The 57671-nt window shown below is 37.2% G+C and carries 59 protein-coding genes and 1 other RNA gene (2 of these 60 only partly in view); 51 read left to right on the forward strand and 9 right to left on the reverse strand.

Annotated elements, in window-relative coordinates:
* The 19 genes from hepT to ACE38V_RS04270 all read left to right on the forward strand — a co-directional run.
* On the forward strand, window positions 1-3 hold the 3' end of the coding sequence (gene hepT, locus ACE38V_RS04180; RefSeq protein WP_375839926.1) for a heptaprenyl diphosphate synthase component II. It extends 960 nt beyond the left edge of the window; only the last 3 of its 963 coding nucleotides appear in the window; its start codon lies off the left edge, out of view; the stop codon is at window positions 1-3.
* Window positions 4-96: 93 nt separating this feature from the next.
* A complete protein-coding gene (gene ndk, locus ACE38V_RS04185) occupies window positions 97-543 on the forward strand; it encodes a nucleoside-diphosphate kinase (RefSeq protein WP_375839927.1) in 447 nt (148 codons plus the stop codon).
* Between the two features lie 161 nt (window positions 544-704).
* Window positions 705-1478 (forward strand): CheR family methyltransferase, encoded by a 774-nt coding sequence (locus tag ACE38V_RS04190; RefSeq protein WP_375839928.1) that lies wholly within the window; start codon window positions 705-707, stop codon window positions 1476-1478.
* Between the two features lie 536 nt (window positions 1479-2014).
* Window positions 2015-3187: a chorismate synthase gene (aroC, locus tag ACE38V_RS04195; protein ID WP_375839930.1), complete on the forward strand. Its 1173-nt coding sequence runs from the start codon at window positions 2015-2017 to the stop codon at window positions 3185-3187.
* Window positions 3187-4287, forward strand: coding sequence for a 3-dehydroquinate synthase (gene aroB / locus ACE38V_RS04200; RefSeq protein WP_375839931.1), 1101 nt, complete (start codon window positions 3187-3189; stop codon window positions 4285-4287). The genes aroC and aroB overlap by 1 nt, the downstream gene beginning before the upstream one ends.
* Window positions 4280-4654, forward strand: a complete 375-nt coding sequence (aroH, locus tag ACE38V_RS04205; RefSeq protein ID WP_375839932.1) for a chorismate mutase — start codon at window positions 4280-4282, stop codon at window positions 4652-4654. The genes aroB and aroH overlap by 8 nt, the downstream gene beginning before the upstream one ends.
* A gap of 103 nt (window positions 4655-4757) precedes the next feature.
* Entirely contained in the window at window positions 4758-5858 is a 1101-nt protein-coding gene (hisC, locus tag ACE38V_RS04210; RefSeq protein WP_375839933.1) for a histidinol-phosphate transaminase, read from the forward strand.
* A 36-nt stretch (window positions 5859-5894) separates the two neighbouring features.
* Window positions 5895-7001, forward strand: coding sequence for a prephenate dehydrogenase (locus ACE38V_RS04215; protein WP_375839934.1), 1107 nt, complete (start codon window positions 5895-5897; stop codon window positions 6999-7001).
* Window positions 7002-7058: 57 nt separating this feature from the next.
* Window positions 7059-8342 carry a 3-phosphoshikimate 1-carboxyvinyltransferase gene (aroA, locus tag ACE38V_RS04220; RefSeq protein WP_375840134.1) on the forward strand — a complete coding sequence of 428 codons (1284 nt, stop codon included), beginning with the start codon at window positions 7059-7061 and terminating at the stop codon, window positions 8340-8342.
* A 459-nt stretch (window positions 8343-8801) separates the two neighbouring features.
* Window positions 8802-9704: a hypothetical protein gene (locus ACE38V_RS04225; RefSeq protein ID WP_375839935.1), complete on the forward strand. Its 903-nt coding sequence runs from the start codon at window positions 8802-8804 to the stop codon at window positions 9702-9704.
* Window positions 9705-9720: 16 nt separating this feature from the next.
* Window positions 9721-10986: a tetratricopeptide repeat protein gene (locus tag ACE38V_RS04230; protein WP_375839936.1), complete on the forward strand. Its 1266-nt coding sequence runs from the start codon at window positions 9721-9723 to the stop codon at window positions 10984-10986.
* A gap of 29 nt (window positions 10987-11015) precedes the next feature.
* Entirely contained in the window at window positions 11016-11558 is a 543-nt protein-coding gene (locus ACE38V_RS04235) for a ReoY family proteolytic degradation factor (RefSeq protein ID WP_375839937.1), read from the forward strand.
* Window positions 11559-11675: 117 nt separating this feature from the next.
* Complete coding sequence (locus ACE38V_RS04240) at window positions 11676-12137, forward strand: YpiF family protein (protein WP_375839938.1); 462 nt, start codon at window positions 11676-11678, stop codon at window positions 12135-12137.
* 158 nt (window positions 12138-12295) lie between these two features.
* A complete protein-coding gene (locus tag ACE38V_RS04245) occupies window positions 12296-12805 on the forward strand; it encodes a QcrA and Rieske domain-containing protein (RefSeq protein WP_375839939.1) in 510 nt (169 codons plus the stop codon).
* Window positions 12806-12808: 3 nt separating this feature from the next.
* Window positions 12809-13483: a menaquinol-cytochrome c reductase cytochrome b subunit gene (qcrB, locus tag ACE38V_RS04250; protein WP_375839940.1), complete on the forward strand. Its 675-nt coding sequence runs from the start codon at window positions 12809-12811 to the stop codon at window positions 13481-13483.
* A gap of 53 nt (window positions 13484-13536) precedes the next feature.
* Window positions 13537-14310: a menaquinol-cytochrome c reductase cytochrome b/c subunit gene (locus ACE38V_RS04255; RefSeq protein WP_375839941.1), complete on the forward strand. Its 774-nt coding sequence runs from the start codon at window positions 13537-13539 to the stop codon at window positions 14308-14310.
* 120 nt (window positions 14311-14430) lie between these two features.
* Window positions 14431-15027, forward strand: a complete 597-nt coding sequence (gene lhaT, locus ACE38V_RS04260) for a lipoprotein heptaprenylglyceryl N-acetyltransferase LhaT (protein WP_375839942.1) — start codon at window positions 14431-14433, stop codon at window positions 15025-15027.
* A gap of 65 nt (window positions 15028-15092) precedes the next feature.
* Window positions 15093-15869: a sporulation protein YpjB gene (ypjB, locus tag ACE38V_RS04265; RefSeq protein WP_375839943.1), complete on the forward strand. Its 777-nt coding sequence runs from the start codon at window positions 15093-15095 to the stop codon at window positions 15867-15869.
* Window positions 15870-15956: 87 nt separating this feature from the next.
* Window positions 15957-16631, forward strand: a complete 675-nt coding sequence (locus tag ACE38V_RS04270) for a zinc metallopeptidase (RefSeq protein WP_375840135.1) — start codon at window positions 15957-15959, stop codon at window positions 16629-16631.
* Between the two features lie 60 nt (window positions 16632-16691).
* On the opposite strand, the gene ACE38V_RS04275 is transcribed toward ACE38V_RS04270, so the two are convergent.
* Entirely contained in the window at window positions 16692-17564 is an 873-nt protein-coding gene (locus ACE38V_RS04275) for a YitT family protein (RefSeq protein ID WP_375839944.1), read from the reverse strand.
* A gap of 229 nt (window positions 17565-17793) precedes the next feature.
* Between ACE38V_RS04275 and ACE38V_RS04280 the strand changes: the two genes are divergently transcribed.
* From ACE38V_RS04280 to ACE38V_RS04365, 18 genes are all read left to right on the forward strand, one after another.
* The gene (locus ACE38V_RS04280) at window positions 17794-18135 is read left to right on the forward strand and encodes a nucleotide pyrophosphohydrolase (protein WP_375839946.1); all 342 of its coding nucleotides are present in this window, start codon (window positions 17794-17796) and stop codon (window positions 18133-18135) included.
* A 3-nt stretch (window positions 18136-18138) separates the two neighbouring features.
* Window positions 18139-18939, forward strand: a complete 801-nt coding sequence (gene dapB, locus ACE38V_RS04285) for a 4-hydroxy-tetrahydrodipicolinate reductase (protein ID WP_375839947.1) — start codon at window positions 18139-18141, stop codon at window positions 18937-18939.
* Window positions 18940-18955: 16 nt separating this feature from the next.
* Window positions 18956-19372: a methylglyoxal synthase gene (gene mgsA / locus ACE38V_RS04290; protein ID WP_375839949.1), complete on the forward strand. Its 417-nt coding sequence runs from the start codon at window positions 18956-18958 to the stop codon at window positions 19370-19372.
* On the forward strand, window positions 19369-20082 hold the full coding sequence (gene bshB1, locus ACE38V_RS04295) for a bacillithiol biosynthesis deacetylase BshB1 (protein ID WP_375839950.1): 714 nt from the start codon (window positions 19369-19371) through the stop codon (window positions 20080-20082). Before mgsA ends, bshB1 begins: the two co-directional genes overlap by 4 nt.
* 1 nt (window position 20083) lies before the next feature.
* Window positions 20084-21220, forward strand: a complete 1137-nt coding sequence (gene bshA / locus ACE38V_RS04300; protein WP_375839952.1) for an N-acetyl-alpha-D-glucosaminyl L-malate synthase BshA — start codon at window positions 20084-20086, stop codon at window positions 21218-21220.
* Window position 21221: 1 nt separating this feature from the next.
* A complete protein-coding gene (locus ACE38V_RS04305; protein ID WP_375839953.1) occupies window positions 21222-22421 on the forward strand; it encodes a CCA tRNA nucleotidyltransferase in 1200 nt (399 codons plus the stop codon).
* Window positions 22406-23392, forward strand: a complete 987-nt coding sequence (locus ACE38V_RS04310) for a biotin--[acetyl-CoA-carboxylase] ligase (protein WP_375839954.1) — start codon at window positions 22406-22408, stop codon at window positions 23390-23392. The genes ACE38V_RS04305 and ACE38V_RS04310 overlap by 16 nt, the downstream gene beginning before the upstream one ends.
* A 406-nt stretch (window positions 23393-23798) precedes the next feature.
* Window positions 23799-24635, forward strand: a complete 837-nt coding sequence (gene panB, locus ACE38V_RS04315; RefSeq protein WP_375839955.1) for a 3-methyl-2-oxobutanoate hydroxymethyltransferase — start codon at window positions 23799-23801, stop codon at window positions 24633-24635.
* Window positions 24632-25480, forward strand: coding sequence for a pantoate--beta-alanine ligase (gene panC / locus ACE38V_RS04320; RefSeq protein ID WP_375839956.1), 849 nt, complete (start codon window positions 24632-24634; stop codon window positions 25478-25480). The genes panB and panC overlap by 4 nt, the downstream gene beginning before the upstream one ends.
* Window positions 25481-25504: 24 nt before the next feature.
* Window positions 25505-25906 carry an aspartate 1-decarboxylase gene (panD, locus tag ACE38V_RS04325; protein WP_375839957.1) on the forward strand — a complete coding sequence of 134 codons (402 nt, stop codon included), beginning with the start codon at window positions 25505-25507 and terminating at the stop codon, window positions 25904-25906.
* A 204-nt stretch (window positions 25907-26110) separates the two neighbouring features.
* Window positions 26111-28912 carry an ATP-dependent DNA helicase DinG gene (gene dinG / locus ACE38V_RS04330; protein ID WP_375839958.1) on the forward strand — a complete coding sequence of 934 codons (2802 nt, stop codon included), beginning with the start codon at window positions 26111-26113 and terminating at the stop codon, window positions 28910-28912.
* Between the two features lie 174 nt (window positions 28913-29086).
* Entirely contained in the window at window positions 29087-29257 is a 171-nt protein-coding gene (locus ACE38V_RS04335; RefSeq protein ID WP_375839959.1) for a YpmA family protein, read from the forward strand.
* 17 nt (window positions 29258-29274) lie between these two features.
* The gene (locus ACE38V_RS04340) at window positions 29275-29748 is read left to right on the forward strand and encodes a cell wall elongation regulator TseB-like domain-containing protein (protein WP_375839960.1); all 474 of its coding nucleotides are present in this window, start codon (window positions 29275-29277) and stop codon (window positions 29746-29748) included.
* A 170-nt stretch (window positions 29749-29918) separates the two neighbouring features.
* Window positions 29919-31103 (forward strand): pyridoxal phosphate-dependent aminotransferase, encoded by a 1185-nt coding sequence (locus tag ACE38V_RS04345; RefSeq protein WP_375840136.1) that lies wholly within the window; start codon window positions 29919-29921, stop codon window positions 31101-31103.
* A 188-nt stretch (window positions 31104-31291) separates the two neighbouring features.
* Window positions 31292-32584, forward strand: coding sequence for an asparagine--tRNA ligase (asnS, locus tag ACE38V_RS04350; RefSeq protein WP_375840137.1), 1293 nt, complete (start codon window positions 31292-31294; stop codon window positions 32582-32584).
* 178 nt (window positions 32585-32762) lie between these two features.
* The gene (locus ACE38V_RS04355; RefSeq protein ID WP_375839961.1) at window positions 32763-33470 is read left to right on the forward strand and encodes a DnaD domain protein; all 708 of its coding nucleotides are present in this window, start codon (window positions 32763-32765) and stop codon (window positions 33468-33470) included.
* Between the two features lie 71 nt (window positions 33471-33541).
* Complete coding sequence (gene nth / locus ACE38V_RS04360; RefSeq protein WP_375839962.1) at window positions 33542-34189, forward strand: endonuclease III; 648 nt, start codon at window positions 33542-33544, stop codon at window positions 34187-34189.
* 25 nt (window positions 34190-34214) lie between these two features.
* The gene (locus tag ACE38V_RS04365; protein WP_375839963.1) at window positions 34215-34727 is read left to right on the forward strand and encodes a YpoC family protein; all 513 of its coding nucleotides are present in this window, start codon (window positions 34215-34217) and stop codon (window positions 34725-34727) included.
* 91 nt (window positions 34728-34818) lie between these two features.
* Here the strand turns inward: ACE38V_RS04365 and ACE38V_RS04370 are convergent, their stop codons facing one another.
* Together ACE38V_RS04370 and recU are read right to left on the reverse strand one after the other, a co-directional pair.
* Complete coding sequence (locus ACE38V_RS04370) at window positions 34819-37428, reverse strand: PBP1A family penicillin-binding protein (protein ID WP_375839964.1); 2610 nt, start codon at window positions 37426-37428, stop codon at window positions 34819-34821.
* 43 nt (window positions 37429-37471) lie between these two features.
* Window positions 37472-38083 (reverse strand): Holliday junction resolvase RecU, encoded by a 612-nt coding sequence (gene recU, locus ACE38V_RS04375; protein WP_375839965.1) that lies wholly within the window; start codon window positions 38081-38083, stop codon window positions 37472-37474.
* Between the two features lie 114 nt (window positions 38084-38197).
* On the opposite strand from recU, the gene ACE38V_RS04380 reads away from it, so the two are divergent.
* The 3 genes from ACE38V_RS04380 (at window position 38198) to ACE38V_RS04390 (ending at window position 40475) form a co-directional block, all read left to right on the forward strand.
* Window positions 38198-39175, forward strand: a complete 978-nt coding sequence (locus ACE38V_RS04380) for a DUF2515 domain-containing protein (RefSeq protein ID WP_375839966.1) — start codon at window positions 38198-38200, stop codon at window positions 39173-39175.
* Between the two features lie 603 nt (window positions 39176-39778).
* Window positions 39779-40045, forward strand: coding sequence for a hypothetical protein (locus ACE38V_RS04385; RefSeq protein ID WP_375839967.1), 267 nt, complete (start codon window positions 39779-39781; stop codon window positions 40043-40045).
* A 70-nt stretch (window positions 40046-40115) separates the two neighbouring features.
* On the forward strand, window positions 40116-40475 hold the full coding sequence (locus tag ACE38V_RS04390) for a YppE family protein (protein WP_375839968.1): 360 nt from the start codon (window positions 40116-40118) through the stop codon (window positions 40473-40475).
* A gap of 73 nt (window positions 40476-40548) precedes the next feature.
* Here the strand turns inward: ACE38V_RS04390 and yppF are convergent, their stop codons facing one another.
* Window positions 40549-40755, reverse strand: coding sequence for a YppF family protein (gene yppF, locus ACE38V_RS04395; protein WP_375840138.1), 207 nt, complete (start codon window positions 40753-40755; stop codon window positions 40549-40551).
* Between the two features lie 255 nt (window positions 40756-41010).
* Here yppF and ACE38V_RS04400 point away from each other — a divergent pair, with 255 nt between their 5' ends.
* Window positions 41011-41550, forward strand: a complete 540-nt coding sequence (locus ACE38V_RS04400) for a YppG family protein (RefSeq protein ID WP_375839969.1) — start codon at window positions 41011-41013, stop codon at window positions 41548-41550.
* Window positions 41551-41655: 105 nt separating this feature from the next.
* Here ACE38V_RS04400 and ACE38V_RS04405 read toward each other — a convergent pair whose 3' ends face one another.
* Entirely contained in the window at window positions 41656-42132 is a 477-nt protein-coding gene (locus ACE38V_RS04405) for an Hsp20/alpha crystallin family protein (RefSeq protein ID WP_375839970.1), read from the reverse strand.
* Window positions 42133-42323: 191 nt separating this feature from the next.
* Here ACE38V_RS04405 and hcp point away from each other — a divergent pair, with 191 nt between their 5' ends.
* Window positions 42324-43613 carry a hydroxylamine reductase gene (hcp, locus tag ACE38V_RS04410; protein WP_375839971.1) on the forward strand — a complete coding sequence of 430 codons (1290 nt, stop codon included), beginning with the start codon at window positions 42324-42326 and terminating at the stop codon, window positions 43611-43613.
* A 39-nt stretch (window positions 43614-43652) separates the two neighbouring features.
* Here the strand turns inward: hcp and ACE38V_RS04415 are convergent, their stop codons facing one another.
* Window positions 43653-44345 (reverse strand): Crp/Fnr family transcriptional regulator, encoded by a 693-nt coding sequence (locus tag ACE38V_RS04415; RefSeq protein ID WP_375839972.1) that lies wholly within the window; start codon window positions 44343-44345, stop codon window positions 43653-43655.
* A gap of 238 nt (window positions 44346-44583) precedes the next feature.
* On the opposite strand from ACE38V_RS04415, the gene ACE38V_RS04420 reads away from it, so the two are divergent.
* The 9 genes from ACE38V_RS04420 (at window position 44584) to ACE38V_RS04460 (ending at window position 55915) form a co-directional block, all read left to right on the forward strand.
* Window positions 44584-46860, forward strand: coding sequence for a DEAD/DEAH box helicase (locus ACE38V_RS04420; protein WP_375839974.1), 2277 nt, complete (start codon window positions 44584-44586; stop codon window positions 46858-46860).
* A gap of 43 nt (window positions 46861-46903) precedes the next feature.
* On the forward strand, window positions 46904-48187 hold the full coding sequence (locus ACE38V_RS04425; RefSeq protein ID WP_375839975.1) for a ribonuclease H-like domain-containing protein: 1284 nt from the start codon (window positions 46904-46906) through the stop codon (window positions 48185-48187).
* A gap of 432 nt (window positions 48188-48619) precedes the next feature.
* Window positions 48620-48718 (forward strand): CotD family spore coat protein, encoded by a 99-nt coding sequence (locus ACE38V_RS04430; protein WP_375840139.1) that lies wholly within the window; start codon window positions 48620-48622, stop codon window positions 48716-48718.
* Window positions 48719-49031: 313 nt separating this feature from the next.
* Window positions 49032-49580 carry an SLOG family protein gene (locus ACE38V_RS04435; protein ID WP_375839976.1) on the forward strand — a complete coding sequence of 183 codons (549 nt, stop codon included), beginning with the start codon at window positions 49032-49034 and terminating at the stop codon, window positions 49578-49580.
* 83 nt (window positions 49581-49663) lie between these two features.
* A complete protein-coding gene (gene gpsB / locus ACE38V_RS04440; protein ID WP_375839977.1) occupies window positions 49664-49969 on the forward strand; it encodes a cell division regulator GpsB in 306 nt (101 codons plus the stop codon).
* 75 nt (window positions 49970-50044) lie between these two features.
* An RNA gene (gene rnpB, locus ACE38V_RS04445) (RNase P RNA component class B) lies at window positions 50045-50445 on the forward strand.
* A 216-nt stretch (window positions 50446-50661) separates the two neighbouring features.
* Window positions 50662-52734 (forward strand): sensor domain-containing protein, encoded by a 2073-nt coding sequence (locus tag ACE38V_RS04450; RefSeq protein WP_375839978.1) that lies wholly within the window; start codon window positions 50662-50664, stop codon window positions 52732-52734.
* A 10-nt stretch (window positions 52735-52744) separates the two neighbouring features.
* A complete protein-coding gene (locus ACE38V_RS04455) occupies window positions 52745-53887 on the forward strand; it encodes a THUMP domain-containing class I SAM-dependent RNA methyltransferase (RefSeq protein ID WP_375839979.1) in 1143 nt (380 codons plus the stop codon).
* 117 nt (window positions 53888-54004) lie between these two features.
* A complete protein-coding gene (locus ACE38V_RS04460; RefSeq protein ID WP_375839981.1) occupies window positions 54005-55915 on the forward strand; it encodes an ATP-dependent DNA helicase in 1911 nt (636 codons plus the stop codon).
* 66 nt (window positions 55916-55981) lie between these two features.
* Here the strand turns inward: ACE38V_RS04460 and ACE38V_RS04465 are convergent, their stop codons facing one another.
* The 3 genes in view from ACE38V_RS04465 to ACE38V_RS04475 are tightly spaced (at most 17 nt apart) and all read right to left on the reverse strand, a layout consistent with a single transcriptional unit that may run on beyond the window.
* Entirely contained in the window at window positions 55982-56281 is a 300-nt protein-coding gene (locus ACE38V_RS04465) for a metal-sulfur cluster assembly factor (RefSeq protein WP_375839982.1), read from the reverse strand.
* A 13-nt stretch (window positions 56282-56294) separates the two neighbouring features.
* The gene (locus tag ACE38V_RS04470) at window positions 56295-57539 is read right to left on the reverse strand and encodes a hypothetical protein (protein ID WP_375839983.1); all 1245 of its coding nucleotides are present in this window, start codon (window positions 57537-57539) and stop codon (window positions 56295-56297) included.
* A gap of 17 nt (window positions 57540-57556) precedes the next feature.
* Window positions 57557-57671: the 3' portion of a DUF2249 domain-containing protein gene (locus ACE38V_RS04475; RefSeq protein WP_375839984.1), read on the reverse strand. The gene runs 92 nt beyond the window's last position; the window shows 115 of its 207 coding nt (coding positions 93-207); the start codon falls outside the window, past its right edge; its stop codon occupies window positions 57557-57559.

Here is a 57671-nt window from a genome sequence, read left to right on the forward strand (position 1 = left end):
TAGGATATTGCTAAATTTTCGAAACAATGATAATATTTTCGTGGGTTATCTAGTAGTTAGATGATTTATATACATAGAGTTTTAGGAGTGGAACAAATGGAAAAAACATTTTTAATGGTTAAACCAGATGGAGTTCAGAGAAATTTAGTAGGTGAGATTGTTTCTCGCTTTGAAAAGAAAGGCTTTCGTCTTGTTGGGGCTAAATTAATGCAAATCACTAATGAATTAGCCGAACAACATTATGGAGAGCATAAGGAACGTCCTTTCTTCGGTGAATTAGTAGAATTTATTACATCAGGTCCTGTATTTGCAATGGTTTGGGAAGGCGAAGAAGTCATTTCAACGGCAAGGAAAATGATGGGTTCAACAAACCCTAAGGATGCCGAGCCTGGAACAATTCGCGGTGATTACGCAGCTACCGTTGGAAAAAATGTAATTCATGGCTCTGATTCACCAGAAAGTGCAGAAAGAGAAATTGGTTTATTTTTTAAAGAAGTGGAATTAGTTGATTATTCTAAGCTCATAAGTGAATGGGTTTACTAATTAGCAAAAAATACTTGTACTTTGTACAAGTATTTTTTTGTAAACGGATTCAAGTACTTTCCTAAGTAAAATGATGAAAAGGCTTTTTAAATTATTGATATGCATCACCTATTTTTCGTTATAATTGTCATGTTGGATAAAAAATTAGAGGAGAAACACAAATGGCTGATGATTATCAACTATTTATTCAAAATATCAAGAAAAAGACAGGAATAGATTTATCCCAATATAAAGAAGCACAGATGAAACGTAGATTAACATCTCTATACGAAAAAAGGGGCTTTCATACATTTCAAGATTTCTATAATGGAGTAAGTAAGGAAGCAGAATTATTACAAGAATTTCTTGATCGGATGACGATTAACGTTTCGGAATTTTATCGGAACGCGAAAAGATGGGAAGTCTTAGAAAAAAAAATCCTTCCCAAAATGTTAGAGAAGAATAAGCGCTTAAAAATTTGGAGTGCAGCATGCTCTACTGGGGAAGAGCCCTATACAATTGCGATGATTCTGTCCAAATTTATTCCTATGCCACAAATCGATATACTTGCCACTGATATTGATGAAATTGTTCTTGAAAGAGCCAAAAAGGCTATCTACCCAGAACGTTCGCTAAATGAAGTTCCTCAGGATATTAAACGAAAATTTTTCACTCAGGATGGCAGTTTTCATCAGGTTGCGGATGAAATAAAGAAAACCGTCACGTTTCGAAAACAAAATCTTCTTGCTGATTCCTTTGGCGGGCCATTCGATTTGATTGTTTGTCGCAATGTTTTAATTTATTTTACAGAAGAAGCCAAGGATGGCCTTTATAAGAAATTTAGCACAGCGTTAAAACCAGGAGGTATTTTCTTTGTTGGCAGTACAGAACAAATCTTTAATCCGGGACTTTATCAGCTAGAAACAGAAGATACTTTTTTTTATCGAAGAAAATAAAACGACAGGAGGCTGTCCCTAAAGAATCGTTAAAAGCGAATTTTTAGGGTTTAGCCCTTTTTTATTTGTTAGTCATTATACAAAATGGAATCATTTTCTATTTATATAAAGTTCATTCTAATTTTTTTCTCTGAGTTGATTGGAGTGGAAGGCGCGAAGACTCCTGCGGGAATAAGGGGCAGGGGAGACCCCGCAGGAGCGTTAGCGACGAGGAGGCTCCCCGTCACGCCCGCGGAAAGCGAAGCGCCTGGAACGGAAATCAACGGAACAATTTAAGAGAACCAAACAAAAAGAGGTATCCCCAAAAAATATACTTTTGAGACACCCCTTTTTTTCATTCTCATCTTTTTTGCAGGTGGGAATGGATCAATTGTTGGATGAAAACAGATTGGTCAAAGGACGAACCTCGTGATAAAATGACATAAATCTCAAAAAATTCGTAATCTAGTTTTCCGTATTTAATTTTACTATTTTTTCTTGTATCTGTATGATATATTGGTACATAATCCTTTAATAAGTTGAAGGGGGAAAGAGTTTTGCGATACTTAACAGCCGGTGAGTCCCATGGACCACAATTAACAACTATTATCGAAGGATTGCCTGCAGGAATGCCTTTGACAAAGGAAGACATTAATAACGAATTACTAAGAAGACAAAAGGGGCATGGTCGAGGTAGAAGAATGCAAATCGAAAGGGATTTGGTTCAAATGACAGGTGGAATTAGACATGGATATACATTAGGATCACCTGTTTCATTAGTTGTCGAGAACAACGATTGGAAGCATTGGACGAAAATCATGGGTCAGGATCCCGTTGATTCCGATGAGGAAGAAGAGATCAAACGTAAAATTACGCGACCAAGACCAGGGCATGCGGATCTAAATGGTGCCATAAAATACGGTCATCGGGATATGAGAAATGTCTTAGAACGTTCATCAGCCCGCGAAACGACAGTACGAGTTGCAGCAGGGGCTGTAGCTAAAAAGTTGTTATCGCTTTTAGGAATAGAGGTTGCGTCCCATGTGCTCGAAATTGGCGGAGTGAGGTCAAACGTCCATACATATTCCTCTCTTAAAGAAGTTCAAGAGATAACCGAAAAGTCACCAGTTCGTTGTTTAGACCCGTTAGCAGAAGTTCAAATGATGAAGGCGATTGATGATGCGAAGGCAAATGGAGATTCTATTGGGGGAATCGTTGAAGTCGTCATCGAAGGAATGCCTGCCGGTGTGGGCAGTTATGTTCATTATGACCGAAAGTTAGATGCAAAAATTGCGGGTGCATTTGTCAGCATCAATGCTTTTAAAGGGGTAGAATTTGGCATTGGTTTTGAAGCTGCTAGCAAGCCGGGCAGTGAGGTCCACGATGAAATTATTTGGGATGAGAAATCAGGATATTCCCGAAGAACCAACCGCCTTGGGGGGTTCGAAGGGGGAATGACAACAGGGATGCCAATTGTCGTAAGAGGTGTAATGAAACCAATCCCGACATTGTATAAGCCATTGCAAAGTGTGGATATCGATTCTAAGGAGCCGTTTACAGCTAGTATTGAACGTTCCGATAGCTGTGCAGTTCCTGCGGCAGCTGTGGTTGCTGAAAATGTTGTGGCATGGGAGCTTGCCTCTGCACTAGTGGAACAATTTTATTCTGATAGATTTGAAACATTAAAAGAATCAATTGATCGCCAACGTCAATATGCGAGGGAATTTTAATGAAAACAATTACAATTCGAACTCAATCGAAACAATACCCAACAATGATCGGTCATGGAGCTAGTGAATTATTAGCTCCTTTTCTTAAAGATAATTTTCCTAGTCTAACCAAACTCTTTATTATCACAGATGAACATATTCATCAGCTACACTTTGAATCCTTTATAGAACAATTACAGGATTTTCAATCTATTGTTTCCTATGTTGTGCCAAATGGAGAAAAAGCAAAAACCTTTGAAGTCTATTATCAACTTCTAACATTTGCCTTAGAACAGAAATTAGATCGAAAGTCCATGATTCTTTCCTTAGGTGGAGGGGCAGTTGGAGATGTTAGCGGATTTGTCGCAGGAACCTTTATGAGGGGAATTCCGTTTGTCCAGATTCCGACTACCATTTTAGCACATGATAGTGCAGTCGGGGGAAAAGTAGCGATCAACCATCCACTTGGGAAAAATCTAATTGGAGTATTTCATCAGCCAGAGGCTGTGATTTATGATTTAAACTTTTTAGGGACATTACCACAAAAGGAAAAAAGATCTGGTTTCGCAGAGGTGTTTAAAGAAGCGTTAATCGCAGATGGACAATTTTACCAATGGCTTTTAACTCATATTGATTCATTAGACTCCCTTTCTTCCGATCATCTGGCCTATTTTCTTGAGCAGGGCATGAGAATCAAGGGTTCCATTGTTGCTGAGGATGAAAAGGAAACAGGGGTACGGGCATTTCTTAACCTGGGGCATACCCTTGGTCATGCAATAGAAGCAGAGTTAGGATATGGGCAAATTACCCATGGTGAGGCTGTGGCCATCGGAACTATTTTTGCCCTTCGTTTAAGCTCTGAATTATTGGATTTAGATTTTAATCATCAGCAATTGGAAGATTGGTTAAGAAAACTGGGATATAGGATTGATTTACCAAAGCAACTTGATAATAACAAGCTATTAAACAGGATGAAATTAGACAAGAAGTCTGTTGGTCAAAATGTTCATTTTGTCCTTCTAGAAAAAATCGGAGTACCAAAAATGGTTGAGGTGCAGGATGTGTTGCTTTTACAAAAGCTTGAAGAGTTTAAGGTAAAGGGAGAGAAGATGAATGATTAGAGGAGTAAGAGGAGCTACAACGGTACCTGAAAACTTTGAACAAGAAATTTTATCAGCAACGGAACAATTGATGAAGGAAATGATTGCTCAAAATAAAATTGAACCGGATAATGTTGCTTCTGTTTTCATTTCTGTAACGGATGATATTGATGCAGCGTTTCCAGCTAAAGCGATCCGCTCTCTAGAGGGTTGGACTTTTGTTCCTGTTATGTGCATGCGTGAAATTCCCGTAAAAGATTCTTTAACACATTGCATTCGTATTATGGTTCACGTCAATACCTACCAACATCAGAAGGATATTCAACATGTATACTTAGAGGAAGCAACTTGCTTACGGCCGGATTTAAAACATGATGATGACAAATGAAAAAAATTCGCCACATTATTGTAAGTATGATAAAATAAATATACTTTAACGCTTTAAAGCGTATCGGAAATAAACTTTAATGCTCTATAATGAGGTGAAACCAATGAGATGGAAAGAACAATTATTGACTTTAACTCCATATCAACCTGGTAAAACAATTGGAGAGGTAAAGAGACAATACGGGTTAAAGGATATTACAAAACTAGCTTCAAATGAGAATCCGTTTGGGTGTTCAAAGGTAGTGTTGGAAGTTTTACAAAAGGCTGCTCATTTTGAAAAATATCCAGATGGCTATGCAACCGAATTTCGATTTCAATTGGCGAAATTTTTAAAAGTTCAACCGGATCAATTGATTTTTGGAAATGGTTCTGATGAAATTATCCAAATTATTTCTCGAGCACTGCTCGATGAAAGATACAATACGGTCATGGCTACGCCAACATTTTCACAGTATAAACATAATGCTATAATCGATGGAGCAAAAAGCATAAGAGAGATTCCTTTAATTGATGGGGAGCACGATTTGACTGCGATGTTGAATGCGATTGACGATAAGACAAATGTAGTTTGGCTCTGCAGTCCGAATAATCCTACCGGAGCCTATATTCCGGAAGATAAGTTGATTAACTTTTTAAATATGGTGCCAAAATCTACGCTTGTTGTCCTTGATGAAGCTTATTACGAATATGTAGTTGCAGAGGATTACTATAATTCCATTGAGTTGTTAAAGGATTATCAAAACTTAATTGTGTTAAGGACCTTCTCCAAAATATATGGCCTTGCCAGTTTCCGTGTAGGGTATGGGGTAAGTCATCCCGATGTCATCCGTGCCCTTGAACCTGCAAGAGGTCCATTTAATACAAATACATTAGGGCAATTGGTTGCGGCAAATGCGATAAAGGATCAAGCCTTTGTGAATTCCTGCCGCAAAGCAAATCGGGAAGGCTTACAGCAGTATTATGATTTTTGTGAAGAAAATGGATTGAACTATTTTCCTTCTCAAGCCAATTTTATATTAATTGATTTTGATAGAGAAGGAAATGAAGTTTTCCAATATTTAATTGAAAGAGGCTATATCGTTCGTTCAGGAAATGCATTAGGATTTCCTACGTCAGTTAGAATTACAGTCGGTTCAAAAGAACAAAATGAAGGTTTAATCCAATTATTAAAAGAATATGTATCTCAAATTAAAGCACATTCTTAAATTTGCTATTTGTTAACAAAAAGTGGGTGTTTTCCCTTGAGGGGTCAAGTGTTTGTCATTGGGTTGGGATTGATTGGCGGTTCAATTGCCCTTTGTATAAAAGAAGCGCATAAAGATTCGGTTCTCATTGGGTATGATATAAATCATGAACAATGTAAGCTTGCAAAAATGCTAGGGGTTATTGATTCAATTGCGGAGTCAATTGAGCAAGGAGCAAAGGAAGCAGATTTAATTGTGATTTCCACACCAGTGAAGGAATCAGTAAAAATCATTGATTTACTTTGTTCCATAGAATTAAAGAAAAATGTGATTATCACGGATGCAGGCAGTACAAAAATGGAGATTGTTAGTGCTGCAGAGTGTTTAAAGGAAAAAGGACTTACATTTATTGGCGGGCATCCTATGGCAGGCTCTCATAAAAGTGGTGTGAGTGCTGCAAAAGCGCTTTTATTTGAAAATGCCTTTTATTTATTAACTCCTGAGGAAACTACTCAACAAGAGAAAATGGAGCAACTACAAACTTGGTTAATGGGGACAAAAGCGAAGTTTTTAGTTGTTACTCCAGAGGAACATGATTATTTAACGGGTGTGATTAGTCATTTTCCACATGTGATTGCAGCATCCCTTGTTCATCAAGCAGAGCAAACAAGCCAGAATCAGAAGCTTGTTACAAGGCTTGCTGCAGGGGGATTTCGTGATATAACAAGGATTGCATCAAGCAGCCCAACGATGTGGAAGGATATCCTTCTGCAAAATAGGAGCGTACTGCTCCAATTATTGCAAAAATGGCAGCATGAGATGACAAAAATCACCACCATGCTTGAAAACGAGAATGAGGACGCCATTTATCAATATTTTTTTCAGGCGAAACAATTTCGAGATGAGCTACCGCAAAAGGAAAAAGGAGCAATCCCGGCCTTTTACGAATTATTTGTTGATATTCCGGATTACCCAGGGATTATTTCTGAAATTACTGGGTTTCTTGCAAAAGAAAGTATTAGCATTGTCAATATTCGCATTCTTGAAACCAGAGAGGATATTAACGGAGTGCTTGTGATTAGTTTTCAAACAGAGGAAGATCGCCTTCGTGCTGATCAATGTATCAGGCATTATTCCAATTATGAAACCTCGATAGAGCCTTAAGTCTTGAAAAAATAAATGTTACATTTTTTATAATTGAGGGGGGTTCGAATGGAAAAAATAGAATTGCGAACTAACGCAGAGCAACTGAAGGGCGAGATAAGCGTTCCTGGAGATAAATCTATTTCACATCGTTCTATCATGTTTGGTGCGATTGCCGATGGAAGGACGACGGTCAGTAATTTTTTATTAGGGGATGACTGTCTAAGTACCATTTCATGTTTTAAAAAGCTAGGGGTTCACATTGAGCAGCAGGGACAGGAAGTTGCAATCGAAGGAAAAGGCTTTGAAGGGTTAATGGAATCGGAAGAAGTCTTAGATGTCGGAAATTCCGGAACTACGATTCGATTATTACTGGGAATCCTGGCAGGAAGACCCTTCTTTTCAAGCTTAGTTGGAGATCAATCCATTGGGAAAAGACCAATGACAAGGGTTACGAAGCCATTAAGTATAATGGGTGCCAAAATTGATGGCAGACAGGATGGAAAATACACACCATTATCTGTTCGAGGAGCGGCATTAAAAGGAATGGAATATACCATGCCGGTAGCAAGTGCTCAGGTGAAATCCTCATTATTATTTGCTGGCCTGCAAGCGAGAGGTACTACAAGGATTATTGAGCCTGCTAAAACCAGAGATCATACAGAACGGATGATTCGAAAATTTGGAGGTAACCTAAAGGTAGACGGTAAGATTATGGAAGTGGAAGGCGGCCAGCCCCTGAAAGGTACGCATATTCATGTTCCGGGTGATATCTCTTCAGCGGCCTTTTTTCTGGTGGCAGGAGCGATTCTCTCAAAAAGTGAAATAAAGTTAAAAAACGTCGGCCTTAATCCAACCAGAACAGGAATTCTAGATGTTCTCACAGAGATGGGGGTGGATTTCACGATTGAAGGAAATGAAGAAGAACTTTTTGAACCATGTGGCGATATGATCATTCGCAGTTCAAGGATAAAGGGAACCGTGATTGAAGGCGATATGATTCCTCGATTAATCGATGAAATCCCTATCATTGCCCTTTTGGCAACACAGGCTGAAGGGACGACAATCATTAAAGATGCTGAGGAATTAAAGGTAAAGGAAACGAATCGAATTGATACGGTTGTTAATGAGTTATCTAAGCTTGGTGCTAAAATTGAGGCAACTTCTGACGGCATGATTATCTATGGAAAGAGTTCATTATCAGGTGGAGTGGTTTCTAGTCACGGCGATCATAGAATCGGGATGATGCTCGCGATTGCTGCTTTAGTATGTAAAGAAAAGGTGTATCTTGAAAACAGCGAGGCAATTTCAGTCTCCTATCCGACTTTTTTTGCTGATTTACATCGTCTAATGGATTTGTGATTGTGAAGCTAGCTATTTTTTTTAGGTTTTTTTCGTAAACTTTGTTGCTTTTGGCATAAATAAGTTAGAGGTCCATTCAGATTGTCCTGAATTCATTCAAAGGCATTTGTGGCGGGGAATCACGAGCCTATTTGAAACCTAAATTGAATTTTAAGGCAATTGTGTTCGAAATAAGCGCTTATTTTAGACAGTATGGCTGAATTTTAAAGCAGTTGTGTCCGAATTAGGAACCAGTCAGACGACTTGAATGAAATTCCAAAGAAATGGATTTCGAATCAGAAGTCCTACGGTGAGAGATTAAAATGCAATTGTTCGAAAAAACAACAATTGCTGTAAAAACAGAAATCATAAAAAAGGTCTGGCATTCGAAGGAGTCGGACCTTTTTGGTTGGGACAAATTATAGGTATAATTTTGAGATTTTCTCATAGCTTGTCATAAGACCTGTTAGGAGTGGTTTTATGGCTTATATTATTGATAATGCAAATCTTTTAAAAAAGGAAGAACTTGCTAAGCTGTCTATCTTGATTAAGAATGAAACAATTCTCGCGATTCGACCGGAATTTAAGAGGTACAGGTATATGAAAATGGATGCTTCTCCATTTATTATGACGCCTTCCCATATTTTATTGGATTCACAAATTCCGCTAGAAGAACCCTTTCCTGTCCTAAAAGAGTACTTTATTAAGGAGTTCATTGGAAAGGGATGTACGTCATTTTTAACCTATTTTAAGGTTGATAAGGAGTATTTATTAGAAGAAGGCTCTAAAATGTTAAAAACAAAATTACTCAATAGTCCAATCGATTATATTATTGGTGTCAAAATTCCTCAAAGTCTTTTAACTACGACCCTCATAAGAAAAGCAAAGAAAATGAAGATTCCTATCATCTTTGTCGAAGTTCATGATTTAGAGCAATTTCAACGAATCCCCTGGGGTTGGATTAAGGAAGCTTTATTTCCCTACAATTGTCCGTTAGCTCCGATATTTTCATTTCATCAACAACGTGATAAAATTCAGGCGCAAGCTATTTGGAATAAGACGATGAAAAAAGAGAGAATCAGGGCGTTTGAAGATGAACTTAAGGAAAAGACCCCACTAACCTTAGATAAATTAAAAAAGATCGGAATTTATCCCTTGAAAGCATATTTGAATCAGGGAGGAGAAGTAAGTTATAATTTTTATTTAAACTCTCAGGAAATCAGAAAGATTGAAGAATCCGAGCTATTTCATTATCATAATAATAGACTTATGATTACGGTTCATAAAGGAACCATTATTAGATCTTTGGAGGATGTTGTATTTCGCCCGGGCTTTGGGGAACATGTCACCATCCATACTCCTTTAATCTTCAGTGCTGATTAGCAGAAAGGAAATGTTAATGGATAGAGTAAGAAAAATTATTTCAATGATTGAAAATGGCGAACATCAAGAGGCACTGAAAAAATATGAGCACATCCTGAACTCTGGATCAAATGATGAGAAGTTTTTATTGGCGGAAGAATTATTCCGTTTGGGATTTCTAGATGAAGCAAAAGCACTATTTCAAAGATTGCTGGAATCTTATCCGGAGGAAGGAGAATTAATGGTCCTTCTTGCGGAAACCTATATAGAGTTAGGGGACGAGGATAAGGCTATTGTCCTATTAGATGAAATTCATGAAACAGATCCAAGCTATCCAGAGGCTCTTCTCCTTCTTGCTGACCTTTATCAAATGGAGGGGCTCTATGAGGTAAGTGAACAAAAATTATTAGATGCAAAATCAATTTTGAAGGAAAATGAAATCATCGATTTTGCACTCGGTGAGCTTTATTCGGAACAAGGAAAATTTTTGGAAGCCATTCATTATTATCAAAAGGTATTGCCACATAATAATGAAATTGCAGGTGTAAATGTTAATCAGCGATTAGGCGACGCATTTAGTGCTGGAGGGGCATTTGAGGATGCCTTGCCATATTATGAAAAGGCTCTGGATGAAAAGCTAGAAATTAATACTTTATTCAGTCTTGCATTTACAGCGCTACAAGCTGGCTTCAATAAAACGGCGATTGAAAAATTTGAGCAGCTTAAAGTATTAGACCCTGAATATCATTCTTTGTATTTATTTTTGGCAAAGGCGTATGAACGTGAAGAGGAGCTAGACTTAGGCTTTGCTTCCATTAAGGAAGGCATTAAGCAAGATGAATATAATAAGGATTTATATTTTTATGGTGGAAAAATGGCTTTAAAGCTGGGTGATGAAGAAGAAGCAGAGAAGCTTTTGAGGGAGGCTCTTGCATTAGACCCCGAATTTATTGATGCAGCGTTAACCTTAAATAAGCTATTTATGAAACAAGAGAATTATGAGAAGGTTATTGAATTGGTGGAGGAAATGGACCAAAATGAAGAGAGGGAGCCCCAACTTCTTTGGGATGCAGCCCTTGCTTATCAAAATTTGGAACAATATTCACAGTCATTAAACAAATACCGTCTTGCATATACTTATTTTAAGAATCAACCAGAGTTTTTAAAAGATTTTGGTTATTTTCTAATTGAAGAAGGAGAAAATGATCAGGCTGCCGAAATCTTTAAGAAACTACTTCAATTAGATCCAACAAATGAAGAATACCTAGATATTTTACAAAGAATTTCAGATGAATTTATTTAAAAAGTTGCAAGCAGAGGAGGGAATCTAAGATGGCTACCCCTGTATCTGTCAACGAGAAGAAGGAGTTTATACGCTGGTTCCTTAATCATTATCAATTAAAAAGACGAGAATGTGTGTGGATTTTAAATTATTTAATGAGTCATGACCAATTAATGGAAAAGGTTCATTTTGTTGAACATGCAGGATACTGTCCACGAGGTCTTGTGATGTCAACGCACTGTGTTGATGAAGTTCCTTTTCGTTTTTATAAAGAAAACGTAATGACTACAGATGCAGAGAAGTCCTTCCATGACATTCGTCTTAATAGGGATGAAGAAATTTATATTCAGTTGAATTTCCACGCCTCTAATTTAGCACACCAATATGCTGCTGTTTTAGAGGATAACCCCTATATGCCAAAAAATCTCGAAATAAGTGAAAAGGATAAAATCCTAGCTGAAAAACTTCTTGACGAAAGCATTGAAACCTATCAAAGAGAGAAATTACTGCAGTTAATCGATGAGGCATTGGATCGAAATGATAAAGAGGCATTCATGACTCTTACGAAGCAACTGAGTAAACTTAAAAATTGAAATGGAGAAAAGTCTGCTTAGGAGCAGACTTTTTATTTTGCCTTATTTCACGCTTTATAATTATTTGTTATGATTAAACTGATGGGAAAATTTCAATGATTGTTTGGAGTGATTGAGATGAAATGGGAATCTAAGGATATGGATGTATATCTAACTGCAAAGGAATATGTGGATACGGCGGTATTACCTTTGTTACCTGTATCATTCGGTGAAGACATGAAGCAGGTTGTAGGAATGGGGGAATTTATTTCCCTATTAATGCCACAGCTTGAAAAGCAATTTAAGGGTCGTATTTTCCTTCTACCGCAATATTCCTATTTAAAGACTTCAGAAGAGGGTAAGCGGATAAGCGATCTCCATGATTGGGTCACACATATAAGGAATCATGGTTTCAAGCATATTTTCTTTATTACCTCTGATAGTGATTGGAAAGCAGGGGAGGACAAGCTTAATGGAGAGTTAATATGGTTGCCTTCTATTCCATTAGAAAACATGGAGGAAAAGTATAAAAGAACGATCCTCGAAGAGCAAGTGAAACAATTGCTACAATTAATTATCCAAAAATGGCAAGATAATTAATAATTTTTTGATTATTTTGACACAAGCTTGTCATGTTTTCATTACAGTAGTATATTGACCTTGCAAGAAAGTTGATATATCATTGTTATGTCCTAGTATTATTAAAGTGTTGAATTATGTCCGTTGGACTCAACTTTAGAAATAGGGGGGGGAAATGAATGAGTAAACAACGTGTTTCAAGACGTCAATTCCTTAACTATACACTTACTGGTGTAGGCGGTTTCATGGCAGCTGGAATGCTAATGCCAATGGTTCGTTTTGCAGTGGATCCTGTATTACGAGCAAATGCAAGTGGAGATTTTGTTACTACAGATAAGAAAATTTCCGACATCACTGCTGAACCGACACGAGTTGACTTTTCTTTCAAGCAACAAGATGCATGGTATGAATCAGATGTTACAAGTTCTGCATGGGTCTACAAAAGTGACAAAGGGGAAATTGTTGCTTTGTCTCCAGTATGTAAGCATTTAGGCTGTACAGTTGACTGGAATAAAGATAAGGCGAATCCAGAACACTTCTATTGTCCATGTCACGGCGGTCTTTACACAAAAGATGGTACAAACGTACCGGGTACACCGCCAAGTGCACCACTGGATGTCTATCCTTTTAAAGAAGTAGATGGATTCCTAGCATTAGGTCAAAAAGCAAAACCACGAAAGGAGGCGTAGATCTTGTTTAACAAACTTTATGATTGGGTTGATGAACGTTTGGATGTTACGCCTTTGTGGCGCGATATTGCAGATCATGAGGTTCCTGAACATGTAAACCCAGCGCATCATTTTTCTGCTTTCGTTTACTGTTTTGGTGGACTAACATTTTTCATCACCGTAATTCAAATTTTATCTGGAATGTTCCTAACCATGTATTATGTACCAGATATTAAGAATGCATGGGAATCAGTTTATTATTTACAAAATGAAGTCGCATTTGGACAAATTGTCCGCGGCATGCACCATTGGGGTGCAAGTTTAGTTATTGTAATGATGTTTTTACATACGTTACGCGTTTTCTTCCAAGGTGCATATAAAAAACCTCGTGAATTAAACTGGATCGTTGGGGTTCTTATTTTCTTCATTATGCTAGCTCTTGGTCTTACGGGTTATTTATTACCATGGGATATGAAAGCGTTATTTGCGACAAAGGTAACACTTCAAATTATTGATAATGTGCCTTTTATTGGACCATATTTGAAAATATTAATGTCGGGTCATGCTGATATTGTTGGAGCTCAAACCATTTCACGTTTCTTTGCAATCCATGTATTCTTTTTACCGGCTGCATTGTTTGCGTTAATGGCTGCCCATTTCTTAATGATTCGTAAACAAGGTGTTTCTGGACCATTGTAAGATTGAATATTTTGTTATTTTAATAGTTTCGAAAAGAAGGAGGGGATTCGTTAATGCATCGTGGAAAAGGGATGAAGTTTGTGGGTGATTCACGCGTACCTGCAGCTGAACATCGTATGCAGAACATTCCAAAAGATTATTCGGAATATCCAGGCAAAACGGAAGCTTTTTGGCCAAACTTTCTTTTAAAAGAATGGATGGTTGGGGCGATATTTTTAATCGGTTTCTTATGCTTAACTGTAGCGCATCCAGCTCCGTTGGAAAAAATTGCTGATCCAAGTGATACAGGATATATTCCAATGCCGGACTGGTATTTCCTATTTTTATATCAATTATTGAAATATGCTTATGCATCAGGGCCATATACCGTTATTGGAGCTCTGGTTATTCCGGGACTTGCTTTTGGTGGATTATTGCTTGCTCCATTTATTGATAGAGGACCAGAACGTCGTCCGTCAAAACGTCCACTGGCAACTGGATTTATGTTATTAGCACTCGCTGCTATTACATTCCTTACTTGGCAATCCGTTGCGAATCATGACTGGGCTGCTGCAAAAGAACAAGGAAAAATTGTTGCAGAAGCGGATATTGATACAAATTCTGAAGGTTACAAGCTTTACAGTAGTAAAGGCTGTGTATCTTGTCATGGTGATAATCTTCAAGGTGGTGCCGCAGCACCTTCTCTTGTGGATAATGGCTTAAAACCGGAAGAAGTAGCTAAAATCGCAAAAGACGGTATACGTACAATGCCAGCAGGAGTCTTCAAAGGTACTGATGAAGAGCTTCAAAAGCTAGCTGAATTTATTTCTTCTGTAAAAAGTAAATAAGATTTCTTCTCAAAAAGCTGACGTGTTTGCGTCAGCTTTTTTGTACTTAAAGTTTGTGTGTAATTTTGATAAAATACAAATAATAGCGAAAATAGAGTTTCGATAGAGAAGAGGAATGAAATGAATTGGATATACGCGTGTCTATCTAATAGAAATGTGCTATGGCTGCTTTTGATTGTGAATATACTCGGGACTATTTATGGATATTATTGGTATGGATGGCAGTTGAAAGATACTCCTGCAATCTTTTTGCCCTTTGTTCCTGATAGTCCGACGGCGAGTCTTTTTTTTGTGTTTGTCTTAATAGCTTTTTTGTTTAAACGAAATTGGCCGCTAATTGAAGCGTTGGCGATTGTGACTCTATTTAAATATGGTATATGGGCAGTTATCATGAACTTACTTGTTCTTAAAGTCACAGGAGAACTTAATTGGGCAGGATATTTATTAATCGTTTCACATGGTGCGATGGCAATCGAAGGATTACTATATTCACCGTTTTATCGAATGAAAAGATGGCATCTAGTTGTTGCGGGCATATGGACATTACATAACGATATCATTGATTATGTATACTTTATGATGCCAAGGTACCAGGTGCTTGATCAGTATACAGCTAATATTGGGTATTTTACATTTTGGTTAAGCATATGCTCATTAGCGATTGCCTACTACTTAACGATAAGAAAAAATCGCTTGCAACTAAATATGAATTATTAGAATATTATGGTCTAACCTTGTCCAAACCCTCATAACATTTAATAGTAATTAGAGGGGGGACAAGAATGCGAGCAAAGTTTGCCATATTTGCTTTAATTATATTGCTATTAACTCCGGTTTCCGCGTATGCAGATAAAGAATCACCCATAGACAGACTTGATCATATATCTGATGAAGCACTGCAAATGGTGAAATCTGAAAGAAATGAAGATGCCAAAAAGCTCCTTCAATATTTTTTAAATCAATTTGATACAATAAAGAATGAGCACCCATTAACGATGGATGAACTACGAATGGTTACGATTGCTTATGATGAGGCGCTGAAAGCTGCTACAGATGCTGATGTGACACAAGAGGAAAAGGTTCATAAGGTGACCAAATTCAGATTAATTATGGATGCGCTAAACTCCGAGCATCAGCCGTTATGGGCTGAGATGGAGGATCCAATTATGAAATCGATAGAATCAATGATAAAATCTGCTAAACATAAGGATCGAGAAGATTTTCATACAGAGTTAAATACGTTTTTAGCACAATATGAACTGATATATCCGAGTTTAAAGCTAGATATCAACACTGAGCAAATCCAAAAGCTTGAGGCAAGAGTGGATTACATCGATCAATATCGCAGCCAGGTACTTGAAAAAGCTTCCAATCAAAAAGAACTTGTGGTATTGGAATCGGAATTATATCATATTTTTAATGAAGTGACAGAAGATGATGCGGACCCATCTTTGTGGTGGGTGATAATAACGACTGGGAGTATTATCATTGTTACATTAACCTATGTTGGTTTTAGAAAATATAGAGGACAAAAGGAAAAGGCACGAGAAAAGCTCTAGAGGGCAAAAAGATTGACAGCCAGGAAAGAAATTGACTAAAATTAAATTAATAAAAGAGTGCTTTAAGGAGGATCTTACTTCGTGTTCATGCTTGTTTATTTTGCAATAATCATTTTGATTCCAATTTGGGCTCAAACGAAAGTAAAAGGTGCATATAACAAATATTCAAAGGTTGCTTCATCTTCTTATCTGAAAGGTGCAGAGGTTGCGAGAAAGATTCTTGATGATAATGGCTTATATAATGTCGGCGTTGAAGAGGTAGGTGGGCATCTTTCTGACCACTATGACCCACGAACCAAAACGGTGCGGCTCTCATCGGGAAATTATCGCGGGTCTTCAGTAGCTGCAGCAGCGATTGCGGCGCATGAATGTGGACACGCAATTCAAGACCAACAGGATTATGCTTTTCTTCGCTTTCGACATGCTTTGGTTCCTGTAGCAAATCTTGGCTCAAATCTTTCCTGGATTTTAATTATGATTGGGATATTTGCACAGTTAAGTGGTCTACTTTTACTTGGAATCATTTGTATGGCAGCTGCAGTTTTATTCCAGGTTGTCACTCTTCCAGTGGAATTTAACGCTTCAAATCGCGCAATGGACCAAGTGGTTTCTTTAGGGATTATCAGAAATGATGAAGAAAGAGAAACAAAAAAGGTATTAAATGCAGCTGCGTTAACTTATGTTGCCGCTGCAGCAGTTGCTGTCCTTGAGTTAGTACGTTTATTGCTAATCTTTACCGGAATGCAAAATAATGAAGATTAATAATTGGGAAAGAGCCTGACACTTTTTTTGCCAGGCTCTTTTTGTGGAATTTTTTACCTATCAACGTTCAATGGGCATCTTATTTTCATCCAAGGTAAACCCTTCTCCAAGTACATCGTGCACAATTGTGACAGAAACAAAGGCATGAGGATCGACGGAATCGATGATATTTTTTAAGCGAACAATTTCATTTTTGGCAACCACACAATAGAGTACCTCACGATCTTCCTTTGTAAAGGAGCCGTACCCTCTTAAAACTGTAACGCCTCGGTACATTTCCTCCATAATCTTATTCGCAATCTCATTATTATGATTGGAGATAATCATTGCCCCTCTTGCTGTATAGGCACCTTCCTGCATGAAATCAATCACTCTTGCGCCGATAAAGACTGCGACTAATGTATACATCGCTTCTCGGTAGGATAGATAAAAAACTAATGAAATCGTAATGACGCAAAAGTCGAAGATAAACATCGTTTTTCCCATGCTAACCCCAAAGAATTTATGTACGAGACGTGCGATGATATCTACTCCTCCGGTTGTGCCGCCGTAGCGAAAAATAATCCCGAGACCGATACCGATAAATACACCAGCAAATAAAGCGGCGAGCATTAAATCTTCATAGAGGGGCATTTCAAAGGAATATCTTTGGAAAATCCAAAGAAATACCGATACCCCCACTGTTCCGATAATGGTATAAAGAAAGGTAGTCTTGCCGAGAAGTTTCCAGCCGACAAAAAATAATGGTATATTTAAAATTAAATTGGTATAAGATGGATCCCATTTGAAAAGGAAAAAGAGCAGCAGTGTGATTCCTGTAAATCCACCTTCTGCTAGATTATTCTGCATATTAAAATGAACAAGACCAAAAGCTAAAATTGCTGCTCCAAGTAGAATAAAAAAAGTATTTTTAAATCGAATTCCTAAAAACATTATGATAATTCCTCTCTTTCCTATAGATGCAAATGAGCGTATTTATTATACGGTACTAAAATTTAGATAGCAATAAGGGGTTAAGGAAAAGAGAGCAAAATGTTAAGCAGATTCTATAGTAAATAAAATATTTGTAATAAAGGTTATATTTAGCTAACATGAAAGAGAAAAGCAGATTCTTTCCTTATTTCATTGTACTCAGGTAATAAGGAACATAAAGGTGAGAAAGTTGAGCGAAAAAACATTGAAAGCGATACAAACAGAAGTGGATGACTACATCAGCCAATTTAAAGAAGGCTATTTTAGTCCATTAGCGATGCTTGCACGTATGACAGAGGAGCTAGGAGAATTAGCACGGGAAGTCAATCACCATTTTGGAGAAAAGCCCAAAAAGAAAACAGAAGCTGACAAAGAAATGGAGGATGAATTAGGAGATTTACTCTTTGTTCTTATTTGCTTTGCGAATTCGTTGAATATCGATTTAACGGAAGCTCATAATCGTGTCATGCACAAATTTAATACAAGAGATAAAAATCGTTGGACAAGAATTGATGGAAAAGAGGGAGACTGAGGAATGAATCAAGTAAAAATGGTCATCGCAGGACCGAGAGGCAGAATGGGAAGAGAAGCTGTTCAGATGGTTCTAAAAACGGAAAACTACCAATTAGTTGGAGTTGTCGATCACAAAAATGATGGCAAAAAATTAAGAGATTTAGATGGATTTCCTCAGATGGATATTCCTGTTTATTCAAATATTGAGCTTTGCTTAACAGAGGTTCGTCCAGATGTTTTCATTGATTTAACAACACCAGAGGTCGGAATGTACCACACAAAAACTGCACTTACCTATGGTGTAAGACCAGTTGTCGGTACAACAGGTTTTACTAAAGAAAATTTAGCAGAGCTAAGACAAATTTGTGAAGAAAAACAATTAGGCTGCATCATTGCTCCAAACTTTGCGATTGGGGCTGTATTAATGATGAAGTTCTCACAAATGGCAGCCAAGTATTTTCACGATATTGAAATCATTGAGCTACATCATGATCAGAAATTAGATGCGCCATCTGGCACAGCCGTGAAAACAGCTGAAATGATGGCAGACGTCAGAAAAACAAAAATTCAAGGTCATCCAAATGAGAAAGAAACATTAGCTGGTGCAAGAGGGGCAAATTACGAAGGAATGCATATCCATTCTGTAAGGCTGCCAGGATTAATTGCCCATCAAGAAGTATTGTTTGGATCTGAAGGACAAACATTGACGATTCGCCATGATTCATATAATAGAGTATCCTTTATGTCAGGTGTCAAATTAGCAGTTGACACAGTCCTAAATCTTGAAACGCTTGTTTATGGATTAGAAAATATTATCGAGTAAGGATGGGGAAGGACATATGAATATTGCCTTAATCGCACATGATCGAAAAAAAGATGACATCGTACGATTTGCAATTGCTTACCAAGAAATATTGGCTCAGCATAAATTGTACGCAACAGGAACAACGGGTTTAAAAATTATCGAAGCAACGGGACTATCCATCCACCGTTTTCAGTCGGGACCATTAGGCGGAGATCAAGAGATTGGTTCTCGAATTGCGAAAAATAAAATGGATTTAGTGATTTTTTTACGTGATCCGCTAACGGCACAGCCTCATGAACCAGATGTTTCGGCCCTTATTCGCCTTTGTGATGTCTATTCCGTTCCATTGGCAACGAATATGGGGACAGCAGAAGTATTAATTAAGGGCTTACAAAGAGGCGATTTATCTTGGAGAGAAATTGTCCGGGAAAAAGATGGTGAAACAAAGTGAATTCAAACTGTTTGTTACATATACTAGCCTTTGGTGCACATGCTGACGACGTTGAAATCGGCATGGGTGGGACCATTGCCAAATATGCCTCTCAGGGAAAAAAGATTGGAGTTTGCGATTTAACCAGAGCAGAGCTTTCTTCAAATGGAGACGTTGAAACACGAAAAAAGGAAGCGAATGAATCTGCTCAAATCTTAGGTCTAACACTAAGAGAAAATCTTGAATTACCCGATAGAGGACTATATATAGAAGAAGAAGCAATTCGTTCAATTGTAACTATTATTAGAAAATACCGTCCGCAAGTCGTTTTTTCCCCTTTCATAATTGATCGTCACCCTGATCACGGGAATTGTACACGTCTTGTTGAAGAAGCTATCTTTTCAGCGGGAATTAGAAAGTACGAAGATAGGGAGCAACTTCCACCACATCACGTATTGAATCATTATTTATATATGATTAATGGATTTCATAAGCCGGATTTTGTTATAGATGTAACACCATTTATGGATAAAAAGATTGCCTGTCTTAACGCCTATCAGAGTCAATTTACAAGAGGGGTTAATACAACGAATACGCCACTAGTCAATGGATATATCGAAAATGTCACTGCAAGAGAACGGTTATTTGGAAGTGAGGTAGGTTTACCATTTGCGGAAGGATTCAAGACAAAGAAGCCTTTCAAAGTTCATTTTGATTTACTAGGAGAGTAAGATGAAAAAGTTAAAGATAGGAATTACCTGTTATCCCACAGTGGGGGGATCGGGTGTTGTTGCAACGGAACTTGGGAAAATGCTGGCAGAGAAGGGACATGAAATTCATTTTATAACGTCAAGTTTACCATTCCGTTTAAATCGTATGTATCATAATATCTATTTCCATCAAGTGGAGGTCAATCAATATAGCGTTTTTCAATATCCACCATATGATATAGCCCTTGCCAGTAAGATGGCTGAGGTGATTAATCGAGAGAATTTAGATTTGCTTCATGTTCACTATGCCATTCCTCATGCGGTTTGTGCGATTTTAGGAAAGCAAATGTGTGGAAAAGATGTAAAAATCGTGACAACTCTTCATGGAACAGACATTACCGTTTTAGGCTATGATCATTCACTTACAGAAGCCATTCGTTTTGGAATTGAAAAATCAGATGCTGTTACCGCAGTATCTAATTCCCTTATTTCTCAAACCTACGATTTAATTCGACCTAATAAAATGATTGAACCCGTTTATAATTTTGTAGATGAAAGAATCTATAATCGAGTTGAATCCGGGCATTTAAGAGATGAATTTGAAATTAAGCCGGATGAAAAAGTGATTGTTCATGTTTCAAATTTTCGAGCGGTGAAAAGAGTTCCTGATGTTGTCCGTACCTTCAAAAGAATTTCGGATAGAATACCTGCAAAGCTCTTATTAATTGGGGATGGTCCCGAAATGGCTGTCATTTGTGAATTAATTGATGAGCTGCAGCTCAGGGATAAAGTGCTGCTTTTGGGAAAACAGGACAGTTTAGAAGAATTATATTCGATTAGCGATTTAATGCTTCTCCTTTCAGAAAAAGAGAGCTTTGGTCTTGTTGCATTGGAAGCAATGGCATGTGGAGTACCATGTATTGGAACAAATATCGGAGGAATTCCAGAAGTAATCGCAGACGGTGTTAATGGTTATCTCTGTCCATTAGGAGATATTGATGATATTTCTAAAAAAGCATTGACCTTATTAGAAAATGATGCTTTATTAAGCAAAATGTCGACAGATTCGATTAAGATCGTGAATGAACGCTTTCGTGCTGATCTGATTGTTCGCCAATATGAGGATATCTATTTACGCTTAATGACTGATGGTGATTGATATGAAAGAACCTTTTTTACATGCTCTCCCTATTTTAAAAAAAATAGAAAATGCTGGGTTTGATGCTTATTTTATTGGCGGTTCAGTCCGGGATCTTTTATTAGGAAGAAAAATTGCAGATGTTGATATTGCTACATCTGCAACACCAATGGAAGTAAAGCAAATTTTTCCTAAGACGATTGATGTGGGGATTGAACATGGAACAGTGGTTATCCCTTTTAACGGACAAATGTATGAGGTGACCACTTTTCGCGCCGAGTCGGAATATGAAGATTTTCGGAGACCAAAGGAAGTTCAATTTATTCGGTCCTTACAGGAAGATCAGAAACGTAGAGATTTCACCATGAATGCCATCGCGATGGACAAACTTGGAAATATGATAGATCCATTTTTCGGTAGAAAAGCTATAGAAGAGGGAATCATTAAAACCGTTGGGGTAGCTGAAGAGCGATTTCAAGAAGACGCCCTAAGAATGATGCGAGCTGTCCGTTTTTTGAGTCAATTATCCTTTAAGCTTGATCATGAAACGTTTTTGGGGATTGTGCAAAATCGTGACTTGTTAGAAAAGATTGCAGTCGAAAGAATCGTGGTTGAATTTGAAAAACTATTAATGGGAAAGAACAGAAGGCAAGCTTTAAAGATATTAATCGAAAGTGGTTTATATCAATACTTACCAGGTTGTTCCTCATTTAGAAATGAAATTGAAAAATTGAGTATGTTGGAAATTGAAAGTCTTGAACTTGATCAGATTTGGCTTCTCCTCATTTATTTGTTTGGTTTAAAAGGTAAAATGGTGATGGATTTTTTAAAAAAATGGAAGTTACCCAGCAAAAAAATCCAATGGATACAAAAGGGTGCAGCTTGGTTGGAACGAAGAGTGGAAAAGAATTGGTCCATCAATTCGCTTTATCAAGCAAAGCTTGATATCGCAATCAGTGTGGAAAGGGTTTATAACGTTCTTTCCCATAATCAAGTGGATGAGTCCACTTCTTACATAAGGCAAACCTATTTAGCACTACCGATAAAAGAGCTGTCAGACTTAACGATTTCAGGAAATGAATTAATGGAATGGTACGGATTGGCGGCTGGGCCATGGATAAAAGAAAAAATCACGATCATTGAAAATGCTGTGTTATATCAGCAGGTGGAAAATAAGAAAGATTCAATAAAGGAGTGGCTCTTCAAGTGCAATCAGAGTTGAGAAAAAAGTTACTTGACGCCTTTACAAATAGCGATGGAGAATATTTATCAGGACAGTTACTCGGAGATTTATTGGGAATATCACGAGCGGCTGTATGGAAGCATATAGAAGAATTAAGAAAAGAAGGCTTTGAGTTAGAAGCGGTAAGAAGAAAAGGATACCGCATTTTGAAAACAACTAAAAAAGTGACAGCCGATGAAATTCGTCTTGGATTGAAAACCAAGTTTATTGGACAAAACATTCATTATGAGGATTCAGTTGACTCGACTCAAAAGGTTGCTCTGCAACTTGGCCTTAATGGAGCAAAAGAAGGAACCATTGTGATCGCAGAAGAGCAAGTTTCCGGCAGGGGAAGAATGGAGAGGCCTTGGCATTCACCAAAATATACAGGGGTATGGATGAGCTTAATTATTAGACCGAATATCCCCATCCAAAACGCTCCCCAATTAACCTTGTTAACAGCGGTTGCCGTTGTTCAGGCAATTGAGGAAGTGACAACGCTGTCACCGCAAATCAAGTGGCCGAATGATATATTATTAAACGGAAAAAAGATTACCGGTATTTTAACAGAACTGCAAGCAGAGGCCGATTGCATTAAATCGATTATTATCGGGATTGGAATTAATGTCAATCAAAAGCTGCAGGATTATCCTCAAGAACTGCAAGAAATCGCTACTTCCCTTGCAATTGAAGCAAAAAAGGAAATTAACCGCGCAGAATTAATTCGAGCTGTATTTACTAAATTTGAAAAGCTTTATGATCTATATTTACAAAGTGGTTTTCAGCCTATCAAGCTGTTATGGGAAAGCTACGCAATAAGTATTGGAAAAACAATTACGGCACGAACATTAACGAAAGAAATCAAAGGGAAAGCACTTGGTATCACGGAGGATGGCGTATTAAAACTTGAGGATGAATATGGAGAAATTCATTATATTTACTCCGCTGACATTGATCTTGAGAATAAATAATTGGAGATCCTTCTCTTGTCCATTTCATTTGTGATATTTATTTTTAAGAAATGAATTGTAAATCGAAAAGAATCGTACTATAATGGCATGGATAAATACATGAGTTCAAGTGTTTCTTGTGTATTTATATTCACCTTTTTGGTATAATTTTTTTGGGCAGTATCCGAAAGAACTGCACCGGTTTGTTAAAAAAACATGATGATGATATCTGCCTAGATCCAAAGATTTGGACGGGGACAGAGGGATGAAACAAATGATGAAGATATAAAGGAATCCTTCTGACTTTTTTGAGTGTAGGGATTCCTTTTTTTGTAGATTTCGATTCGTTTTGTCTCCTCTTCCTAAGGAACCAAGTTCATTTTATTTTTATTTAAGGTGAACCAAGAGCGATGAGGGAGGAAAACAAATGAAAAGTACCACTGATTTTCTAAACATGAAAAAGGCAGGAGAAAAAATCGTTATGCTAACGGCATATGATTATCCTTCTTCCAAACAAGCTGAAAAAGCAGACGTTGATTTTATTCTTGTTGGAGATTCACTAGGAATGGTTGTTCTAGGGTATGAATCTACCATTCCTGTGACAATGGAAGACATGATTCATCATGGCAAGGCCGTAAAAAGAGGAGCAAGGGATACCTTTATTGTGGTCGATATGCCGTTTATGAGTTACCATTTGTCCATCCGCGATACTCTCTTAAATGGAGCAAAGATCATGCAGGAAACTGGAGCGAATGCCGTTAAAATTGAGGGAGCAGATCAAGTAATTGAACATATTCATGCCTTGACAAGTGCAGGAATTCCTGTCGTTGCTCATCTCGGACTAACACCACAATCTGTTGGGGTTCTTGGGGGCTATAAGGTGCAAGGGAAAAATGCGGAAGCGGCACGGAAATTATTGGCGGATGCGAAAAAGTGTGAGGAAGCAGGGGCTTTTGCTCTCGTGCTTGAATGTGTACCATGGCAGCTAGCAAGAGAGATTACCCAAATGTTATCTATCCCAACTATTGGAATTGGAGCGGGAAAAGAGACGGATGGTCAGGTACTTGTTTATCACGATATCCTTTCTTATGGAGTCGATCGCGTCCCTAAATTTGTTAAGGCCTATGCTAACTTAAATGAGGCATGTGATTTTGGCATCAATGAATATGTTCAAGAGGTTAAGAATGGAATATTTCCAGCAGAAAAGCAAAGCTTTACGATGAAAGAGGAAGATCTGCTCAGTTTATACGGAGGAAAGTTATGAAAGTCATTACAACCATTAAAGAAATGCAATCCACAATAAAACTAGAAAAACAAAAACTAAAATCAATCGGATTTGTCCCAACAATGGGATATCTCCATGAAGGACATCGCGCGTTAATGGCAAGAGCAAGAAAAGAAAATGATGTAGTTGTCGCAAGTGTGTTTGTTAATCCGCTTCAATTTGGTCCAACAGAAGATTTAAATTCTTATCCAAGGGACTTTGAGAGGGATAAAAAAGCGGCTGAGGAAAGTGGGGTGGATTTCCTTTTTCATCCGTCTGTTGAGGAAATGTATCCACATGAACCGTCTGTTGTAGTGAAGGTCAAGGATCGTACAGATGTGCTATGTGGAAAATCAAGGCCAGGACATTTTGATGGTGTTGCGACCATCCTAACTAAATTATTTCATATTGTCCTTCCCGATAAGGTTTATTTTGGCTTAAAGGATGCGCAGCAAGTTGCGGTTGTTGATGGTCTCGTAAATGATTTTCATTTCCCGCTTGAAATTGTTCCGGTAAATACGGTAAGAGAGACTGACGGATTAGCGAAGAGTTCAAGGAATATTTTTCTGGATCCTACTGAGAGATTGGCAGCACCGATTTTATATCAAAGTTTACAGGAAGCGAAAAAGTTAATCGAAGCCGGAGAAAGAAATCCCGAGGCTATTATTGCACAAATGAAAGAAATCATTGAGGGAAAAACAAATGCCGCCATTGATTATATTGAAATTTACTCTTATCCAGAACTTAAGAGTTTAAGAGAAATAAGTGGAAAAATCATCATTGCACTAGCTGTAAGATTTAAGAAAGCACGTTTAATTGATAATATTGTTTTTACGATATCCTAGTAGATTTTAAGAGGGGGAAACTGCATGTTTCGCACCATGATGAATGGTAAAATTCACCGTGCTCGTGTAACAGAAGCCAACTTAAATTATGTTGGCAGCATCACTATTGACTCAGATATTCTCGATGCAGTTGGCATGGTGGCTAATGAAAAAGTTCAAATTGTAAATAATAATAATGGGGCGAGACTTGAAACCTATATTATTCCTGGTGAAAGAGGGAGCGGCACCATTTGTTTAAATGGAGCTGCTGCAAGGCTGGTTCAAGAGGGGGATGTTGTCATCATCATTTCCTATGCCCTTGTACCTGAAGAAAAGGTGTCTGATCACCAACCAAAGGTAGCTATTATGGATGAAAATAATCATATTGTTGAACTGATTCATCATGAACCAGAAAAAACTTTATTTTCACACTTTAATGGACAGTAATTAATTTTTTCATTATGATAAAAGGACTGACTTAAAATGCAAGGCCATTCATTGCAGCTTGCTTTGGCAAATGCCCTAAAGTTGCTAGATTGGAAATACTTTTGAGTCAGCCTTTTTTTGTTTATAATATGAAGGTAGCTTTTAGTTGATAGATTTTCGTATTTAGTCTACCGTTAGAAAATGAGGATTGTTTGAGGTGTTAAAATGAGTAACAAATATGTTGTGGTGGATTTAGAGACAACTGGACATTCGCCAAAAAAAGGAGATAAAATCATTCAATTTGCTGCGGTAGTTGTGGAAAATGGAAAAATTACTGATACCTTCTCATCGCTCGTGAATCCAGGTCAACCGATTCCTGTATTTATCGAGGAATTGACTGGGCTTAATGATGAAATGGTTGCTGATGCACCTAACTTTTCAGAAATAGCTCCTCAAATTATTTCACTATTAGAAGGAGCTTATTTTGTTGCCCATAATGTTCTGTTTGATTTGTCCTTTCTTCAGGAAGAATTAATTATGGCTGGCTACGACGGCTTTTACGGTTCAATTATTGATACAGTGGAACTTGCGCGTTTTTTAATTCCAACTGCTGATAGTTATAAGCTGGGGGATTTGGCTATAAGGGAGGGGCTTAAGCATGATCGCCCTCATCAGGCAGATAGTGATTCGTACGTTACGGCAGAATTATTATTAATTTTATTAGAGCGCCTATTGCGATTACCCATTGTTACATTAAAGCAATTGTTAAGACACTCAGGTGGACTGAAAAGCGATATTGAACAATTGATTGAGGAATACATACAGATTAATGAAGAGAAAATGGAAAATCTTCCTCCACATTTAGAGGTTTACAGAGGAATCGCTTTAAAAAAGAGGAATGAGGTGGACGGTAGTCCTCAACATAAGCCGATCCCTTATCCGAATAGTGAAGAAGAGAAAGAGGAATTATTTCAAAAGGCCATTTCTCACTATGAGAAGAGAACAGGCCAATTTCGGATGATGGATTCTATTTATCATGCATTTCAAAATCAAGAGCATGCCTTAATTGAAGCTGGAACGGGTGTAGGAAAGTCTATTGCGTATTTGTTGCCATCCATTTTGTTCAGCAAGAAGTATAGGCAGCCGGTGGTTATCAGTACCTATACCACACAGCTACAAGAGCAATTAATGGCAAAAGATATCCCTATCTTAGAGGAGATGCTTTCTATGCCTTTGCAGATTGGTCTGTTAAAGGGAAGGCAGCATTATATTAGTTTAGCGAAATTTGAACAAACGTTAAAAGATGACGAGGATAATTATGATTTTATTTTAACCAAGATGCAAATTCTTGTCTGGCTGACTGAGACAGAAACAGGAGATGTTGAGGAGATTCATTTATCAAGTGGTGGACGGATATATTGGGATAAAATAAAAAATGATGAATCAATATTTATGCAAAATCGCGCTTGGCTTTCAAGAGATTTTTATTTAATCGCTAAAACGAAAGCAGGAAACGCGGATATCATTATTACCAATCATTCACTCCTTTTAAGTGACCTTGTTTCCGAACATCCTATACTTCCAGATTATCAATTTGTTGTCATAGATGAAGGTCATCATTTTGATAAAGCAGCAGGTAAATATTTTGGAATCACATTCGATTATTTATCCACGCGCTTTTTGCTTAATCGGTTAGGAACAATTGAACAAAAGCAATTATTAGCAAAATTGGATGATCTCCTATTAACCTACAATCAAAACAAAAAGAATGGATTCCTCCATTCTTTTGAAGTGAATGAAATCATGAATGATCTCCAACTGGAAATGGATGATTTCTTTCATATTTTAGCTGGCACGGTTAAAAATAAAGGGAAAATCTCTGTAACAACAAGAGCAAGTTATCGTTTGAAAGATGTGGATACTAGTAAAGAATGGAAAGCAGCTCTAACGAGTGCTGAACGTTTTTCCTTTTTATTAAGAGATTTATTAGAAGATACAGAAAAGAAATTATATATCATGAAAGATTCTGAGACGAATCTGTTGGCTAAGGATAAGATGGTCTTAGAGGAGACCTCATCGATCATTCATCAAATGAAAGAATGGCGGGAAGGACTGAGGGAGACTATTTTGCGAAAAAATCCTGAATATGTAAATTGGATTGAAATAGACAGCCGATCACCGCAAAATATGGCAACTCTGTACTCACAGCCCATTTCCATCTCTCATTTATTGAAGAGTCAATTTTTTGATCAAAAGAAAAGTGTGATTATTACGTCAGCGACCCTTTCGGTCAAAAATTCCTTTTCCTTTCTCTTAAAGGAGTTAGGTTTACAGGACTCAAGTGTGCAATTAGAACAAATTCCGTCTCATTTTTCCTATCAGGATCAAGTGAAATTAATCGTTCCAACTGATTTACCGGAAATTAAATCTGTATCCCAGGATGAGTATGTGGCGGCAATTACGGAACATATTATTTCCATTGCAGAAGCGACGAAAGGAAGGATGATGATCCTCTTTACGTCCTATGAGATGTTAAAGAAAACGTATAATCTAGTGAAAGAAAGCGGTTTGCTTGATGATTTCGTTTTGATTGGGCAAGGAGTATCCGGTGGGAGCCGAACAAGGTTAACAAGAAATTTTCAACGCTTTGATAAAGCCATTCTTTTTGGAACAAGTAGCTTTTGGGAAGGAGTTGATCTTCCAGGGGAAGACTTATCATGCTTAGTAATGGTTCGTTTACCATTTTCTCCCCCAGATGAGCCTTTAACTGAGGCGAAATGTGAGTTTATTCAAAAAGAGGGTGGAAATCCATTTTATGAATATTCATTACCCGAAGCCGTACTCCGTTTTAAACAAGGTTTTGGGAGGCTAATCAGGACGAATCAAGACAGAGGGGTTTTTATCATATTTGATCGCAGAATTACGACAACCTCTTATGGAAAGGCATTTCTGCAATCCATTCCTGCGGTCCCTGTTTTAAAGCAGGATATTAATGATACCATTCAGTTCATTCATGCTTGGTTATAAGGAATGATGGAAAATCTGTAGACCTAATTAATTTCACAAGATTATTAGAAATTTGTCCAATTTGTTTTTCATAATTGGAAGGCAAACTGTTATAATGAAGGGTAAGTTCTCACTGATTCATTGTACTTTAGAAAATGATTAAGAAGCTTTGAAGAGGATTTAGGAGGAAATTTAGTGGAAAGCAAAATTGAAGTTTTATCAACAGTAAAAATAAAACAAAGTCCAGATTTATATAAAATTGTGGATTCGTTAAATCGAACTTTAAAGGAACGCGATTTAATGTTTGGTTTAGCCTTAGATAAAGAAGATAACAATAAAGTGGTTTTTACCATTTATCGTACATAAAGTAGTGTGATTTCAAAATGAAGAAATGGATATGGATTAGTATTCTCATAGTAGTTGTCCTATTAGGTCTAACAATTAAGGTCTATTTAAAGTCTGTTGAGCCGGTGAAGGCTGCAGAGAATCGAGCAATATCAATTGCAAAGGAACAAATTCATCTTAAATCTGTAAGTGATTTTAATCTATACAATGGTTCAAAATCTTACTCAGTGGTAACTGGAACAAGCGAAGAGGGTCAAAAATTAATTATTTGGGTTCCTGAGGATAATGATAATATTATTGTTCGCCGTGCTTCTGAAGGGATAACAAAGGAAAAGGCATTGGAAAAAGTAAAAAGCGAAAAGAATCCAAGTAATATTATATCGATTCGGTTGGGAATGGAGAATAATCGACCATTATGGGAAATATATTATCAAACCGATAAAAATTTGTTGAATTATTATTATATTGATTTTATAACCGGTGAATGGTTAAAAGATATTGAGAACCTTTAAGAAAAGGTCTATGATGATGGAAAAGAAGGATCACATCTTAAAACGAAATAGAGAATATTTCTTTTCGTTTTAAGATGATTCTATAATTGGCTATGAATGAGTGAAATTCAAAAGGTTTCACCATTTTAGCATAATGATTTTATTTAAAAAGCGGAGGCAGAGGTATGGAGATCAAACTGGCACAAAGAGTAAAAGCATTAACCCCATCTTCAACCTTAGCAATTACTGCTAAGGCGAAGGAATTAAAGGCGCAAGGTCAAGATGTAATTGGATTAGGAGCAGGTGAGCCTGATTTTAATACCCCACAGCATATTATTGATGCTGCTGTAAAATCAATGAATGAAGGCCATACTAAGTATACAGCCACAGCTGGATTACCTTTATTAAAAGAAGAAATTTCTGAAAAGTTCAAAAAAGATCAAGGGCTAGTATATGATGCAAGCGAAATCATTGTGACAAATGGTGCTAAACATGCCCTTTATACTTTGTTCCAAGTCATTCTCGATGAGGGCGATGAAGTGATCATCCCAATTCCGTATTGGGTAAGCTATCCAGAGCAAGTAAAGCTTGCTGGTGGAACTCCTGTTTATGTTGAAGGCTTGGAAAATAATGAGTTTAAAATAACTCCTGAACAAATGGCTCAGGCCATCACAGATCGCACCAAGGCCGTAATTATTAATTCACCAAGTAACCCAACGGGAATGGTTTATAGTGAGGAAGAATTAAGGGCGTTAGGTCAAGTTTGTTTAGAACATGATATTTTAATCGTCTCTGATGAAATATACGAAAAATTAATTTATGGAAAAGCTAAGCATGTATCGATTGCCCAGCTTTCACAAGAGCTAAAGGAGCATACCATTTTAATTAATGGGGTATCTAAATCTCACTCAATGACAGGATGGCGGATTGGATATGCTGCAGGGAACAAAGCAGTGATTAAAGCGATGACAAATTTAGCTAGCCATAGCACTTCAAATCCAACAACTCCTGCACAGTATGGGGCAATTGCTGCTTATTCTGGAACACAGGAACCTGTGGAAGAAATGAGACAGGCATTTGAGGAAAGATTAAATATTATTTATGATAAATTAGTTGCTGTACCTGGTTTTGAATGTATCAAACCACAAGGAGCTTTTTATTTATTTCCAAATGCTAAGAAGGCAGCCGAGTTATCCGGATTTCAAACGGTGGATGATTTTGCCAAAAGCCTATTAGAAGAAGTAAAGGTTGCTGTCATACCAGGCTCTGGATTTGGAGCGCCAGATAATATTCGTCTATCTTATGCGACCTCTTTGGAATTATTAGAAAAAGCAGTGGAAAGAATTCATCAATTTGTTGAAAGTAAAATGAAATAATATTATAGGATAATTAATTACCTTTAGATAGGGATATTAAAGACAAAATGGAATGAAATTTAATGATAAAGCGGGATGAACGTTCGTCGTTTATTCCGCTTTCATATTGCGAGCGAAAGCTATCATATGTATAATAAATAGGATATATGATTTTGGCTGTAATTGCATTTGGAGGGAACATAAAATTGATTAAAACAACCATTTCAGAAGTATCAAAATATGTAGGTCAAGAAGTAAAAATAGGTGCTTGGGTTGCAAATAAACGTTCTAGTGGGAAAATTGCTTTTTTACAATTACGTGATGGAACAGGCTTTATCCAAGGCGTCATCGTAAAAACGGAAGTACCAGAGGATGTTTTTTTACAAGCTAAATCATTAACGCAAGAATCTTCAATATATGTTACAGGAGTCGTTCAAAAGGATGAGCGCTCCCCTTTTGGATATGAGTTACTTGTTCATGGAGTTGAACTTATCCATCATGCAGTAGATTATCCAATCACTCCGAAGGAACATGGAACGGAATTCTTAATGGATCACCGTCATTTATGGCTTCGTTCACGCCGCCAGCATGCCGTAATGAAAATTCGTAATGAAATTATCCGCGCGACATATGAATTTTTCAATAACCATGGATTTACAAAGATTGATCCTCCAATTTTAACAGGTAGCGCACCAGAAGGAACGACAGAATTGTTTGCCACAAAATATTTTGATGAAGATGCCTACCTTTCACAAAGTGGTCAGCTCTATATGGAAGCAGCGGCAATGGCGTTTGGAAAGGTATTTTCCTTTGGGCCAACCTTTAGAGCGGAAAAATCAAAGACTCGTCGCCATTTAATTGAGTTCTGGATGATTGAGCCTGAAATGGCATTTTGTGAGTTCAAAGAGAATTTAGAGGTTCAGGAAAATTATGTTTCACATATTGTTCAATCTGTGTTAAAAAATTGTACCCTTGAGCTGCATGCGCTCGGCCGTGATACATCAAAACTTGAGCAAATTAAAGCACCATTTCCAAGAATTACTTATGATGATGCCATTAAATTATTACATGAAAAAGGCTTTGATGATATTACTTGGGGCGATGATTTTGGTGCGCCACACGAAACAGCGATTGCGGAAAGCTTTGATAAGCCGGTATTTATTACACATTATCCAACAAGCTTAAAACCTTTCTATATGGAACCGGACCCAAATCGCAGCGAAGTTGTCCTTTGCGCAGATTTAATTGCACCTGAAGGATATGGTGAAATTATTGGTGGTTCAGAACGGATTCATGATTTTGCTTTCTTACAAAAACGTTTAGAGGAACACCAATTATCTTCAGATGCCTATAAATGGTATTTGGAATTACGCCAGTATGGCTCTGTTCCACACTCCGGCTTTGGTTTAGGCTTAGAACGGACGGTTGCCTGGATTAGCGGCGTAGAACATGTTCGTGAAACAATTCCATTCCCACGCCTATTAAACCGTCTGTATCCTTGATGAAAATAAAAAAGCTCGCAAGTTTGCGAGCTTTTTATTTTCGGACTTGGTAGATGCTTAGTTGAAGTTTAGCTCTTCACGAGGAATTTCCTAGTAAAAAAAGGAATTTTCTTTGATACATGGATTCTTCTATCAGGCATGACAAACTTCATGTTATACTTAAAAGGAGGTGTCTGGTATGATAAAAACGAATTTAATAGATTGGCTGAAGGAAGGCAATATTACAATTCCAAGTGCTTTACTTACTCATTATAAAGATATGGGTTTAAATGAAGAAGAATTGGCACTCATTTTACATGTTATTTCGTTTATCGAAAAGGGAAATGAATTTCCTACTCCATCAGAACTCTCCTCGCGGATGACATATTCTGTTTCGGATTGTTCCGAGATGCTGCATAGATTAATTCAAAAAGGATTAATTGATATAAAGGAAGAATACTCAGAAATGGGAATTCGATTTGAAAAATACTCGCTAAATCCTCTATGGGAAAAGCTAGTCGACCAATTTCTTCTCCGAAAAAAACAAGCGGAAAAGATTATCGTTCAAAAGGAGGAAAAGGATGTCTATACTTGTTTTGAACAAGAATTTGGGCGGGCGTTATCTCCTTTTGAATGCGAAACGTTGGCCATGTGGCTTGACGATGATCACCATGATCCAGTCATTATAAAGGCAGCATTGAAAGAGGCAGTCATTTCCGGTAAACTGAATTTCAGATATATCGATCGAATTCTTTTTGAATGGAAGAAAAATGGTATTAAAACGATTGAACAGGCGAAGAGCCATGGAAGAAAATTTAGACAATATCAGTCACAACAACGCACCAAAACAGAAGCAACGATACCACAAACAAAACCGATTTCATTCTATAACTGGTTAGAACAATAAGGTGATCAAAAACGAGAGAACTTCAATTGTTCTCTCGTTTTTATCGAAATCAGAGAAAAGGAGCAGAGGGAATGTTAACTAAAAAACAAATTCGATATTGTTTAGATCAAATGGGAGAAATGTTTCCAGATGCACATTGTGAATTAGTTCATTCCAATCCCTTTGAATTAATTATCGCTGTTTCCTTATCTGCTCAATGTACAGATGCTTTAGTCAATAAGGTCACAAAACAGCTCTTTCAGAAATATAAAGCACCGGAGGATTATTTAAGTGTTTCTATAGAAGAATTGCAAAATGATATTAGATCAATCGGGCTATATCGCAATAAAGCAAAAAATATACAAAAGTTGTGCAGAATGCTTATTGATGAATACAAAGGGGAAATTCCAAAAGACCGGGACGAATTAACGAAGCTTCCCGGCGTTGGTCGGAAAACCGCTAATGTGGTGGTATCTGTTGCTTTTGATGTTCCAGCAATTGCTGTTGATACACATGTGGAGAGAGTGAGTAAGCGCTTAGGATTCTGTAAGTGGAAGGATTCTGTTTTAGAAGTAGAAAAGACCTTGATGCACAAAATCCCCAAAGAAGAATGGTCAGTTACTCATCACCGAATGATTTTCTTTGGACGTTATCATTGCAAAGCGCAAAATCCCGGGTGTCCAAGCTGTCCACTTCTTGAATTATGCAGAGAAGGGCAGAAAAGAATGAAAAAAAGATGAATCATGAAGAAGGAGAAGATTAGCAATGGTTAATTGGGTTTCAGTTCCCAAGGAATTAGGGAGTGTATACTTTTTTCCGAATGAGGAGGTAAGTATTGAAGAGGAGCATTTACATACCTTCTCTTTGTCTCAACAATTTCTTTATGATCTTGCTTATTATTTAAATATTCCATCCCTAAAGCCTTGGGAGAATATTGATGACTATGTTCATCTCATTATTGAAGAATGGGAAGATAGGAAGACTTCCTTGGAAGAACTATTTAAGTTTAGAGATAAAAAATTAGTACAGGAGCCAATGAAAAAAAGCATTGCTCTTTTAATCCAATTCCTTCATTGGGTCAATGGGGCTCCTGTAAAGCTATTTCCGACAATTGAATATCAGCAATTGGCTATTTCACCTGTTAATCTGGAAGAGAGACTATCCTACATATTATCTCGACCGAACGCTTTTCCATCTTACATGCAATTAATTGAGTTGATGAAGGAAATCGAAAAGTCATATGAAAAAAATCAGGCGATAAAACGAATAAAAAAATAAAAATCCTTTCATTATGAAAGGATTTTTATTTTTGCTTCTATTCTAATGGGATATTGAATTGAAGGATCATTTTTCTAATGATGAGAATAAATTATGTTCCTGTGGAAGGGCTAGTATTAGTATCACCACTATCATCATTATTGTTGTTCCCGTCGTCGCTGCTGTTTCCATCATTGGTCCCATTTCCATTATCGTTCCCTGGATTATTGCCATTCCCATTTTCATTTCCGTTATTTCCTGTATTTCCATTATTTTCATTATTGTTCTGTCCGTTTTGATTTCCAGGCTGATTATTTTGGTCATCGGTTCCAGGAGTATTTCCAATATCAAGTGGACTTGGAATCTTGATGCTAGTGGTAACGGCATCACTTTGCTGATTATCGGACACGGCTACTACCTTAAATGTATAGGTTGATCCCGGTGTTGCATTTTTCATGATAAATCCATTTTGTGTTGTCGTTGTCAGATTTTGCTCTCCGCCACCATCCTGAGAAGCTGAGACGTCAAATTTGACATTTGTTCCGTCCTCTTTTTGATAATTCCAAGTAACGGTTACAGAGTTGGTTGCCTCATCATAGGTTGCTTTCAGACCGGTTGGAGCAGCGAGCTTATCATATTTGACGGAAGTTTCCGTAGGCGCTTGCCCCTTCACGGCATATTCATAAATCACTTGATTGTCCGGAGTATATTCACTCGCAAGCTTTGCCGGAATAGTACCTTTTTCGATTTTTACTTTCTCAACAGAATTAGGCATAGTGAAATCAGGAGTATCGATGCCTGTTGAGATATGAGTCATGAGATTCTTGAAAAGCAACTGGGCAATTTTTTGTTCGCTTCCAATTAAATAATTTTTTGTTTGGTTTTCATAACCGGTCCAAATAGCTGCCGTGTAATTGGTATTGTATCCTGCAAACCAAGAATCAGGTACGGCTGTTGATGGAATATTATATTTCGCACTGACCTCGGCAGGGAAGTTGGTTGTTCCCGTTTTACCTGCAATATGAAGTCCAGGGACATTTGCCATTGTTCCTGTACCGCTTGTAACGGCAGTCTTGAGCATATCGGTAATCATAAAGGCGGTATAGTCCTTCATAGCCACTTTAGGTTCTGGCTTCATATCAAGCTTAGTTCCATCTCGAAGCTCTATTTTTGTTACTGCATGGGGCTCTGTATAAAATCCGTTATTTCCAAATGCGCTATAGGCACCGGCCATTTGTAAGGTAGAGACCCCAACATCCTCTCCACCGATACCGCCGATAGCGTATGCTTCTTGAATATCTTTAAATGGAATACCAAGTCCTGCAGAAAATTCCTGTGCCTGATCAAGACCAACAGCCTGTAAAGCCTGTAATGCAGGAATATTACGAGATAGTGCTAGCGCAGTTCGCATGGACATGACTCCCATATGTTGATTATCCCAGTCATTAATAGGCTGTCCGGATGAATACGTATATGGTTTATCATCTAATGCATGATAGGTTCCCCATTTTAAATAATCTATAGCTGGACCATAATCAAGTATTGGTTTAATGGTGGAACCAGGCTGACGCTTGGAGTCTGTCGCAAAGTTAAAGCCAAAGTCAACCTTTTGATTTCTACCTCCACCAATTGCGCGAATTTCTCCTGTTTTTGTATCCAATAGGGTAATCCCAGCTTGCATTTTATTGTCTGGAAACTGAACAACATTGTTAGAATTAAGCATCTTTTCTACATATTTTTGTGCATCTGTATCTAAAGTAGTGTAAATTTTTAAGCCATCAGAAAATACGTCGAACTCTTTGTATTTCTTTTCGATTTCTTTAATAACCTGGCTAATAAAAGAATCGTAAGGAATATCACTTGATGTCTTTCTTTTATCCTCTTTGACAAGTGTAGATTCAACAGGAACCTTTTTGGCGTCATCCATTTCTTCCTTTGATATGAATCCATGCTGATACATTAAAGAAAGAACGATATTTCGCCGCTTTTCTGCTAAATCTGGATGTGTAAATGGATCATAGTTGGCTGGACTTTGTGGAATTCCAGCAAGTAAAGCTCTTTGTGGCAAGGTCAATTTATCTAAAGACTTTCCAAAAAAGATGTTGGAGGCAGTTAAGATTCCATGACCACCGCTATTGTACCAAGCTTTGTTGACATACATTTCAAAAATCTCATGTTTTGTATATTTCCGTTCTAGCTGGATGGCAAGCCAAGCTTCTTGAGCTTTCCGTTTTATCGTTTTCTCAGGAGTTAAAAAAGACCTTTTCACGACCTGCTGGGTAAGCGTACTTGCTCCTTCAGAACCAAATCCTCTTGTCACATTGGCTACAACTGCTCCACCTAAACGAATAAGGTCGATTCCATGATGCTTGTAAAAACGAACATCTTCCGTTGCGAGAATGGCATCTTCAACGTCTTTTGGGATATCCTCATAATCTACATAATCCCGCTTTACCGTTCCTATCTCTGTAACAGGTTTCCCATTTTTATCATAAATTTTTGAGGAGATTGGGTCCTTTAATAATTTTTCATTTAATTTAGGAGCGTCTTTAACTAAAAATGCGAATGTAGCAACTCCACCAATGAAACCAATAATTCCAAGGGTAATCAGTGTAAGAAATATTTTCTTCCATATACTGGACTTTGCTTTCCTTTTTTTCTTGTTTGGTTGGGAGGTAAGCTGTTTTCGACGCTCCTCTCTTGTTTGATACTTTTCTGCCATATATAAACTCATTCCTTTCAATTCATACCACAACTCTTGATGTTTATTTAAGATGATAAAGATAATCTATTACTCTAATATAGTCAATTCGCGGCTGAAATCCAAGTGAAATCATATGCCCATTATTTTCTATTTCCTCTTTTGTAATTGACTTTCTTCCTCCTGACTTCATCCGATCCCAATAGGATAATAAATATTTGGCCTCCAACAGAAAATCCTCATCGAGTGTTGAAAATCGAAGTATGGCAAAGCAAATTCCATTTTGCAATAAAATCGATTTCATGTGGCTAATTTGGTGTTCATGAAAATTAGCCAATGGAAAGGACGTTTTATACCTGGTTTCTTTTGCTTCAAAATCGATATATTTTCCTTTGTAGATTCCATTATAGTCAGTGGTGGATGCCTGTTTGAAATAAGCCTCCTTAATGACAGCTGCACTTCTTTTTGGATAATCAACTTGAACGATTTGAACAGGAGTCGGTTTCTTATGAATGACGGCAATCCCCCGGTCTAAATAGTATTGATTTGCCTCATTTAAATCTTCCTCCAATGTCATTCCTCTATTGCTATAATTGATCGTTTTATGAGAGGGAACGTGAGTGGCCATATTCCTTGTTGAAACATATTTTTTTCCATTTGGATATCGAAAATTCATCGAAATCACCTCGCAAACTACAACTATCATAACAGAACTAACGTAGTATTGGTTGAATAAATATCCCTAAATTACAGATAATATACCAATCAAAGAATAAGGATTGGTATGTCAATGGACCTGAATTTTCCTCATGAACATATGTGTGCAAAGTATGAAAGTAACATTATTGCAGCTATTCATAAAAAAACGCAATTAAAAAATATGGATAATATCTCAAGGACCAATGCCTATTTTCAATTTTATCACCAATATCCTGAAGTGAAATGGGCATTTTTAGCTAGCATGGTTTCGAGAAATGCCGGATGGAATATGTGTGATTTAGAGGGGAATTGGCTCCCCAAAATGATCTCCAATCCCATGAGACAAAGAATATTTCAAACCTATGAACGGGCTAATTGGCTCATTTTTCAGGATGCCTATCCACAATTATTGCTCTATCATTATTCGACGTTACTAAATCGGCCAATGTTTCACCTATTAAAAGAATTTCACGTTTCTTCCTTTATGGAAAAAACATGGAGTTTATTTTGGAAAAAACGGGATCAGAAGAAATTATTATGCGCCTTAATCATCAATGAACAAAATGTGATCGAAAATCCTGTTGTGAAAAATCCCAATTATGAAAAAAGAGTCTTTCATTCGTTAATATTTTTCTTACAAGATATGTTTCATTATAATGCAGTTTTATTTCCAACTTGTTTTGGGGAGTTATATGGGGCAAGTGTGAGTCATTTCACCTCTGTTACAGAACGTATTGACTTAGGAAAACGGTTAGCAGATATTCTTTTTCACCCTTATTTATACAAGGCTTTTTTTCAATTTGCTAACAAGACTGAGCACACAGGCTCTAGGCATGATTATGAACAATATTTTTATCCTCCACCAATTCGGTCAACCCCTTTTTTACGAGCAACCTTCCCTGTTATCAGCCATCATATCCATGAAAGGAAGGATTGGTCGCATAAACGATCCATCCCAAGAAAATGGAGAACCCTTAAAATTAAACATGAACATCCGCTTCATTTAACGAAATGGTATCAAAGGAAGCAAAGGATTTTGCGATGGTATATTAATTGGAAAGAGGCTTGATCAGGGCTAAAAAGAGATTTATTTTTTTCAAATGAAAGCCTATTTTCGTTAAGTTTGTTGTTTCTTAACAGACAAAGCGGAAAATTTTGCAGCTTGAAAACACGAAGACTCGTGTTGGATCATCGAGATAGATGAGACACTGCAGGAAAAGTTGGAAACGAGGCTCGCCGCTAGTTAACGCAACATAAGTGTTTTCGTGCTGTGTATAAAAGGAACCATTTATCTGAAAATAGTCAAAAGAAAAAAGAGGCTGTTATATAAAAAGAAGCCTCTTTAGTGGAAATTAATATTATTAGGTTGAAGGACGATCTGGTCCTTCTAATTTTTTATCACCATATCCAGCTTTCGTTTCTTCGCTCTTTTTCGGTTGAACCTTGTTTTCTTTTTCATTATTTGACATGTCTACCACCTCCAAAGCTTATTTTGCGCTAAACCAGTATATTTCATTCGTTAAAATTGTCGAATGAATGGCGGACAGTGTGAAAAACAACTTTCTTTGCCGAAAATCTTCTAGTTTTGTCACATGGGAAGGAAGCTATCCATCAAGAGAGAATATTACGATATGAGCTTTTAAAATTAATGAGCTGTTGGGAGGTTTTGAAATTGAATGAAGCTTTAATCAATAAAGATGAAATTCTTTTAATGCTGTCAGAACTTTATGACCAGTTGGATGAATTGGAGATATCCATGCAATTGAAATGGTCAGCCATCCGCGTAAACAGCCTTAAAGAACAAGCATTTCAGCTTAAAAAAGTAGATAAAAAAATGAAAATCCTAGAAAATCAAGCAGAATCCTTTTCTAAGACCGGTGCAGAAGAGAATGTATCTTGCCCTAATCAAAAAAACTTACAGCTTGAACTAGGATTTTAAGCATTCTATAATAAAGATTCAGTAGCTTAAGAAATTTAGGCTACTTTTATTTTGGAAAGGAAAGAATATCATGGAACTATCATTATTAAAAGAATCTACTTTCACTCTATTAGACTATACAGAGAGGATGCGAAGTCAATATGCGAAAGCAAAGGACGGTGGAATCAAGGGGAATTTTTTTGAAGAGGTGAGACCATTTGCAAATGAAGTGAAAGAAGTGAATGATAAGTGGAGAGAATGGGCGCGGGTTTTTGTGAAGGAAAGGAAGCCTCGGTATATCAATCAAAACCAGATTGAATCAGCTTATGACAGTATCGAAATGTTATCGATTCAATGCTTTTACCCTGATACAAGTCGCAAAAGGTTTGTAGATCAACTCAAGAGCGTAGAATTTATCTTAACGAGTATATTAAATCAAAAGGATTCATAAAAAATACATCCATCACTTGGAGATGCTACCCTAGTCCAAATGAGTGGATGCTTTCACTTTTACCATGGCTTAACTAGTTGTGTGAAGTGGAGAATTCTTGATGTTCATCTGGTACTTGAGCCCCCTGTAACTCAAGTTCGCGAATTAACTCTCTGTACTCTCTGATGGTTATTTCACCAAGAACATACGCTTTTTTGGCGAAATCTAGCAACTGATTAACACTTTCTGCTTCGAAATTTTTGCGTTTGAAAAACTTTTCCCTAAGTTCGTGCACTTGCATCATTATTTCCCCCTCAAAGCGTTATTTAGAAATGCTAATTTCTGCTTTTCTCCAAAAACCTTGATCATGATCGAAGCGACACCTATTGTTCAATTCAATCGTACCACGAAAAGTAAAGATTTTCCGTTTTTATAATTTTGAGAATTTCGACAAGACTATCTAAGATTCGACATTTATCAACTCCTTTTCTCATTCACCGAAATGGCCTAAAAATCATAATTTGAAGTAAAAGCTAGATAAGGAGGTTATATGTCCATGTTTGATTCAAAAATGATGTACCAGCCTATTCCTGGATTTCCCCCACAATATACGCGTCAATACCCACCACCTCTTTCAGCAGGGGTAGGAAACCAGTTTCCTAATCCATATATGCCATACTCACAATGGAATCCTTATGCCAATTTGGGCACATATCAAAATTCACAAGGATTTCCCCCGCAAGGGCAAATGCCATTGCCATATCAAGAACCATTGTATCTGCCACAATATCCTTCCTATGATGGAGGGCATCAGGAATATGGTCAAACGATTTTTTCTAATCCTCTCCAACCAGTGAACCATTCTCAAGCCTATGGTCAGACACAGCAGAATATCAACCCGAACATGCACCCATATCCTAAAAATGCATTGAATTCAAAACCGCCTTCCGGAGTTCAGTCCATTATGAATTCCTTTAAGGCTCAGGACGGGTCGTTGGATTTAAATAAGATGATCGATACGGCAGGGCAAATGATGAATGCAGTAACACAGGTGTCTTCGATGGTAAAGGGTTTTGGCGGAATGTTTAAAGTATAGGCACTAATGAATAGTATTGGATATGGTTTGAAAAATGGATGGAAAACAAAAATGGCAGGGGGAACCTGCCTATTCCTTTGAACTGAAGATCTGAAGATCGCTCTATTAGTCATTTTCAATTTGGATTCGTTTTCCTTTTTGCTTCGAAATATTGATTTTTAATAAGCCATTTTGATAGGACGCCTTCACCTGTTTTTCATTGATGGGATGAGGAAGGGAAATGGTTCTGCTCGATTTTTGTACAGTTTGTTGTTTGGAATAGGAGGAGCTTTTTTCATTTTCCTCAATGATGACATCATTGGAATTTACAGAGATCGTGAGATAATTTGCATATACATCAATTTGGATTTGCTCTCTTTTTATACCGGGAAGCTCGGCAGTGATTAAATATTCATTTTCTTTTTCCACCATGTCAACGGCTAAGCTATGAAAAGGAAAAGGAGTCTTAAAAAACTCATCAATCGATTGCAAAAAACCTTTTATAGGTTTTTCTTGAAAAAAACCATTCATGGACTTCATAATGTCTCCAAATGGCTCAAGATTGTCTTTCTTATTAGAACCGCCTGGAAGATTAGATGACATTGCTAATTCGTCTCCTTTCAAAAAAGAATCCCTATATTGTATGCAATTTTTTGGAGATGGTTAGTTGTTTCAAGCTGCTTTTAATTGTGAATAAAAAGTGAAACCTCAAAAAATCGTGATGTAAATCACGCTTTTTTAATTTTAGGAAATGTATGCTAAAAATAATTTGAAGGAAAGAGGGGATTTATTGGATGTTCTGTTATCAATGTGAACAAACACCAGCAGGAGGATGTAAAGTTGTTGGTGTTTGCGGAAAGAATGAAACGATTGCAAGTCTTCAGGATACGATTATTTTCGGCTTAAAAGGAATTGCAGCTTATCGTACCCATGCCAATCAATTGGGATTTACCGATTCATTTGTTGACACGACAACCCATGAGGCCTTATATATGACCTTAACGAATTCAAACTTCAATGTTCAAGAACATATTGATATGGCAATGAAGGTTGGGAAGTCAGCTGTTCGCATTATGGAAGTTCTCGATGAAGCTCATACCTCTCGTTTAGGGGTACCTGAACCGATTCGTGTCTCTCAAAACAAAATTGAAGGAAAATCTATTGTAGTAACTGGACATAATTTATTTGCCCTTGAAGAGCTATTGAAACAAACGGAAGGAAAAGGCATTAATATTTATACACATTCTGAAATGCTTCCGGCTCATGGATATCCTGCTTTGAAGAAATACGCTCATTTAAAAGGAAATATAGGAAAAGCTTGGTATGACCAGCGTCGTTTATTCGAGAAGTTCCCTGGAGCTATCCTTGCAACAACAAACTGTGTCATGCCAATTAAAGGTACATACGCTGATCGAATGTTCTCATATGAAGTTGCTGGACTTGAGAATGTTCAAAAAATTGAAAATGACGATTTTACTCCATTAATCGAAAGAGCGCTTGAGTTACCTGAAGCGAATATCGATTCAGAAGAAACACTGCTAACAGGTTTCCATCATGAAACGGTATTAGGATTAGCACCTGAAGTAATTGCTGCTGTAAAAGCTGGGAAGATAAAACGATTCTTTGTGATTGCAGGTTGTGATGCACCAGGACGCGGCGGAGAATATTACCGTGAATTGGCAACATCTTTACCACAAGAAACAGTTATTTTAACCACTTCTTGTGGTAAATTCCGCTTTAATGATGTTGATTATGGTGTGGTGCCAGGCACTGATATTCCACGTTATATTGATTTAGGGCAATGTAATAACTCTGGATCTACTGTTAAAATTGCGAAGGCATTAGCTGATGCGTTTGAATGTGAAATCAATGAACTTCCAGTAAGTATTGTTCTTTCTTGGTTTGAGCAAAAAGCAGTCGCTATTTTACTAGGGTTGTTCAGTTTAGGAATCCAGGACATCCGTATTGGACCAAAACCACCTGAGTTTATTTCCGAAGGTGTGATGAAGGTGCTTCAAGATACATTTAACTTAAAGTTAATTGGAACGGCAAAAGAGGACATGGAAGAAATGCTTAATGCTTAAATTTATAAAAAACCATCTCGCTTGAGATGGTTTTTTAGTCTAAAATAATTCATCGAGAAGCTCTTCCGGATTAAATAGGATATTCCCGTTTGCGTCCACTTCCAGCAAATGATCTTTTTTCATTTTTGTCAGGGTACGGCTCACGGTTTCTCTCGTTGTACCAATCATATTCGCTAAATCTTTATTTGTAAATTCTCCTTTTAGCAGGATGATTCCATTTTCTTTTTTTATTCCGTCTTTTCTGCCTAATCCAACCAAAAGCTTGATGATTTGCTCATATGTATTGTCCAATATTTGCGATTCAAGCCTATCCTGAAACTCCACTATTTTTTCTCCTAGGACTTTAAATACTTTAATGCAAAGTTCTGGATTTTGAATTAAAACCTTTTCAAAATGGGCAATGGGAACAGCCACGATCGAGGAATCCTCTAATACTTCAGAAAAAGCAGGGTACCCACCTTTGCGGAAAAATCCAACATGTGGAAACATTTCTCCTTTTTTAAGAATGGCCACAATTTGTTCCTTCCCATTTGCATCACTTTTATAAATCTTTACTTTACCAGAGTGAATAAAATAGACGTTTTCAAGCGGATCTCCCTGGAGAAAAACATGGTTTCCCTTTAACCATTGTCGCGAAATAGAGATATCCACTATCTTCTCGATTTCTTCCTCATTCATCTCTTTAAAAAGGGAAAATGAAGATAATACAGCCTTTATCTCCTTTTTATTCATATCATCACCTCTGTTAAACAAAACCGATTTTTCTCACTCTTTAGATGACAATCATCCACTTTACTATTGTAACAAAAGAATCATGCAATTGCTTTTATTCAAGTTAAAAGATTTTTCTCAGGTTAAAAGAGCTTAAGTAAACTAAGAAGGAAAACATAATTTGCTAGAGAAAAAATAGGGAAAGCTCTTTTTTAACGAACGTTTATTCGATAGAATAGAAGATATGGGGTGAAAAAGGATGTTAGGTAGACAAAGCTTAAATACCATTATGAATATGTTAAAGGAAGACGAGAAATTTAAGGAAAATATCGTTCATTGGCATACGATTCCGGAGAAAGAAGCCATGACGGTTGATTTTCCGGTCGAAATAAATCATCAGTTAAAACATGCACTACAAAAGCGCGGAGTTTCTGACTTATACACACATCAGAAAACGGCTTTTGAATCCGCATTAAATGGGGACAGCTTTGTTGCAGTAACGCCAACGGCTTCGGGAAAATCCCTTTGTTATCATCTTCCCGTCTTGCAAACGATTATTCATAATCCAAATGCGCGCGCATTATATATATTTCCAACTAAGGCGTTGGCTCAAGATCAGAAAACCGAAATAAATGAATTGATTGATGAAGCAGAATTAGAAATCAATAGCTATACCTATGATGGAGATACATCCTCAAATATCAGGCAAAAGATAAGAAAAGCAGGTCATATTGTCATTACCAATCCCGATATGCTCCATTCTGCTATTCTCCCTCATCATACAAAATGGGTCTCTTTGTTTGAAAATCTAAAATATATTGTCATTGATGAGTTGCATATTTATCGTGGTGTATTTGGTAGCCACGTGGCAAATGTGATTCGACGGTTAAAACGCATTTGCCGATTCTACGGAAGCAATCCCCAATTTATTCTTACATCAGCGACCATAGCAAATCCACTGGAGCTGGCGGAAAAGCTAACTGAGACGAAAATAAAGCTGATTGATAATAATGGGGCACCTAGTGGGAAGAAGCATTTTGTTTTTTATAATCCACCTGTGGTCAATCAATCCCTAAATATAAGAAGAAGTGCGACCCTTGAAACAAGGATGCTAGCGGGTCAATTTTTGAAAAATAAAATCCAAACCATTGTCTTTGCGAGAAGTAGGGTTCGTGTTGAAATCTTATTGACTTATTTACAAGAGCTAGTAAAACATCAGCTCGGACCGAAAGCGATTAGAGGTTATCGTGGCGGATATTTACCGACGGAAAGAAGAGCGATTGAAAAAGGGCTAAGGACTGGAGATATTTATGGGGTTGTCAGTACTAATGCACTTGAACTGGGAGTCGATATTGGACAGCTTCAGGTTTGTATTATGAATGGCTATCCGGGTTCAATTTCTAGTTCCTGGCAGCAGGCTGGAAGGGCAGGAAGGCGTCAGGATGAGTCCTTAATTATTCTAGTTGCAAGCTCAAGCCCAATGGATCAATATATTATCCAAAATCCAGAGTATTTTTTTGAAAGAAGTCCTGAAACAGCGAGAATCAATCCAGATAACCTGATTATTTTGATTGATCATATGAAATGCGCAGCTTATGAATTGCCATTTAAAGAAGGAGAAAGATTCGGGACGTTTGAAACAGAGGAAGTATTAGAATATTTAACGGAAGAACGGGTATTGTTTAAAAATGGGGATAAATGGTATTGGATGAATGATTCATTTCCAGCTCATGGAATTAGCTTGCGATCAGCCTCGCAGGAGAATGTCGTAATCATCGATCAATCCAATATTGCCAATGTCAAGGTTATTGGAGAAATGGATCGGTTTTCTGCTATGACACTTCTTCACGATGAAGCTATTTATCTACATCAAGGGGTTCAATATCAAGTGGAAAATTTAGATTGGGAAGAGAAAAAGGCATTTGTAAGAGAAGTGGATGTTGATTACTATACGGATGCGAATCTAGCTGTTCAATTGAAGGTGCTAGAGGAGGATAAATCAAGAGCTAATTCAATGGTAACCATAGGTTTCGGAGATGTGTGTGTCAACGCAAAGGCCACAATTTTTAAGAAAATTAAATTCGAAACACATGAGAATATCGGTTCAGGTCCTGTTCATTTACCAGAGGAAGAGCTTCATACAAGCTCCACCTGGATTTCATTGAATCACCTAGAGCAGGATACAAATATGACGGAGGAAAGAATCCAAACCGCATTAATTGGCACAGCACATGCTTTAAGACATATTGCTCCCTTGTTTGTCATGTGTGATTCCCGTGATATTCATGTTGTTCCCCAGGTGAAGGCGATTCATAATGAAAAGCCAACGATTTTCTTTTATGATAGCTATCCCGGCGGGGTCGGACTAAGTGAAAAGCTTTTCGATTCCATGGAAAAAGTAGTGGCGGAAGCGAAATCTCTAGTCAATCGGTGCCAATGTCAAACCGGATGCCCTTCATGTATTGGAACAGATACCCATTCACAGATGGCAAAGAAAGATGTTCTAAAAACGCTGCAAATGTTATTAAATCACTAATGGATTCTCTTTTTATTTGCGTGGTTAAAGGAAGTGTCTCAGGATGTCTATTAAATCCAAACTAAATCGGCTAAAACCTTATTTAGCAAACAATGAAAATAAAATAAATAAAGATTTAAAAACATTGAGTCCTTTCAAACAAGAAGAGACTTCCATGGAAATGATTCCATATTTTGATGAATGGAAGGAGGAGAATGTAACTCCATATTATTTTGATGGTTCCTATTGTTTAGTAAAGGAAGTAAAATATTCACTTGATCGAATGCATGGGAGATATCGGTTTTCTGATTTTTTAAAAGCCGTGGAAGCATGGAATCAATCGGATATAGAGCATCCACTTTCGGCGCGGGGGTTTGCTGCAGAGGATTTGTTCTTCTTTGATACCGAAACAACAGGTCTTGGGGGAGGGGCTGGCAACTCGATTTTTCTTCTAGGACAGGCCAGTGTAAAAGAGAACGCGATTGTTTTGCGACAACATATTTTACCTAATCCTGGTGCAGAGATTCCTTTCTACTATAGTTTTCTCCAATCTATCGATTACACAACTCTCGTTACTTATAATGGCAAAGCATTTGATTGGCCACAGGTAAAAACGAGGCATACCTTGATAAGAGAGCATGTGCCCAAATTACCGTCTTTTGGTCACTTTGATTTGTATCATGCATCGCGTAGAATATGGAGGCATAAGCTTGATCGTCTAAAGCTCGCGACTGTAGAAAAGGAAATACTTGGAATTGAAAGAGAAGATGATATTCCGGGCTTTTTGGCTCCGATGATTTATTTTGATTATGTTGAAAATCAAAAGCCGGATGGAATGCTTGGAATAATGAAGCATAATGAAATTGATATCCTCTCTTTAATCACCTTATATACGCATTTAACCTTCCAGCTTTTGGAGCTTGATCGCAATCAAACCTCTAATGAAAAATTTGAAGTTGGAAGATGGTATGCCTCTTTAGGTGAGATAGATACTGCTAAGGAAGTTTTTTCAGAGGTTTCCAAGGGCACTGGAAAAATTCCTAATAAAGCGAAGCATGAATTAGCTTTGAATTATAAAAAGCAAAAGGATTGGAATATGGCAAAGGTCATATGGGAAGAGATAGCGGTTCAAGAGGATACTATTCATGTGGAAGCTTGTATTGAGCTTTCAAAGATATATGAACATCAAGAAAAAAAGTATGCCAAAGCCTTGCATTATGCGATGGAAGCGAATAAAAAGATTTTGCTGAAGGAATCAGAAGAAATCCGTAAAAATAGAAAATGCAAAGAAGATAATGATAAAAGAATCGAACGATTAAAGGGAAAACTCACTAGGCTTCATACTTAATATAAAAAGGATTTCATGTTTGGATTTTGGGCAAGATATTTCTAAAAACATTCAAGAAAAAGCCATAAATTCCTAGTTGTCAGTACCACCTAATGACGCTAAAATAGTGAATTGATGATTTATAAGAAAAAAATATTGGGTGATGAAATGTACAGAGCGATTCTTGTTATGTTTTTTGTAATCATTTGTATAACAGTTCTTTTATTTACGGGCTTAAGGGATAGTTTTTATTCATTTATGTAAAAAGATTTAGAAACTAAGCGAATTGCTTATATTATATGAAAATGTGAAAAATAGGTATCCTGTTTAGCCAAGATATTGCCTTTCTTTATAGCTTGTTAGTGTGAGCATGTTTACAAGTTTAAGGAGAGGAGTTTCATGTATGTCTTGGTTTCCCGGTACTGTTTTTCCACCTGTCGTGCATCCTACAAAATGCTGTGTGAACATAATTTTATAAATAATGTGGTTCCACACATTCATCCTTCACATACAACGACAGTGAATCATATTAATATTCAGCATAAACACTAACACTATTTTCCCCATTCTCAGTCAATGGCTAACGTGGTGACAAATCAACAGTTAGTTTATCCTGGCCCTATGCATGGTCCCGTAGCGGGTACTAGATTTGTTCCTGGTAGGGACTTCCCGTATTTTGGAAGGTAAATGAGATGAGTTTGATTAAGGCCGATGTCAAAATCGGTTCTTTTCTTTCTCATCAATAGTTTTTTTAAAATAGGAGAAAAATTGCAGGCATTGCTGCTAAGTTTCGTGCTAGTCTGATACGTTTATGGTAGCATAGTTATGTGAAAACTATACATAAGAGAGTGGGCTAGAAAGAAGATTGGAAAAAATTGTATTCGTATCAGGGTATAAACCCCAGGAATTGGGCATTTTTAAACAAAATCATCCAAGTATTGCTTATATAAAAAAGGCTATTAAGCATCAGCTCGAAAGCTTAATTGATGATGGATTAGAATGGATTATTATTAGCGGTCAACTTGGTACGGAGTTGTGGACGGCAGAGGTCGTTTTTGATTTGCAAATGGAAGATCATTCAGAATTAAAGCTTGCTGTAATTACCCCATTTTTGAATCAAGAGAAAAATTGGAGTGAAAGCAATCAAGAATTATATGAAATGGTGCTCATGCAGGCAGATTTTGTCGATTCCATTACCAAAAAAGAATATGAAGCCCCATGGCAATTTCGGGTAAAGAATCAATTTCTTATTGAAAAAAGTGATGTTCTTCTTCTTTTTTATGATGAAGAAAAGGAAGGAAGCCCTAAATATTTATATCGAGCAGCAAGGGATTATGAACAAAATCATGAATACAATTTAAGATTGATTACTTTTTATGATTTGCAGTTGCTTGTGGAGGAAGAAAATCAATAAAGGATAATTGAAAGATAAATTGACAAATTCAATTATTTTTGAAAAAATAAAAATGATGATTGGTGTTTATTGAGGTGATTTGGATGCTTTCTGATAAAATGAAATTATCCGCGAAGGATATTTTGGAAAAAGAATTTAAAACAGCTGTCCGTGGATATAAACAAGAAGAAGTGGATAAATTTCTAGATTTAATAATTAAGGACTATGAAACCCTCCATCAGGAAATTGAGCAATTGCAGCAAGAAAATTTGCGTTTGAAGAAGCAGGTTGAAGAATCTTCAAGAAGACCGAGCACGCAAACAGCTGCTGCTGGAACCACAAATTTTGATATTTTGATGAGATTATCGAATCTTGAAAAGCATGTTTTTGGAAATAAGCTATACGATTAATATGGATATAATTACAAGATGAAATGTCTTGATTTTTGTATCGATGTTGCGTATACTATGAAAGTATCGTTAATAACGTTCGGGTAATCGCTGCAAGGAGCGAATATTGCGAATTGTAGAGGAAAGTCCATGCTCGCACGTAGCTGAGATGCTCGTAGTGTTCGTGCCTAGCGAAGTCATAAGCTAGGGCAGCAAGGTTCGTCCTTGTTGACGGCAGGGAAAGCACCTAAGTCCTATGGATATGGTGTGAATACTTTGAAAGTGCCACAGTGACGTAGCCTTTTCAGAAATGGAAAGGGTGGAACGAGGTAAACCCCACGAGCGAGAAACCCAAATTATGGTAGGGGCACCTTCTCTAAGGAAACGAACGAGAGAGAAGGACAGATTGTTCTTACAATCTGTAGATAGATGATTACCACCGGAGTACAAGACGTTTGTCGTTCGCAGTACGATGGAACAAAACATGGCTTATAGAACGCTATTAATGGAAATGATAATGCATATAAGGGCTCTCCGATTTTGTGGGGAGTCTTATTTTGTTGGTAGATAGAATGATTTAGTTGAAAAATATTCCTAACTTAGACTTATTTTAATTAATAGTTGCCCTAGTTTTCACTATATAATAGATGTTAAGGGATGATTATCACTGTCTTTAAATATATAACGTTTATTATTCATTGGGGGATTTAAGTGTGGGGAATAAACAGCTTTATGATTTGATGGATACGAATCCTTCGTTATCAAATATGATTATTGAGCATTTACAAGAAGGAATCCTGATTTTAAATATACATTTACATATTCTTTCGCTCAATTCATGGGCGCAAAAGGTTACTCAATATTCCAAAGAGGAAATAGTCGATATTGAACTCTCACAATTATTTCTTGATAAATTTCAATACAAGAAGATGCTCCAAGAACTGAAAAGTCAAGGAAAATGGGTGGGAGAGGTTTGGAAGAGAAGGAAAAATGGAGAGATCTATCCAGAATGGATGAATATCCAAGCGGTTAAAAGTTCCGAGAATACGATTTCTCACTATTGTGTTGTCTTTCGTGATATGTCCAAACAAAAAAGTGCCAGAAATGAGCTGATTTTGGCTGAAAAGGCATTGGAAAATACAAGCGAAGGGGTATTAATCACGGATTTAAGTGGAAGAATCATATCAGTAAACCCTGCGTTTGAAATTGTTACCGGTTATTCAGAAGCTGAGGTGTTTAGGAAAAATCCTAGTATACTGCAATCTGGAATTCACGATGAGTGTTTTTATCAAAATATGTGGGAAGATATAATTAATTTTGGAAATTGGAAAGGTGAAATTTGGAATAAAAGAAAAGATGGAGAAATATATCCGGAATGGATTAATATTAGCTCCATAAAGGATGAGAATGGAAAAGTAACGAATTTTGTTGCTGTATTTTCAGATATAACCGATCGTAAGCTTGCTGAGGAGCAATTAATTCAGCTTGCGCATATGGATACTTTGACTGGAGTTGCAAATCGACATTCTCTCAATGAACGGCTTCAATCTATATTAAATACAGCACACAGGCATAAACAGCAGCTTGCCCTGCTTTTTCTCGATTTAGACCGCTTTAAGTATATCAATGATACTTTTGGCCATAATTATGGGGATATGCTTTTGAAGCACGTTTCTGTGCGAATAAAAAGCTTATTGAAAAATAAGGATATAATTGCGCGGCTGGGAGGGGATGAATTTGTTATTGTTCTTCCTAATATAAAGCATCCAAAGGAAGCAAAAAAGACTGCTCAGCAAATTATAGATTCATTAGCTCATTCTTTTTTAATCGAAAACCAAGAAATCTATGTTTCAACAAGCATTGGCATAAGTTTGTATCCCTATGATGGTATGACAAAGGAAGATCTTGTAAGAAATGCTGATAAGGCGATGTATAAAGCCAAATCGATGGGAAGAAATAAGTTTGAATTTTACCATGTAGACTTTCATGAAAATGAGTCAACTTATTTTCGAATGGAAACCAAATTGCGGAAATCCTTGGATAAGGATGAGTTTTTTCTCGTCTATCATCCAATCCTCGATATGAAGAAAAAGAAGATCAATGGGGTTGAAGCCTTATTACGTTGGAATCAAGAGGATCTAGGAGTTATATTCCCCGGTCATTTTATTCCTTTATCGGAAGAAACGGGTTTAATTCTTCCGATTAGCGATTGGGTCATTAGGAAGGCATTTGAAGATTTAAAGCAAATTCAGCTTGCTGGTTTTTCGCAAATGAGGATGAATATCAATATATCAGCTTTATACTTTAACCAAGATGATTTATATAAGAGAGTGCTTCATATCATTAATGAAACAAATGTGAATCCTCATTTTATCGACTTCGAACTGACTGAAAGTATGATTATGACCAATGCTTCTGCAACAATTGATAAACTAGTGAAATTAAAAAAATTAGGGATTAAACTATCGGTTGATGATTTTGGAACCGGATATTCTTCTTTAAGCTATTTAAATCGTTTTCCAATTGATTCATTAAAAATAGATCAAAGCTTTATCCAAAAATCATGTTCCTACCATGAGGATGCCTCTATTGTAGAAGCCATAATCACAATGGCTCATAAGCTTCATTTACAAGTAGTTGCAGAAGGTGTGGAGAATCAAAAACAATTTCAATTCCTATTGAATGAGAGCTGTGATTTCATTCAAGGATACTATATAACAGAACCTCTTACCTTTTCAGAATTACTTGATTTTCTGGATGTTTGGGATAGAGAAATCGATATATAAGGGTGAAAAAATGACTAAATATAATATCATTGCGACATCCGCAATGGGTTTAGAAGCCATTGTTGCAAAAGAAGTAAGAGATTTAGGATATGAATGTCAAGTTGAAAACGGACGAATTTCATTTACTGGAGATGAGTCTGCTATTGTCAGATCCAATCTTTGGCTAAGGACAGCGGACCGCATTAAAATCAAAATTGGTGAATTTAAAGCAACCACTTTTGATGAGTTATTTGAAAAAACAAAGGCACTTCCATGGGAACAATATTTACCCGTTAATGCAGAATTCCCTGTTATCGGGAAATCGGTAAAATCAAAGCTTTTTAGTGTTTCTGATTGCCAAGGCATTGTGAAAAAAGCAATAGTCGAACGAATGAGAAAGCAATACAAACAGGTCACATGGTTTGAGGAAAACGGACCATTATACCGGATTGAGGTTGCCCTTCACAAAGATATTGCATTAATCACTTTAGATGCTAGCGGAAGCGGTCTCCATAAACGGGGATATCGCGCTGGACAAGGGGAGGCTCCATTAAAGGAAACTCTAGCTGCTGCATTAGTATTATTAACGAATTGGACCGCAGATCGTCCCTTTGTTGACCCGTTTTGTGGATCTGGAACCATTCCGATTGAGGCAGCGTTGATTGGTCAAAATATTGCGCCAGGGTTTAATCGTGATTATGTTTCAGAAAAATGGCATTGGATTCCGGAGCGTGTTTGGGATCAAGCTCGTGATGAAGCAGAGAGTCTTGCAAACTATGATCAGGAATTAGATATTATCGGAAGCGATATTGACCATCGTATGGTCAAAATTGCAAGTGATAACGCCTTTGAAGCAGGATTTGGAGATATGATTCAATTTAAACAAATGCAGGTGAAGGATTTTACGACCACGAAGGAATATGGAGTTATCGTTGGAAATCCGCCTTACGGTGAGCGTCTCGGAGATAAGCCATCTGTAGAGAAAATGTATCAGGACATGGGACAAGCTTTTGCTCCTTTAGAAACCTGGTCCATCTATATGTTAACCTCTCATGAACAATTTGAACAATTTTATGGGAGAACGGCCACTAAAAAGCGTAAACTATTTAATGGTTTTATTAAAACAGATTATTATCAATTCTGGGGGAAGAGACCACCAAAAAAGAAAGATTAGCAGAGGATAGGCTATCCTCTCACAGTCTTTAATAAGGAAAAATAATTTCAATAAACATGATTTATATTTGAAAACTGGTCGTTTGCCAGTTTTTTCTCATTCAAAACGGAGGACTACATGCAGAATCAATTACCATTTTCTATTTCAGTAACTGAATCATTCTACGATAAATTAGGTGAATGGATTGGGGACGTTTTTTATGATATTTTACCGGAGGCTGGCTTTGAATTACGCGATGAGCAAATATTTATGGCTTATCAGCTAGAAAAAGCCTTTAAAGAGAAAAAAGTCATTTTTGCTGAAGCAGGAGTAGGTACAGGGAAGACGATTGTATACTTGCTCTATGCTATTTGCTATGCGCGAATGACTAATCAGCCGGCGATTATTGCATGCGCGGATGAAACCCTAATTGAGCAGCTTGTGAAAAAAGAAGGGGATATTGCGAAATTAGAACAAGTGTTAAACTTAAACATTGATGTTCGGTTAGCAAAATCGCAAAATCAGTACTTATGTTTAAATAAATTGGATAATGTGGTTAATCTTGAGGATATCTATAGCGACGTCTACGAACAGCTGCCTCATTTTGTTCACTCTGGTGCATCCATGCAGCAGTTTAACCGTTATGGTGATCGAAAGGATTACCCAGAATTAACCGATCAAAATTGGAAGGAAATTGGCTGGGATCCGTTGCAGGATTGTTTTACTTGTGATAAACGGCATCGCTGTGGGATGACTCTCCATCGCGATTATTACCGTAAAGCTAGTGACATCATCATCTGCTCGCATGATTTCTATATGGAGCATATTTGGACGAAGGATTCTCGAAAAAGAGAAGGACAGCTTCCATTGCTTCCAGAAGCCTCCTGCGTCGTCTTTGATGAAGGACATTTATTAGAATTTGCCAGTCAAAAGGCTTTAACTTATCGATTGTCAGAGCGGACAATGGAGACGTTGCTGACGAAACTATTATCCAATGATGTAAGGGAGAAAACCTTGCATTTGATTGAAGAGGCAATTTATGAAAATGAAACCTTTTTTCAAATGTTAACAGGAGAGGCTTCAACCTCTTTAGGCTCTGAGAAAAAAAGAATTACGAAAACAAGTGAGATCATTCTTCAGGCGAAAAAGCTTTTTGATCTGCTATCCTCTCTTGAGGAAGAGCTTGTTTTCGAAAGCGAAATGTATGTGATAAATGAATATGATTTAAAAATTGTTGAAGAATATTTGGAGCAAATTACCTACTCGCTTTCGCTTTTCCTTGGTGAATTAAAAGGAATTATATGGTTTGAAGAGAATAAGGGTGAACGAACATTGGTGATCATGCCAAGAATGGTTGAAGATATTCTTAGAGAAGAAGTTTTCTCACAGAAAAAACCATTTATTTTCTCTTCTGCAACGTTATCAGATAATCAATCTTTTGACTATATGGCTAAAAGCTTAGGGATTGATGATTATTTATCATTTACAGTTGCTTCTCCTTTTGATTATGAACAAAACATGACCATTCAAATGCCTGTATTTCCTGTTAAAGATACAAAAAAGAAATGGGAATATACCTTAGAGCAATTGAAAGCTTCTGGTGGCAGGGGACTTGTGTTATTTACGAATGATGAAGATTTAGGGTTATTTAAAGCATTTGCACAGGGGAAAACCAATTTTCCGCTATTATTTGAAGGTGATGGGGAAATTAGCGCCCTTGTTTCGCAATTTCAAAATGATGAGACATCTGTCTTGTGCTCGACTCATCTTTGGGAGGGGCTTGATATTCCAGGAAGTTCTCTTCAAAATGTGATCATTTATTCCTTGCCATTTCCACCGAATGATCCCGTCTTTGAAGCAAAAAGGGAAGGTGTTAAGACTCCTTTTGCAGAGGTGGATATGCCTTATATGCTGTTACGGTTAAGACAGGGTGTAGGACGTCTAATAAGAAGCAGTGAGGATAAGGGAATCGTCCATATCTTACTAGAAGAAGAGTTGGAATTGGACATCATTGAAAAAGTTAAATCGGTCCTACCGGTTCCACTATGAAAAAAAGCGGAGAGGCTTTTCATTAAAAAACCTCTCCGCTTTTTTAACCTTTTGGCTTACCAATCATTATCTTAATGCCCTTTTGGCTTCGTCACTCATTTTTTCTGGAGACCACGCAGGCTCCCAAACGATATCGACATCGACATTTTTGATTTCTTCAACATTTAAGACGGCATATTTCACACCGGTTGCGATACTATCATGTAAAGGACAGCCAGGTGTAGTTAAAGTCATGGTAACTCTAGCGGTATCTTCATTTATGATTTCAATATTGTAAATTAAACCAAGGTCGACGACATTAATTCCTAGTTCTGGATCTAAAACAAATTTAAGTTGTGTGCGAATTTGATCAATGATTTCATTCATCAATAATTCCTCCTTATTTTTTCATTACTAAGGCTATGGTGGTGCTAAAAACGATAGCACTTAGGCAAAAAATCGCTTGTCCAATATAAAAGAGAAGTGTCTGTTTAATCCCGATGGAAATTGCTACTAGCAAAACCCCGATAATATCTGAGATAAAAAGTGGGACAGCAAGTCTATCATTTATCATATCCTTTAACACGGGTACATTTTTCTTCCCAATTTCCTTACTATATTTATGGGTCCACCAGAGAAAAGGGACAATTTTATATAGATAGCCCATAATGCTTAAGGCAATCCATAAATAGATATAAGCAAACATAAGTGGAGCGACCCAATCGTCAAAATGTCCGAATAGGGCAGTGAGTACTGCTAAGAGATGAATAAGAAAGCCCCAAACAATGGATAACAAAGCAAACTTGAATGGCCGATCTAGTTTCTTTTTAATTCGCTTTTTCAAAATATGCCTGATATGCAGAGAAAATAGGGTAAATCCGAAAAATAACAACCCAAGCCCCAATATCAGAAATAGTTGGCTATTCGTAAAAAATGAATAAACAGTTGTAACTAAACCGATGAAATACGTAATGAAAACCCATTTTGCCATTTTCATCGTGAAGCCATGGGAAAGAGAAAACATCGGAACCATTTTATAAGAGAATCCAAAGATGAGAAGTGTAAACCATCCGGTGGTTCCAAGTAATAAATGGCTTTTGAAAGCAGGTTGGTAATAACTGCCAAGAAATCCTGTTTTCCAGCTAAAGACAAGGGAGATTCCCAAAAGAATTGTTAATAGAAAGCAGATTAGTCCAGTTCCTACAAATAGTGTGAGGACATTAGGTTTTGCTTGCTTTTTTAGAGTCAGTAGCATTTGCAATAAAAATAGCAATATTCCTAAAACCGTTAATCCTGCTGGGATAAGTGCTGTTTCAGGTGCATGAAACAAGGCATGTGCAAACCAGAGGATTCCAATTGCTGTAATAAAAAACTGAAAAAATCCTAATTTTTCACTCCAAATCGGAGTTAAAAAAGCAACAGGTACAAGTTGATACATTGCACCCATCGCAGTTGTAACTGCCCAGCCAAGAATAAACAAGTGAGCAGCAGACCATATCGCCGGTATCCGAAAACTACCTATGATAAGGTTATTTCCATAGATTAATAGAATGATCTGTGATGCGATAAAGGCAGCTAAGCCTAATAAGATAAAGGAAAAAGGAAGCTTGATATTCGTTTCATTTCCTGTAGTTTGTGGAATCATGCTGACAGCCTCCCTTCTTATTTAAATATAGTAATTTGGTAGCTTCCATCCTCTCTTGGTTCTGTTCGATGATGGAATCCGAGTTCATCAAGCTGTTCATACAAAAACATGGGCCGACGATCATTGATAATG

This window comes from Cytobacillus sp. Hz8 (assembly GCF_042263505.1).
In the GTDB taxonomy this organism is placed as follows: domain Bacteria; phylum Bacillota; class Bacilli; order Bacillales; family Cytobacillaceae; genus Bacillus_BE.

What these genes read in the sequence shown, in the direction of transcription:
- ndk (WP_375839927.1), top strand. Translation starts at nt 97, where the DNA reads ATGGAAAAAACATTTTTAATGGTTAAACCAGATGGAGTTCAGAGAAAT.
- ACE38V_RS04190 (WP_375839928.1), top strand. Translation starts at nt 705, where the DNA reads ATGGCTGATGATTATCAACTATTTATTCAAAATATCAAGAAAAAGACA.
- aroB (WP_375839931.1), top strand. Translation starts at nt 3,187, where the DNA reads ATGAAAACAATTACAATTCGAACTCAATCGAAACAATACCCAACAATG.
- aroH (WP_375839932.1), top strand. Translation starts at nt 4,280, where the DNA reads ATGATTAGAGGAGTAAGAGGAGCTACAACGGTACCTGAAAACTTTGAA.
- hisC (WP_375839933.1), top strand. Translation starts at nt 4,758, where the DNA reads ATGAGATGGAAAGAACAATTATTGACTTTAACTCCATATCAACCTGGT.
- ACE38V_RS04225 (WP_375839935.1), top strand. Translation starts at nt 8,802, where the DNA reads ATGGCTTATATTATTGATAATGCAAATCTTTTAAAAAAGGAAGAACTT.
- ACE38V_RS04230 (WP_375839936.1), top strand. Translation starts at nt 9,721, where the DNA reads ATGGATAGAGTAAGAAAAATTATTTCAATGATTGAAAATGGCGAACAT.
- ACE38V_RS04235 (WP_375839937.1), top strand. Translation starts at nt 11,016, where the DNA reads ATGGCTACCCCTGTATCTGTCAACGAGAAGAAGGAGTTTATACGCTGG.
- ACE38V_RS04240 (WP_375839938.1), top strand. Translation starts at nt 11,676, where the DNA reads ATGAAATGGGAATCTAAGGATATGGATGTATATCTAACTGCAAAGGAA.
- ACE38V_RS04245 (WP_375839939.1), top strand. Translation starts at nt 12,296, where the DNA reads ATGAGTAAACAACGTGTTTCAAGACGTCAATTCCTTAACTATACACTT.
- ACE38V_RS04255 (WP_375839941.1), top strand. Translation starts at nt 13,537, where the DNA reads ATGCATCGTGGAAAAGGGATGAAGTTTGTGGGTGATTCACGCGTACCT.
- lhaT (WP_375839942.1), top strand. Translation starts at nt 14,431, where the DNA reads ATGAATTGGATATACGCGTGTCTATCTAATAGAAATGTGCTATGGCTG.
- ypjB (WP_375839943.1), top strand. Translation starts at nt 15,093, where the DNA reads ATGCGAGCAAAGTTTGCCATATTTGCTTTAATTATATTGCTATTAACT.
- ACE38V_RS04270 (WP_375840135.1), top strand. Translation starts at nt 15,957, where the DNA reads ATGCTTGTTTATTTTGCAATAATCATTTTGATTCCAATTTGGGCTCAA.
- ACE38V_RS04275 (WP_375839944.1), bottom strand. Translation starts at nt 17,564, where the DNA reads ATGTTTTTAGGAATTCGATTTAAAAATACTTTTTTTATTCTACTTGGA.
- dapB (WP_375839947.1), top strand. Translation starts at nt 18,139, where the DNA reads ATGAATCAAGTAAAAATGGTCATCGCAGGACCGAGAGGCAGAATGGGA.
- mgsA (WP_375839949.1), top strand. Translation starts at nt 18,956, where the DNA reads ATGAATATTGCCTTAATCGCACATGATCGAAAAAAAGATGACATCGTA.
- bshA (WP_375839952.1), top strand. Translation starts at nt 20,084, where the DNA reads ATGAAAAAGTTAAAGATAGGAATTACCTGTTATCCCACAGTGGGGGGA.
- ACE38V_RS04305 (WP_375839953.1), top strand. Translation starts at nt 21,222, where the DNA reads ATGAAAGAACCTTTTTTACATGCTCTCCCTATTTTAAAAAAAATAGAA.
- panB (WP_375839955.1), top strand. Translation starts at nt 23,799, where the DNA reads ATGAAAAGTACCACTGATTTTCTAAACATGAAAAAGGCAGGAGAAAAA.
- panC (WP_375839956.1), top strand. Translation starts at nt 24,632, where the DNA reads ATGAAAGTCATTACAACCATTAAAGAAATGCAATCCACAATAAAACTA.
- panD (WP_375839957.1), top strand. Translation starts at nt 25,505, where the DNA reads ATGTTTCGCACCATGATGAATGGTAAAATTCACCGTGCTCGTGTAACA.
- dinG (WP_375839958.1), top strand. Translation starts at nt 26,111, where the DNA reads ATGAGTAACAAATATGTTGTGGTGGATTTAGAGACAACTGGACATTCG.
- ACE38V_RS04340 (WP_375839960.1), top strand. Translation starts at nt 29,275, where the DNA reads ATGAAGAAATGGATATGGATTAGTATTCTCATAGTAGTTGTCCTATTA.
- ACE38V_RS04355 (WP_375839961.1), top strand. Translation starts at nt 32,763, where the DNA reads ATGATAAAAACGAATTTAATAGATTGGCTGAAGGAAGGCAATATTACA.
- nth (WP_375839962.1), top strand. Translation starts at nt 33,542, where the DNA reads ATGTTAACTAAAAAACAAATTCGATATTGTTTAGATCAAATGGGAGAA.
- ACE38V_RS04365 (WP_375839963.1), top strand. Translation starts at nt 34,215, where the DNA reads ATGGTTAATTGGGTTTCAGTTCCCAAGGAATTAGGGAGTGTATACTTT.
- ACE38V_RS04370 (WP_375839964.1), bottom strand. Translation starts at nt 37,428, where the DNA reads ATGGCAGAAAAGTATCAAACAAGAGAGGAGCGTCGAAAACAGCTTACC.
- recU (WP_375839965.1), bottom strand. Translation starts at nt 38,083, where the DNA reads ATGAATTTTCGATATCCAAATGGAAAAAAATATGTTTCAACAAGGAAT.
- ACE38V_RS04380 (WP_375839966.1), top strand. Translation starts at nt 38,198, where the DNA reads ATGGACCTGAATTTTCCTCATGAACATATGTGTGCAAAGTATGAAAGT.
- ACE38V_RS04390 (WP_375839968.1), top strand. Translation starts at nt 40,116, where the DNA reads ATGGAACTATCATTATTAAAAGAATCTACTTTCACTCTATTAGACTAT.
- yppF (WP_375840138.1), bottom strand. Translation starts at nt 40,755, where the DNA reads ATGCAAGTGCACGAACTTAGGGAAAAGTTTTTCAAACGCAAAAATTTC.
- ACE38V_RS04400 (WP_375839969.1), top strand. Translation starts at nt 41,011, where the DNA reads ATGTTTGATTCAAAAATGATGTACCAGCCTATTCCTGGATTTCCCCCA.
- ACE38V_RS04405 (WP_375839970.1), bottom strand. Translation starts at nt 42,132, where the DNA reads ATGTCATCTAATCTTCCAGGCGGTTCTAATAAGAAAGACAATCTTGAG.
- hcp (WP_375839971.1), top strand. Translation starts at nt 42,324, where the DNA reads ATGTTCTGTTATCAATGTGAACAAACACCAGCAGGAGGATGTAAAGTT.
- ACE38V_RS04415 (WP_375839972.1), bottom strand. Translation starts at nt 44,345, where the DNA reads ATGAATAAAAAGGAGATAAAGGCTGTATTATCTTCATTTTCCCTTTTT.
- ACE38V_RS04420 (WP_375839974.1), top strand. Translation starts at nt 44,584, where the DNA reads ATGTTAGGTAGACAAAGCTTAAATACCATTATGAATATGTTAAAGGAA.
- ACE38V_RS04425 (WP_375839975.1), top strand. Translation starts at nt 46,904, where the DNA reads ATGTCTATTAAATCCAAACTAAATCGGCTAAAACCTTATTTAGCAAAC.
- ACE38V_RS04430 (WP_375840139.1), top strand. Translation starts at nt 48,620, where the DNA reads ATGCTGTGTGAACATAATTTTATAAATAATGTGGTTCCACACATTCAT.
- gpsB (WP_375839977.1), top strand. Translation starts at nt 49,664, where the DNA reads ATGCTTTCTGATAAAATGAAATTATCCGCGAAGGATATTTTGGAAAAA.
- ACE38V_RS04455 (WP_375839979.1), top strand. Translation starts at nt 52,745, where the DNA reads ATGACTAAATATAATATCATTGCGACATCCGCAATGGGTTTAGAAGCC.
- ACE38V_RS04460 (WP_375839981.1), top strand. Translation starts at nt 54,005, where the DNA reads ATGCAGAATCAATTACCATTTTCTATTTCAGTAACTGAATCATTCTAC.
- ACE38V_RS04465 (WP_375839982.1), bottom strand. Translation starts at nt 56,281, where the DNA reads ATGAATGAAATCATTGATCAAATTCGCACACAACTTAAATTTGTTTTA.
- ACE38V_RS04470 (WP_375839983.1), bottom strand. Translation starts at nt 57,539, where the DNA reads ATGATTCCACAAACTACAGGAAATGAAACGAATATCAAGCTTCCTTTT.